Origin of the sequence: Streptomyces montanisoli (genome assembly GCF_017813245.1) — a bacterium.
Lineage (GTDB): Bacteria > Actinomycetota > Actinomycetes > Streptomycetales > Streptomycetaceae > Streptomyces > Streptomyces montanisoli.
Genome location: NZ_JAGIQL010000005.1, coordinates 1 through 57005, shown reverse-complemented (window position 1 = coordinate 57005; position 57005 = coordinate 1). Strand labels below are relative to the sequence as shown.

Below are 57005 nucleotides of genomic sequence, written 5' to 3'. Positions count from 1 at the left end.
GAGTGCCGTCACTGACGGTCCACCGCTGGTTGCCGCCACCGTTGCAGTTCCACAGGTCCACCGGTGAGCCGTTGGCGGTGGCGTTGCCGACGACGTCCAGGCAGAGGCCGTTGATGGTGACCGAGTTGTTGCCGATGGTCCACTGCTGGGCGGGCGAGCCGTTGCAGTCCCAGAGGTCGACGACGGCGCCGGGGGTGGTGGAGGCGGTGTAGTCGTCCAGGCACTTCGCGGTGTTCAGGGCGGAGGTGACCTGCCCGGTCGATGTACCGCCCGCGCTTCCCGAGCCCGGCGTGATGGCGAGGTTGTCGAACTGGTCGGTGCGGTAGCCCTGGATGCCGAGCCCGGCCTGCCCTGAGGTGAAGGAGGTGTCGGTGACCGAGCCGACCTGCCGGCCGTCGACCTTGGCGCTGATCGTGGAACCCTGGAAGGTGAAGGCGAGGTTGTGCCACGCCCCGGTGCCCAGAGCGGTGGTGGTGCCGGTGGCCAGGGTGTGGTTGGAGCCGTCGGTGTACATCTTCTCGATCCACCACTGCCCGGTGTCCCTGATCCGGAAGTAGTAGGCGTTCATGTGCGACTGCGGACGCAGTTGCGTGTTGGCCCGGCCCAGCAGCTCGGTGGTGCCGGAGCTGCGCAGCAGTACGTCGGAGCTGACGGTGTAGTTCGACCAGCCGGTGTCGCCGATGAGCGCATAGGAGTCGGAGTCGTCCTGCCATTCGATCGGCTTGACGGGCGCCATCTGCTGGACGCACTGTCCGGAACGGCCGGTGCAGGGCTGGACCTCGAAAGAGCCCTGCATGTCGGACAGATACTTCGCCTCGGTGCCGCTAGCGTCGCTGTCGAAGTTGTCGTTGTAGGGCAGGGCGAGGGAGTGGGCGGCCGGCGGGGTTGCGGTCCCTTTGCCCGCGCCTCCCAGGGTGCTGACGGTGTAGACGTACCCCGGCTGCATCGTCAGCGAGTACGACCCGTTGCTGGGGGTGATGTCCTGGGTGTGGATGAACGATGTCGCGTCGCTGGGCGAGTTGACCTTCGTGGCCCACACGTGGACGGCGCCGGTGGACAGGCCGCCCTTGACGGTGAGGTTCACTGTCTGGGTGGAGTTGGAGGTCGTCGTCTCCAGGATCGTGGAGTAGTCGGTGGAGGTGTTCGACTTCAGCGTCACGTAGCTGCCGTTGGACTCCGAGCCGCCCAGGTAGCCCGACGCGGAGTCGATGAACTTCCACCCCGGCTGGGTGAACTGGGTGACCTGCGCGGTCGCCCACGTGTTGGCGCCGATCGTGTAGTGGCCCGACCACGGTGACCCGGCGGTGGCCAGGCCGACGGTGCTGAAGGGAAGGTTCGGGTAGATCGAGGCGATCAGCGGCCAGTTGAAGAAGCTGGTGAACCTCGCGTCGGTGTAGCCGCGGGTGATCGCCCGGATCAGCGCCGGGGCGCCGCCGTTCATGTCCTGCGAGCCGTTCTCGCTGTCCCACAACGGCTTGCCGAGGTTCCGGCCGTTCTGGGTGGACTGGCAGGAGGTCGCGTCGCCGCCGTCACCGCCGTTGCAGGAGTAGTGCACGCCGACGATGGAGACCGCGTTGTTGAACGCGGAGTTGCTGGTCATGTCGTCCGCGACGCTCCAGCCGGAGTCGTCACCGACGATCTGCACACTTCCGTAGCCGGCGTCGTTCAACGCGGAGCGCAGCTGGACGTACCAGTTGGCGTCGTGGCCGCGTTCGTTCCAGCCGCCCAGGTACTTGATGTCCAGCCCGTGCTGCTTGGCACAACCCAGCCAGGTGATCAGGTAGTTGATGGTGTCGGTGGACCAGAACCCACCGTTGATCCAGCCCGGTGCGGCCCACGCAAGACCGTAGAGACCGATGTTCGGATTGCGCTTCTTCGCCTGCTCGGCCAGCCAGAACTCGTAACCCGCATCGCAGTTGACCGTGCCCCTGGCGTGTTCGACCGATGGCTCAGAACCGTCGGTGGAGTTGGCGTCGCCACCGATCTCCAGCTTCAGCAGCTGGAGGTTCGCGCCATAGCCCGGCTTGAACATGTAGTCCAGGATCTGCGACTGCTCGGCCGCCGGATAGTCCTTCAACAGTCGGGAGTTGCCACCGCCGCCGCTGATGGCGCCGATCCCGTCGAACGTACGGCCACCCTGCGTACCGTCCACCGTGATGGACGTACTCGCCGCTTGGGCCGGGGCGGCGCCGACCGCGAGCAGCGCGGCAAGTAACGCCAGGATCCAGAGGGGAGCAAGTCTTGCTGTTCGGCGCATCGACTCATCCTTCGCCGCGAGGGAGAGACAGGAGGGGGCCGGCTCGACGGAGGAGCGCACCACCTACCGCCCGGAAGATGGTGCACAGTGTGCTGTCGTGTTGCTTTTCCAGTCAACCCCCAAGACAAATAAACAACTTCACACACAGTCCGATCAAGAAGGCCGCGCAACCGGGCACCCAACTCGGCGCCGCAAAAGGCCCGTTCAGACCAACCCTCCGTGTTCGCATATTTTCGATCATGTCGCTTGCATTGACGTGTTCACTCAAAGGCCATCACTATGCAACACGAACGCTCACGGATGTTGGAGGGCTCACGCCCTCCCTCTCACAGACGTGCAAGGAGTGGCATCGCCATGACCTCTTTAACACGGAAACGGCCAAGCAGGACGGGCAGGTACAGGCGCAGAGAGTGGGTGAGCCTGCTGGGCGCGGCCGCGCTGCTGGGCTCGTTCCTGTACGGAGCGGACGCGGCCGTCGCGCCCGCCGCGCACGCCGAAGGGAACGGGGCCGCCATAGCCCCCCAGTCCGGCTGGAGCAGCTGGAGCTTCATCAGGAAGAACCCGACCGAGGCGAACATCGAGGCGCAGGCAGCCGCAATGGCCTCCACCGGCCTGGTCAGCCACGGCTTCAACTACATCAACATCGACGACTTCTACATCCGCGACCCCCGCACCACCGTGGACTCCTACGGCCGCTGGGCGGTGGACACCGGCAAGTTCCCGCACGGCATGAAGGCAGTCGGGGACTACGTGCACGGCAAGGGCGAGAAGTTCGGCATGTACCTCACGCCGGGCATCCCGGTGGCCGCGTACAACCAGAACACCCCCATCGCAGGGACGTCCTACCACGCCAGGGACATCGTCTCCGACACCACGCACTACGAGAAGAACTACAACTTCGGTGACGGCTCGATGTACTTCATCGACTACGGCAAGAACCCGGCCGCGGCCCAGGCGTTCGTCAACTCGTGGGCCGACCTGCTGGCCTCCTACGGCGTGGACTACCTGAAGATGGACGGCGTCGGTCCGGACGACACCGCCGACGTCCAGCACTGGTCCCAGGCACTCAACCAGTCAGGCCGCACCATCCACTTCCAGCTCTCCAACTCCCTGGACGTCAAGAACGCCGCCGTGTGGAAGAACAACTCCAACGGGTGGCGCATAGACGGCGACGTCGAGTGCTACTGCAGCACCCTCACCAACTGGAACAACGTCTCCCAGCGCTTCAACGACCTACCCGCCTGGGTGGCCTACGACAGCCCCGGCGGCTGGGGCGACCCGGACTCCATCGAGGTCGGCAACGGCTCCAACGACGGACTGACCGCCGACGAACGCCGCACCCAGCTGACCCTCTGGTCCATCTCGGCCGCCCCTCTCATCCTCGGCACCGACCTGACCCACATGGACTCCGCCGACCTCTCCCTGCTCACCAACGACGAGGTCCTCGCCGTCGACCGCGCCGGCCGCCCCGCCCACCCCGTGAAGCAGGGCGCGCAGCAGCAGACCTGGTGGGCCTACAACGGCGACGGCACCTACGCCGTCGGCCTGTTCAACCTGGGCGGATCCTCTGCCAACGTCACCGCTGACTGGTCCGACCTCGGCTTCACCGGCAGCGCCACCGTCCACGACGACTGGAGCCACTCCGACCTGGGCTCCTCCGCGAACTCCTTCACCGCCTCGATCCCCAGCCATGGATCCCGGCTGCTGAAGGTCACACCGGCCGCCGGCCACGGCACCATCGGCGCGAGGATGGTCAGCAAGCTCTCCGGCCGGTGCGTCGACACTCCGCAGGGCACCACCTACAACACCACCCAGCTCGCCGTCTGGGACTGCAACGGCGGCCCCAACCAGAACGTCACGTACAACACGTCGTCCAAGACGCTGGTCCTGGAAGGCAAGTGCTTCGACGCCTACGACAACCAGACCACCGCCGGCACCCCCGTCGAGATGTACGACTGCAACGGTGGCACCAACCAGCAGTGGAACCGCAACACCAACGGCACCATCACCGGTGTCCAGTCCGGCCTGTGCCTCGACGTCACCGGTGCCACCAACCCCAACGGCGCGGGTCTCGAACTGTGGAACTGCAACGGCGGCGACAACCAGCAGTGGACCCTCGGCTGAGCAGCGCCCCGTGATCTGCGACGCCCAGAGCGGGATGCCCCGTGCCGGTGCACCGGCACGGGGCATCCCGTCGATCGCCGCGGACCTGCGCGGCCGGGGCGTTCGTGGCGTTCAGTGTTGCAAGGTCATCGCGTAGATCTCGAGGTCGCTGTCGCGTTGCCAGTCGAGTCCTCCGGACCCGGGCGCGACCCATGCCGGCACGGACGGTTTCGCGAGAGAGAGGGACCGGACCTGTTTGCCGGGCTCCAGTGGGATGGTCGTTTCGTAGAGCGATGCCTTGGTGGTGGTCTTTCCGGATCCGGCCTTGAGTTGGTAATCGGTGTTCAGGGCCACGGCGTTGCCGAAGTCCGTGGTCCTGTTCGCCCAGCCGGTGAGTTCGAGCGGAACCGTCGCGGTGCTGCCGTCGGTGTAGGTGACGACGGCGGTGGCCGACGCGGCACCGGTACTGCCGTTGTCGGACGCGCCCACGATGTGGAGGCTGTCGTACTCACCGGGCGGAAGGGCGATTGCCTGGCCGGTGGACTTGACGAAATTCTTGCTGCTGCCGTCGGTCGGTGGTGCCTGGTAGGTCACCCCGCCGAGGGTGACAGGTCCCGGAGTGGGCAGCTGGTCGGCGGCGTAGCTCAGGCCCGTGCCGTCGAAGTCGCCCTGGTCCGGGGCAGCGAGCGTGGCGACGCCGTCGTTGTTGTAGGCGGAGTTCAGGTCGACGGCGCACGAGGTGCTCGTCCGGATCGCGCAGGTCCCGGCATGCTGGACCACGACGGTGACGGTCTTCTTGACCGCGGCGGCCCCGGGGAGCTTGGCGGTGACCGCGACCTTGTAGGTGCCTGGTGTCGTTCCGGCCGGCGCGGTGATCCGCAACCGGTCGTCGACCTGGGCGGGGAGCCCGTTCGAGGCGGCGGTCGCCGTCGTGCGGGCCGGGGCCACCGACCACCCCTTCGGAGCCTTCGCGGTCACGGCGATGCGCGCGGTGTGCGGGGACGTGGCCAGCAGCGTCAGGTCGATCTGCTGCTGCGACGGGCGGCCCGCCGTGGGCACCATGACGACCTGGTCGGGACCGACGTCGGCGCTGAGCCGGTGCTGCCGATTCGGCGTTGTGTCGATCGACGGCGGGACGTTCTTCGCGGCCGTCGCCCATGCGGTGGGCCTGGTGCGCAGGGCGAACTCGATGTGGCCGCCGTGGGCGATATCGGCCTGGTCGACCCATGCCTTGTCCCAGGCCCTGCCGTTCACCGTCGCGGCAGCGATGTAACGCTTCGCCATACTGCTGCCCGGCGCCGAGATCGTCAGCGTCCCGCCCTGTGTCTTGCCGTAGTGTCCGATCCGCACTCGGGCGTGCGGGAACTGCGGAGTGGTGATGACGTCGAAGTTGCCGCCGGCCGCTATGGGATAGAGCCCCAGCGACGACATGACGTACCAGGAGGACATCTCCCCCATGTCGTCATTGCCGGGGATGCCACCGGGGCTGTTCGTGAACAAGGTCTCCTGGGCCTTGACCACGGTCGCGGTGTTTCCGGGCCGGCCGGTCCACGCGTACATGTACGGCGCGATGAGGTTCGGTTCGTTGTTCGGGTTGAATTTTGTGGAGTCGTAGTAGCTGTACGGGTCACTGACCCAGGCCGTGCGCGCGGTCCCCGCGGGGTCGGCGAGGAGGTCGTCGTAGGCGAAGAAATCGTTCAGCCGTTTGGTCGTCGCGTCCCTGCCACCCAGCATGTCGACCAGCCCGGCCGGATCCTGGGGTACAAGCCACTGGTACTGGCTCGCGTTCTGCTCATGGAACGCGTGGTCGCTCGTGACCGGATCGTAGGGGGTCAGCCAGGTGCCGTCGGCAGCGGTGCGCGGACGGAACTGACCGGTCCGCCGGTCGTAGAGGTTCATGTACGACTGGCCGCGCTTGGCGAACATCGCGGCGTCGGCCCCGTGACCGAGCCCCTTCGCCATCAGCGCCAGCGACGCGTCGGCCGCCGCGTACTCCAGTGTGGCCGACGTACCGTAGTAGCAGTCGTTGTCGTTCGACTTGGTCGGGCAGCAGTTGCCCGACGTTCCCGCCTTGCAGTCGGCGTTCGACGTGATGTTCAGGCCGTAGGGGATGTATCCCCGTTCCTCGTAGTACGCGACACCGGCGCGCCCGTTCTCGCGGACTTCGGCCGGCGGCACCTCCGTCGCGTTCTCGCGGAGGTACTTGTACGCCTCGCGGGCCTCGTCTCCCCTGAGCAGCCCCTTCGACCAGCCCTCGACCAGATACGGCGTGACCGGGTCACCGGTCATGATGTTGCCCTCCTGGTCCTCCAGGTACCAGCGCGGCAGCGCGCCGCCCTCCCTCGCGATCGCGATGATCGACATGTCGATGTCGTGCGCGACCTTGGGGACGAGCATCTCGAGGAGCTGGTTCTGCGTCCGGTACGTGTCCCACAGGGAGAAGTTGCTGTAGGGGGTGTAGCCGTCGGCGGTGTGCAGCTTCTTGTCGGCTCCGACATAGCGGCCGTCGACGTCACCGATCATGTTGGGATCGACCATGGAGTGGTACAGCGCCGTGTAGTACGCGACCTGCTGATCGTGCGTACCACCACCGACCGCGGCCTTGTGGAACATCGCGTTCCACTGCTTCTTCAGTGCCTTGTGCGCGGCGTCGAAGTCGAATCCGAGCTTGCCGGTCTCCGCGGAGAGGTTCTTGCGGGCGCCGGCGAGTCCGGTGAAGGAGAGACCCACTTTCGCGACCACAGGAGCGTCGTTCTTCGTCGTGTCGAAGGTCACCCACGCACCGTTGGATCCCTTGGCGTCCGACTCACGAGACCCCGGGCTCCGGTCGCTGCCCTTCCAGGTGCCGAACGACGCGAACGGCCGGCTGAGCCGCGCGACGAAGTAGGTCTTCTTGGAGTCCTCGACCCACCCCTCGATCGTCCTGTCGCCGACGACGCGTATCTCGGAACCGGACACGCCGATGCCGGCGTTGAACAGCACGTTCGCCTGACTCGTCCGCGGGAAGGTGTACTTCTGCCATCCGGTCCGCGCGGTCGCCGTCAACGCGGCGGTCACGCCGTACTTGTCGAGCTTCGTCCGGTAGTAGTCAGGTGCCGTGGTCTCGTTCTCGTGGCTGAAGGTCGACGCGTACCGCGCCGGGTCGGTCGAACTCACGTCGCCGGTGGTGGGCATCATCGGCAGGTAGTTGAACCGGCATCCGTTGATCGTCGTCTGGCTGAACCCGATGACCGTGTCGGCGGACTCCTTGTCACACCCCGTGCCACCGGCCGTCTTCATCAGCGGGCTCTCCTGCACCAGACCGAACGGTGCTCCCGCGGCGGGAAAGGTCAGCCCCTCGTTCTCTGTCCCGATGAACGGATTGACCAGCTTCGTCAGATCGGCTCCCGCTCCCGGTATCGCGCCGGAGGCCGTCGCCGGCTGCGTGGCAGCGCTCGCACTCGCGCCGGCGCCCGCGGCGGTTCCCGCGGCTGCGAGAGCGATGCAGAGCGCGGCCGCCGCCCATCCGTGCCTGATGCGCCGTACTGTCGATCTGATGCGGGTCACGCGGGTCGCTGAAGGTTGCATCGCAGGCATATCGCTCCCACCGCCGTCCTTTGGACATCGTTGTCATGGGTTGCGGCACGACGCTAGATCGCTTCATCGGCTTCCCGCAAGGGCGTTGGCCGCCACCGGCAACGGCCCCGGCCGGAGGTCGGGTGCGCTCGATCGCAGCGCCGACCGGCTCGACGTGCGTCCCGGGGCCCGCGTCAGTCGCCTCGGCCGCCTCGGCGTCCTGCACACTTCCTGCACACTTCCTGGAGCAAGTACGCGCGAGACCACGGCCAGGTTCATCGGCGGTTCCCCTGCCCGCCCCGCGCTGTTCCAGCGCCGGACACGCTGACGGGCCGGGAGCGCAGTAGCCGCTCCCGGCCCGTCGAACACCGCACGTCCTACCAGCGGTACCAGCGGCTCCGCTTTCCGCCGGACGCGGCGGGGCGGACGAGGAATCCGAGCAGCCAGATGACGAGAACCGCGATCGCGATCCACCACAGGATCTTCAGGGCGAAGCCCGCACCGGCCAGAATCACGATGAGAAGCAGAACAAGCAGCAGGGGAACCATAGTTATCAACCTCCGGCGAGCCGTATGCCCCCACCCAATCCCGCCACACCCGCCGTGACCAGCTTCGTGAACATGTACACCACACCCACCTCCGCGACCACCCTGAGTGGGGCCAGGCAGTTACGGGGTGTGCCGCTGCAGCGGGACGAGCGCGGAGCCAAGGGCAGTGAGCCCGGGTCCGAGTTGGTCGACGAGAACATCAGGAGCCAGGTGATGGCACACGATCAGCCCGTGCATGAGGGTGAACACCGTGGCCGCGGTCGCTGCGGGATCGCTGTCGGGTGGCAGGTGGCCCTCAGCCCGCCAGCGTTCGGCGAGTTCGGTGATACATGCACTGGTTTCGGCGTAGAGGTCGCGGGTGTGGTCGCGCAGGGCGGGGTTGCGCAGGGCCTCGGCCCAGGTCTGGACGGCGAGTTTCGACAGGTCGTACTCGGGGTTGCTGGTGCGGCTGCGCAGTTCGCCGACGATGGTTTCCAGTGTCTGCCCGGGCGTGGGGGTAGGGGTGCAGGTCAGCAGGCGCACGAAGATGTCGCGGACCCGGGTGATGCCTTCCTCGGCAGTGGCGTCGATCAGTTCTTCCTTGCTGCGGAAGTACCGGTACACCGCGCTGGAGGACATGCCGGTCGCGGCGATCACCTCGTCCATCGAGGTGGCGTGGAAGCCGTTCTCGGAGAAGCAGCGCCAGGCGCTGGTGAGGACGTGGTGGCGCCGTCGGGCGCGGGTTTCATCGCTGAGCCGGGGCATGACCGCATCCTAAACGGAAACGGTGACTTGCGTTATGCAGGGAGACGGGCCTACGGTCGAAGCGTTGCGGAAACGATCGTTTCTTTTTGATTGCCCTCGCCCGTGAGGACGGCTCGTTCCTGCATCCGGCGGGACGGGCCCCGCAACCCGCCGCTGCACCAGCCGAGACGAGGAACCTCCCCATGACCGGCAAGGGAAGCCTGCTGGACCTGCTCGACCAGAAGGCCGCCCCTGTGGGCATGCGGTGCTTCACCCGCCACCACGCCCTGGCCCGGCTCGACAGCGAGCACAGCGCGGCCGGCTACTCGCTGCGCGCGTTCGCCGAACACGCCGCCGCCAACGACGCGGGCGCCTACCAACCACGGTTGGAGCAACCGTTCCGACAGCCCCGCCTCCTCATCGGCACCATGGTCGACGCAACACCGGCCGCCTGACCGCCCTTCACACCGGCGCTGTCCCCCATCCATCAAGGAATCCCCATGAGCAACACCGTACGCATCGAGCACGGATCGCTCGTGGGCGCCGAACACGACGGCGTCCACAGCTTCCTCGGCATCCCCTACGCCGCCCCGCCCGTCGGCGACCTGCGCTGGGCCCCTCCGGCGCCTGTGGCCGCGTGGGACGGTGTCCGCGATGCGACCGTATTCGGGAACAGCGCCATCCAGAGCGTCCACACCGGTTTCGACCCCGGCTCCCCGGAAAGCGAGGACTGCCTGAACCTGAACGTGTGGTCCGCCGACCCGGCCCCAGGCGCCCGCCTGCCGGTCATGGTGTGGATCCACGGCGGCGGCTTCCTCAACGGCTCCTCCGCGATGCCCCTGTGGTCCGGGCAGCAACTCGCCAAGCGCGGCGTGGTCATGGTGTCCCTCAACTACCGCCTGGGCGCCTTCGGATTCCTCGCCCACCCCGAGGTGGGATGCAACTTCGGCCTCCAGGACTGGGTAGCGGCCCTAAGATGGGTACGCGGCAACATCACCGCCTTCGGCGGCGACCCGGACAACGTCACCGTCTTCGGCCAGTCCGCCGGCGGCGCCGCCTCTCGCGCCCTGCTGTGCACCCCCTCCGCGCGCGGCCTGTTCCACCGCGCGGTCATCCAGAGCGCCGGCTACGAGGACTACGCCGTCGTCGACTCCCCCAGCCACGAACGCGCCACGAAGGCCACCGAGAACATGTTCCGCCACCTGGGCAGCAGCGACTTCGCCCGGCTGCGTCGCCTGCCCGCCGAACAGGTACGCGCAGCCTCCTTCGCCGAGGCCGGTGTCATCCCACCGCCCGGCCAGGTGCACACGCCCGCGAACCTGGTCTGGTACCCGGTCGCCGACGGGGAGGTGATGACCGAGGACTTCTCCGGCTGGGCGGACGGCGTGCCGATCATGTTCGGCTGCACCCAGGACGAGGCTCGCCTCTTCCACACCCCCACCGGCCTGTACGGGCACAAGTCCCAGTCCTCCCTCGACCCGGCCGACGTCTACACCGTCTCGACCCTGGCCAACATGGCCAAAGCCATCGGCGGCGCGCGCGCAGACGACATACTCGCCCACTTCAGCACCCGCGGGCTCACCCCGTACGAGGCACTGTGCGAACTGGACACCACCGGCGTGTGGCACGAACCCGCCCTGGCCTCCTACCAGCGCTACGCCACCCTGGACGGCCGCACCGCCTACAACTACCGCTTCGCCCGCGTCTCGCCGGGCGCCCGCCGCTCCGGGCTGCTCGCCAGGCACAGCGCGGAGATCCCGTACCTGTTCGGCCTCCTCACCGCCGGCGACGACTACGACGCCACAGACGTGCACATCAGCGACACCATCCAGCACGCCTGGACCGAGTTCGCCCGCACCGGCACGCCCCGCAATCCGGACGGCACCCCCTGGCCGGCCTGCACCCCCACCGACCCGCACTTCACCGTCATCGGCGACGAGACCAAGGGCGTCCCTCTGGACATCGCCCCCGTCTGCGAAATGATCAACTCGCAGCGGCGCGGCACGAGCCGTCGTCTCCGTACGCCGCGGCCCGCCTCACCACGGCCACAGGACGAAGTCGAGAGCTGAACCACCCGTTTGCTCGCGGGTGCCCCCGCCCCGGGCCTGCGCCGCCCGGGGCGGGGGGGCCGGGTCTCAGTGCAGCGGTCCCGGTGCCGGTTCGGGTTCAGGCACGGGGTCGGGGCCCGGCGGCTTGGGTACCGGGTCGGGCGAGGGAACGGGCGACGGCGGTACGGGCGTGGGCCCGGGCGCGGGTCCCGGTGCGGGGCCCGGCTCCGGTCCTGGCGGGCCTGGCGTGGGGGTGGGGGTGGGAGGCACCGGGTCGGGGTGCGGACTGGTCATGTCGGACCTCCAAACACGGGACGGCCCCCAGCGGGGGACGTCTTCTCCACTGTCTCCCAGTGCGCGTGCCCAGCGCGGCGGCGCCCACGCAGGATCCAGCCCGATCGGGCGTGACCGCTCGGGCGCGTCCGGTCGGGCCCTCGCGATGTCCCGCGCTGTCAGGCCTGGCCGGGGCCGTCCGTGGCGCCGTCGCCGTCCGCTCCGTCCGCGCCGTCCGTCTGCGCCGCCTCGGTGGCCCGGGCGAGGCTCTGGGTGCGCTTGCGGATCACGCACGCGGTGACGAGACCGCTCGCGGCGAAGGCCACCGGCACCATCCATGTCCGGTCGAGCCGGTGCTGCGTCACGTGGTCGAGCGAGTAGCGGCCCGCGCCCGTCAGTCCGAGGCAGGCGGCGGACCAGCCGAGGAAGCCCGGGTACTCGAGCCCGCCCGACGTGGAGAAGAACCCGTTCGGTGCGTGCACGGCCGCCGCGCCCGCCATGGCGCCCGCCGCAACGGCGCCCGCCGCGGGGGTGGCGAGCCCGAGCGCGATCAGCGCGCCGCCGCCGGCCTCGCCGCACCCGGCCGCGAGCGCGCTGCGGTCGCCGGGCCTGAAGCCCATCGCGTCCATGGCCTTCGCGGTGACGTCGAGCCCTCCGCCGCCGAACCAGCCGAACAGCTTCTGGGTGCCGTGCGCGGCGAGCACGGCTCCGGTGCCGAGCCGCAGGGCGAGCAGGCCGAGGTCCCTGTGGTCGCGGTGGGTGGGGCGCTTCATCAGGTGGCTCCAGGATGTCGGGTACGGGACGTCGGATCGCTTCCCTCCCACTCTCGGCGCTCGGGGCCCGGGGCGGGAGCGGGGTTGCTCCGGACGTGTACCCGGTGTGCCGCGTCACCTGCCTCGGGATCGGGCGGTGCCACTCCCCCGCGCCGCTGTGTGCCCCGCGCACCGCGGGGCACCCGTGCGGTGTGACCAAGACCAAGAAGGCGAAGAAGAAGCCGAAACTGCCGTTGGCGTACAAGCCCCTCGGGTTCCTGATGGGCTGGGCCGGCGGGATGGTGGCCGGGAAGGTGTTCAGGGCGGCGTGGAAGGCGGTGCGTCACGAGGACGACGCGCCCGACGCCCTGGACCGCGACCGCGGCTGGGCCGAGATCGTGATCGCGGCGGCCGTGCAGGGCGCGATCCTCGCCGCCGTCCGCAGCGCGGTGGACCGTTCGGGCGCCAAGGCGGTCGAACGCGCCACCGGGGCCTGGCCGGGAGAGGCCGGCGGACGCAACTGAGGGAGGCACACGTGGCGGGGAAGACGAAGGGCCCGGCCGGCACGGTCGGCAAGCTGCTCGACGCGTACGGCACGACCTACAGCGACGAGGCGGGCATCACGTTGCGCGACACACCGCAGCCGCTCTACCGGCTGCTGGTGCTGTCGCTGCTGCTCAGCGCGCGGATCAGCAGCGGCATCGCCGTGTCGGCGGCTCGCGCTCTCGCGGACGCGGGTCTGCGCAGCCCGCGCGCGATGGCGGACGCCACCTGGCAGCAGCGCGTGGACGCGCTCGGCGAGGGCGGCTACCGGCGCTACGACGAGCGGACCGCCACCCAGCTCGGGGACGGCGCGGAACTGCTGCTGGAGCGCTATCACGGCGATCTGAGGCGGCTGCGTGACGAGACCTCGGGCGATCGCGCGGAGCTGCGCCGCCTGCTTCAGCAGATGCCAGGGATCGGCCCGGTGGGCGCCGACATCTTCCTGCGCGAGGTGCAGGACGTGTGGCCCGAGGCCGCGCCGTACCTGGACGAGAAGGCGCGGCAGGGCGCCGGCAAGGTGGGGCTGCCGAAGGACACGAAGAAGCTCGCCGCTCTGGCGGGTGACGACCCGGCGCGGTTCGCGGCGGCCCTGGTGCGGGTCGCCCTCGACCGCCACCCGCAACTGACGTAGGCGTGAACGAACCGGCCGGCTCTACAGCCGGCCGGCAACGCAGACGACGCCGGTGTGCGCCGCACGGATCCGTGCGGCGCACACCGGCGTCTGCCGAAGGCGAAGGGCCCGCGGTCAGCCGCGGGGCGGGTTGTCGTCACCCGGCGTGGCCTGGCCGCCGAGCTGCTCGTCCATCTTCTTCTGCGCGGAGTCGACCTGGCTCTGGTACTTGTTGCCGGTCTTCTTGTCGACGGCGTCCCCCGCCTTGTCCACTCCCTTGGCGGCAGTGTCCTCGTGGCCCTTCATCATGCCCTTGAGTTTGTCGAGCATCGACATGGCTGGCTCCTCACTCGGGACGTACTACCCACCACCATCCACGCCGCCGCGCGATCCCGCATCCGCAGCGGCCGGTGGCGGGCGCGTCAGCCCGTGACCGCCCGCAGCGACTGCTTGAGCGAGCCCATCGTGGCGAGCACGGCGGTCGGCTCGTACCCGCAGTGGGCCATGCAGTTGTCGCAGCGCGGGTCCTTGCCGCGGCCGTACTTGTCCCAGTCGGTGTCGTCCAGGAGCTCCTGGTAGGTCTTGGCGTAGCCGTCGCTCATCAGGTAGCAGGGCTTCTGCCAGCCGAACAGCGAGTAGGACGGGACGCCCCACGGGGTGCACTCGAAGTCGGCCTTGCCCTCGAGGAAGTCGAGGAACAGCTCCGAGTGGTTGAGACGCCACCTCTTGCGCCTGCCGTCGGCGAACGCCTTGCGGAACACCTCGCGCGTCTGCTCGACACCGAGGAAGTGGTCCTGGTCGGGCGCCTTCTCGTAGGCGTAGGCCGGCGAGATCTCCAGGCGGTCGACCTTCAGCTCGTCATTGAGGTAGTCGAGCACCTCGATGATGTCCTCGGGGGTGTCGGTGTTGAAGAACGTCGAGTTCGTGTAGACGGCGAAGCCGGCCGCCTTGGCCTGCCTGATCGCCTCCACGGCCTGGTCGAAGACGCCTTCCTTGCTCACCGACTCGTCGTGCCGCTCCCGCATGCCGTCGATGTGGACCATCCAGGCGAAGTTGCGGTGGGGGGTGAACTTGTGGAGGTGCTTGGGCAGCAGTACGGCGTTGGTGCACAGCACCACGAACTTGCCGCGCTTGAGCAGCTCCTCGGTGATCTTGTCGATCTGCGGGTGCATCAGCGGCTCGCCGCCGGCCAGCGACACCATGGGCGCGCCGCACTCCTCGACCGCCCCGATGGCCTGGGCCACGGGCATGCGCTGCTTGAGCACGCCCGCGGGGTGCTGGATCTTGCCGCAGCCGTTGCACGCGAGGTTGCAGGCGAACAGCGGTTCGATCTCGACGATGAGGGGGTACTTCTCCCGCCGCTTCACCTTCTGCTTGACGAGGTGGCTGCCCATTTTGACGGTCAGGTTGAGCGGTAGTGCCATGGCTTGCTTCTCCGTTCCCACGGAGCTCTGGTGCCCCGTCGCGGACGCGTCCCGTGTGTCTACCCGTATTTACGGATCCCCCGCATACACGATGCCTACAACATACAGACTGTATGGGACAGAATGAAGCCATGCCAGCTCAGCCAAAGTCCGTGTCGAGCCGCAGGGCCGACCACGTCGCCGACACGCGCGGGGCCCTGCTCGATGCCGCGCGCACCCTCTTCGCGAGCCGCGGGTACGCGGCGACCGGGACGGAGGACATCGTCTCCGCCGCCCGGGTGACGCGCGGCGCGCTCTACCACCACTTCCGCGACAAGGCCGACCTGTTCGCGGCGGTCATGGAGCAGTGCGCCAAGGAGATGGCCGAGCGGCTGATCGAGCAGGAGACGCGGCGGGCGGCGGCCGAGCATCAGGAGGACACCTGGAGTCTGCTGCGCACCGGGTTCCAGTCCTTCCTCGACGCGTGCGCGGACCCCGATTTCCAGCGGATCGTGCTCATCGAGGGCCCGGCCGTGCTCGGCCACAGCGCGTGGGACGCGCTGGTCGAGCAGCACGGTTACGTACTGCTCGAAGAGGTGCTGTCGCAGGCGGCGGCCGAGGGCCGGATCGACCCGCTCCCGCTGCGGCCGCTGACACGGATGCTGAGCGCCCTGATCTCGGAGGCGAGCCTCTACATCGCCAGGTCTCGTGACCAGGAGCGGGCCCGCGAGGAGGCCGGCACGGTGCTCGACCGGATGCTCGTGGGGCTGAGGCGCGGCGAGGACGGGTAGTCGCCGCGCGCACGCGTCCGCGCCGGCGTCAGCCGTCCCCGAGGGCCGTGTACGCCTCGTCGAGCAGCGCGTTCACCCGCTCCTCGGTCCGCTGTTCCACGGGAAGCTCGACGCACGCCTTGAGTGCGGAGAGCATCGGCGAGATCGCGGTGGAGGCCAGTACCCGCGCGCGGAACGCGGGATCCGGCTCGGGTGCGGCCGCTCCCGGCTCCGCGAGCACGCACGCGGTCGGCGTCATGCGGCCGTCGAGCCGGCCGGCGAGCCCCTGCGCGACGCCGTCGCAGAACTCCTCGACCATGCGCTGCATGCCGGGGCTCGACCTGTCGAGCAGCCGCTCCCCCATGTCCCGCACGAGCAGCCCCATGACGTGCGGGTGCTCTTCCTTCAGCGTGCGCAGCGCACGCCACACCGCGGTGAAGGGACGCTCGGCCGCCGGGCGCCCCGCCGTCAGGTCGCGCAGCAGCGGGATCAGCCCGCGGACCTCCGCGAGCACCAGGTCGTCCTTGAAGGGGAAGTAACGGTAGACGGTGCGTTCGGTGACCCGGCAGGCGTCCGCGATCTGGCGCATGGTCGTCGCCTCGAAGCCCCCCTCGCCGAAGAGGCGCAGGGCCGTGGCGAGGATCCTGGCTCGCGTCGTCTCGCGGCCGCCGGGCCGTTCCGCATCCGTCACGCCGACAGTCTCCCATGCCGATCACGGCCTCCCCAGGGCGCATGTCAGGTCTGACATGCCGCTGGATGTCAGACCTGACACGGATGCTAGCGTGAGGACGGATGTCAGGCATGACATGCCGCGTCGCCCCCGCCCGCGCACCCTCGGAGAGCCAGCATGGCGAGTCTTCTCTACCGTCTCGGACGCTTTTCCTTCCGCCGCCGACGCCTCGTGCTCTCGCTGTGGCTGGCCGCGCTGGCGGCGGTGGTCGCGGGCTTCTCGCTGGCGGGCAGCTCGCTCGACGACCAGTTCTCGATCCCCGGCTCGCAGTCCCAGCAGGCACTCGACCGGCTGCGTGCGGTCGAGCCCGCGGCGGGCGGGGTGAGCGGGCAGATCGTCTTCACCGCGCCCCCGGGGCACAAGGTGACCGAGCGGCGCTACGCGGCCGCGATCCAGGAGACGCTGCATGACGCCGCCCACGCGCCGCAGGTGGGTGCGGTGATCTCCCCGAAGAAGGCCGGGACCGTCACGCGTGACGGCCGCACGGCGCTCGCCCAGGTCCAGTACGCGGTCACCGGACCCGACGTGCGGCCGGGCAGCGTGGACGCCCTGGAGGCGTCGACGCGGCCGGCCTCGGACGCCGGGCTGACCGTGCACGCCGGTGGCGCCGTATTCGGCAGCCACGGCGTACAGATCGGCGCGACCGAGGTGATCGGCGTCGTGGTGGCCCTCGTCGTGCTCGTGATCACGTTCGGGTCCCTGCTCGCGGCCGGCATGCCGCTGCTCACGGCCATCGGCGGGCTCGCCGTGTCGCTGTCGGGCCTGATGCTCCTCGCCCATGTCTTCACGATCTCGTCCACGGCCATCACCCTGGCCGTGATGCTGGGGCTCGCCGTCGGGATCGACTACACGCTCTTCATCCTGTCCAGGCACCGTACGCAGCTCGCACGCGGGACGGACGTGGAGGAGTCCGCGGCGCGCGCCCTCGGCACGGCGGGCAGTGCGGTCGCCTTCGCCGGGCTCACGGTGGTCGTGGCGCTCGCCGGGCTCAGCGTGGTCGGCATCCCGTTCCTCACCGTCATGGGTCTGAGCGGCGCGGTGACCGTCGTCGTGGCGGTCCTCGCGGCCACCACGCTGCTGCCCGCGCTGCTCGGCTTCGCGGGCAGCCGCCTCACACCGAAGCCGCATTCGCGCGCGGCCCGCCGTGAGAAGAGCCCGCGGCCCGCGATGGGCGCGAGGTGGATCAGGGCCACCACCCGCAGGCCGCTGCTGACGGTGCTCGCGGGCGTCGCGGCGCTCGTCGTCGTGGCGATCCCGGCACGTGAGCTGCAACTCGCCCTGCCGGACAACGGCTCCGCGCCGCAGGGCTCCACGCAGCGCGAGGCGTACGACGCGGTGTCGCGGGCGTTCGGGCCCGGCTTCAACGGGCCGCTGCTCATCCTCGCCGACACCTCAAACGCCAAGGGCGGGGGCAAGGGCGCCAAGGCCGAGCTCTCCAAGGCGGCCTCCGACCTGAAGAAGCTGCCGGGCGTCGCCGCCGTCACCCCGCCGCAGCCGACCTCGTCGAAGACGGACTCGGTGCTGCAGCTCGTGCCCACCACGGCGCCGGACGCCAAGGGCACCGAGGACCTCGTGCACCGGGTGCGCGACTACGCGGACGGCGTGCGGGCCCGCTCGGGGGTCTCGCTCGCGGTGACGGGCACCACCGCCGTCAACGTGGACGTGTCCAGCAAGCTCAGCGCGTCCCTCGTGCCGTTCGCCGCGGTCGTCGTCGGCCTCTGCCTGATCATCCTGCTGATCGTGTTCCGCTCGATCGTCGTGCCCGTCAAGGCGACCGCCGGGTTCCTGCTGTCGGTGGCGGCGTCGTTCGGCGCCGTGGTCGCCGTCTTCCAGTGGGGCTGGCTCTCCGACCTGATCGGGGTGACGAGGACGGGCCCCGTGGTCAGCTTCCTGCCCGTGATCCTCATGGCGGTGCTGTTCGGTCTCGCCATGGACTACGAGGTGTTCGTCGTCGCGGGCATCCACGAGGAGTACGCGCACGGACGCGACCCGCGAGAGGCCATCAGGCGCGGCGCGCCCGGCGCGTTCCGCGTGGTCACGGCGGCGGCGCTGATCATGATCGCCGTCTTCGCCGGGTTCGTGACGCTGGACGACGCCATCGTCAAGCCGATCGCCTTCGCCCTGGCGTTCGGCGTCCTCGTCGACGCGTTCGTGGTACGGCTGACGCTCGTCCCCGCCGTGCTCAGCCTGGTGGGACGGGCCGGCTGGTGGCTGCCGAAGTGGCTGGCCCGGATCCTGCCGGCGGTGGACATCGAGGGGCGGGGCCTGCCCGCCCTGCCGGAAACGGCGGAAGGCCACCGGCCGCACGAGGAGTCGCGCGGCCGGTGACCTCCGGCGTGCTCAGATGGTCGCGGTGTCGATCACGAAGCGGTAGCGGACGTCGCTGCCGACGACACGCTCGTACGCGTCGTTGATCTCGTCGGCGCGGATCAGCTCGATCTCCGCGCCGATGCCGTGCTCGGCGCAGAAGTCCAGCATCTCCTGGGTCTGGGGGATGCCGCCGATGGCGGATCCCGCCAGGGTCTTGCGGCCCTGGATGAGCGAGAACATGTTGACGGAGTTCGGCTCCTCCGGGGCGCCCACATTGACGAAGGCGCCGTCCACCTTCAGCAGGCCCAGGTAGGCGTCGATCGGCAGCGGCGCGGAGACGGTCGACACGATGAGGTCGAACTGCCCGCGCAGCTCGGTGAACGTGGACTCGTCGGCGGTCGCGTAGTAACGGTCGGCGCCGAGCCGCAGCCCGTCGTCCTTCTTGCGCAGCGACTGGCTGAGGACGGTGACCTCGGCGCCCATCGCGTGGGCGAGCTTGACGGCCATGTGGCCGAGACCGCCGAGGCCGACCACGGCGACGCGCTTGCCCGGGCCCGCGTTCCAGTGCCGCAGCGGCGAGTACGTCGTGATGCCGGCGCACAGCAGCGGCGCGGCCACGTCGAGGGCGAGGCCGTCCGGGATGCGGACCGCGTAGCCCTCGTCGACGACGAGGTGCGTGGAGTAACCGCCGTAGGTGGGGTCGCCGTTCTTGTCACGGCCGTTGTACGTGGCCACCATGCCCTCGACGCAGTACTGCTCGAGCCCCTGCTCGCAGTACTCGCAGTGGCGGCAGGAGTCCACGAAGCAGCCGACGCCGACCCGGTCGCCGACGGCGTAGCGGGTGACGCCGGCACCGACCTCGGCGACGACGCCGGCGATCTCGTGGCCCGGAACCATCGGGAAGATCGCGTCGCCCCAGCCCTCGCGGGCCTGGTGGATGTCCGAGTGGCAGATGCCAGAGAACTTGATGTCGATGAGGATGTCGTGCTCGCCCACCGGGCGGCGCTCGATGGTGGTGCGCTCCAGCGGCGCCTTGGGCGCGGGGGCCGCGTAGGCGGGGACTGCCGTGAGGCTGGTCATGCCTGGGATTCTCCAGATGATCGGGTTCGCGGTGGCCGTCCACGGTTGCGGAAGGCCGCGTTCCACCGTGCCGGATCCGTCGGCGCACGCCCAGACCACCCGTTTTCGTACGTCCACTGTGCGTACCACCAGCGGGCGCAGGCTCAGAGGTACGCCGCGGGAATACGGCGGTCAGAGCCCCGCGCGATCCCGCGTATTCCCGCTCTGAGCTGGTACGGGCCGCCCAGGACGTGCGGTTCCTCACGTGCCGCCGCGCCGGGTCACGCCCCACCTCCTGCGTACGTCCAGCCGGCGCGTCCGGCCCATACTGGAAGCCATGGACGACCAGCACGAGCGCAGGCCCCTCGACCCGAAGGCCGAGCTGAGCGAGTTCCTGCACACGAGGCGAGCCCGGCTGAAACCCCTCGACGTGGGCCTGCCCGACCTCGGCAGGCACCGCAGGGTGCCAGGGCTGCGCAGGGAGGAGCTGGCGCAGCTGGCCGGGGTGTCCGTCGCCTACTACACGCGCCTGGAACAGGGCAACGCGCACAACGTGTCGGCCGACGTGCTGGACGCGATCGCCCGGGCCCTGCGGCTCAGCGACGCCGAGCACCAGCACCTGCTCCACCTGGCCAAGCCCAAGCGGCACGGCGGGAAGAAGCACCAGGCGAGGGCCCAGGTGCTGCGGCCGGCGCTGCGCGCCCTCCTCGAGTCGATGGAGCTCGTGCCCGCGTACGTCGTCGGCCACCGTACGGACATCCTCGCCTGGAACAGGCTGGCCGCCGCGGTGTTCCACGACTTCGGGGCGGTCCCGGAGAAACACCGCAACTACGCCCGTCTCATCTTCCTCGACCCGGCGATGCGCACCCTCTTCGCGGACTGGGAGACGAAGGCGTCGGAGACGGCGAGCGCGTTGCGCGTGTACGCGGGCTACTGCGCGGACGACCCGGAACTGTCCGCCCTGGTAGGCGAGTTGTCGGTGAAGAGTGAGGCGTTCCGCAGGCTCTGGGCGGCCCACGAGGTCCGTGACAAGGGGTACGGCACGAAGGTGCTGAACCATCCACTGGTCGGCGAGCTCGAGCTGTCGTACGAGACGGTGACGCTGCCCGACGACCCCGAGCAGACCATGCTGCTCTTCCACGCGGAACCGGGCTCGAAGTCGGCCGACGCGCTCCGCCTGCTGGCGAGCTGGGGCGCGGACGCCTCGGCGCCGGCCGCACCCGCGCCCGCACCGGGCGAGATCACCGGCTGACCGGCCGGCCGCCGGCACGTGGCCCGGGCCGGTTTCCTGCCCGGGCCACGTGGTACCCGAACACACCCACACATAACTAACCCCTTCGGCCGGGTTGAAAGGTTGGCTCCGTGATGGTTAGCTGTAACCAGTAAACGAACTCAAAGGGGTTAGACATGACTGCCGTACACCACCGCTATGCGACCGTGCAGGGGCACCAGATCTTCTACCGCGAGGCCGGAGACGCGGACGCCCCGGCCATCGTGCTCCTGCACGGCTTCCCGACCAGCTCGTTCATGTTCCGCGGCCTGATCCCCGTCCTCGCGGAGCGCTACCACGTCATCGCACCCGACCACCTCGGCTTCGGGTTCTCCGACGCACCGCCGGCCGCGGAGTTCGACTACACCTTCGACGCGCTGAGCGACCTGACGAAGGGGCTGCTCCAGCAGCTCGGCGTCGACCGCTATGCCCTCTACGTGCAGGACTACGGCGCCCCGATCGGCTGGCGCCTGGCCGTGGCGGAACCCGGCGCGATCACCGCGATCGTCACCCAGAGCGGCAACGGCTACGACGACGGCTTCGTCGAGTCCTTCTGGAAGACGGTCTGGGACTACCAGCGCGAGCAGACGCCCGAGACCGAGGGGGCCATCCGCGCGGCGCTCAGCCTCGACGTCACCAAGTGGCAGTACCTCACCGGCGTCGCGGACGAGACCCTGGTGAGCCCGGACACCTGGCACCACGACTTCCAGCTGATCTCCCGGCCGGGCAACGACGAGATCCAGCTCAAGTTGTTCCGCGACTACGCGACCAACGCCCCGCAGTACCCGGCGCTGCACTCCTACTTCCGCGAGAAGCAGCCCCCGCTGCTGGCGGTCTGGGGCAAGGGCGACCCCATCTTCGGCCCCGCGGGCGCCGAGGCGTTCGGCCGCGACCTGCCCGACGCGGAGATCCACCTGCTCGAAGGCGGCCACTTCCTCCTGGAGAGCGCGCTCGACGAGGCGGCCGGCCTCATCACCGGGTTCCTGGACCGCAGGCTCGCCCGCTGACGACCAGGACGGGGAAGACGGGGAAGACGACATGAGCACCAACGAGACAGCCCACATGACCCCGGTAGTGCTGGCACACGGCGCGTGGGCGGACGGATCGAGCTGGAGCCGGGTCATCCGGTCGCTGCGCGAGCACGGGGTCAAGGCCACCGCCGCGCCTCTCCCGCTGACCTCACTCGCCGACGACGTGACGGCGCTGGACAGGACGCTGGAACGCGTCGGCACACCGGCCCTGCTCGTCGGGCACGCCTATGCCGGGGCCGTCATCGGCTCCGTCGCACCGGAGAAGGTCAGCGGGCTCGTCCACGTGGCAGCCCTGGCCCCTGACGAGGGCGAGACGGTCGCGGACGTCTTCTACCGCGAGCCGCCACACCCGGAGGCACCGGACCTCGAGCCCGACGGCGACGGCCTGGTGTGGCTGCCGGAAGCGGCCTTCGGCAAGGCGTCCGCGCAGGACGCGCCCCCGGAGGAGCACGCCGTCCTGGCGGCCGTGCAGCGGCCGATCGCGATCGGGAGCATCACCACAGCGGTGGGAGCGCCCGCCTGGCGGACGCGGCCGTCGTGGTACTTCCTGGCGGAACGCGATCGCATGATCCCGCGGGCCGCTCAGCGGTTCATGGCCGACCGCATGCGTGCCTCCGCGCGGTCCCTGGACACGGACCATGCGCCGCTCCTGACCGCGGCGGAGCTGGTGAGCGACCTGATTTTGGAAGCCGTGCACGAGATCGAGGCCGGGCGATGAGCGGGACCAGCATGCCGGGGAGGCTCGAAGGCAGGACCGTCCTCGTCATCGGCCGCGGAAGCGGAATCGCCCGGGCCGTCGCACTGGCGGCCCGTGACGCCGGCGCCCGGCTCGTCGTCGCCGGACGCGACGGGGACGGCCTCGCGAGGGCCTACACCGGCACCGGCTTCACGGCGGAGGCCGTCGATCTCACGGACGAGCGGTCGATCGCCGAACTGGCCGGCCGCATCGAGAAGATCGACCACATCGTGTCGACGGCGTCCGCGCGGGCGAGGGGCACGGTGGACGTGCTCGACCAGGAGACCGTCCGCGTCTCCTTCGACACGAAGGTGATCGGCCCGATGCTCCTCGCGAAGCACTTCAAGGACCGCTTCCGGGCGGGCGGCTCGCTCACTCTCTTCTCCGGCTCGTCGGCCATCAAGCCGACGCCGGGCATGCTGGCGGTGGCGGCCACCAACGGCGCCGCCGACGTGGTCGCGAAGGCCCTCGCCGTCGAGCTGGCGCCGGTCCGGGTGAACGCCGTCTCCCCCGGCACCATCGACACCGGCGCGTACGACGCCCTGGGCGAGGAGAGGAAGGCTGCCCTGTTCGCCGACCGCTCGGCGCGCAACCCGGCCCGTCGCATCGGCACGGCGCAGGACGTCGCCGAGGCCGTCGTCTTCGCCATGACCAGCACCTTCCTGACCGGCGTCTCGCTGGCCGTCGACGGCGGCGAGCCGCTCGTGTGACCGGATCGCCCGGAGGACGCCATCCACCGCGGGACATGTTCAGGTAACCTGTCAAGCGGATGTTCACGGTTAGGAGCGTGGTGGTGACCGATCGGGGACGGCAGGACCTCCTGCTCGACCTTCTCAACAGCACACCGGTGTCGGGCGGCGTGGCCGCGGACTCGCTGGTGGATCCCGGGGAGGCGGCGTCCTGGCAGCGCGCGCACGGCGGCAGCGGGAGCGCCGACGAGCGCCGCAGCCTCGTGCGCGCGCGGGACGTCCTCCAGGAGGTGGTGCGCGGCAGCCGGCCCGCCACCGCACTGGAACCGCTCCTGGAGGGCGTGGCCGCACGCCCGGCCGTCACCGGCGAGGGCGTGTCCTGGGAACTCGACGTGCCCGCCGGCGGCCGGCTGGCGGTGGAGGCCGTGCTGGCATGGAACACGGTGCGGCAGTCGATGCCCGGCCGGCTGAGGCCCTGCGCCAACCCGGAGTGCCGGCTGTTCCTCATCGACCGCAGCAAGCCGAACAAGGCGCGCTGGTGCTCGATGGCCGTCTGCGGCAACCGCATGAAGGCGCGCCGCCACTATCAGCGGGCACGCGACGCCGCGGCCGGGTAACGGCCACGGCGCCCGCCCCCAGGGGCAGAACGGCCCCGGTCAGGGGGCGAGAAGCAGCGTGCCGGCGCGCTCCTTGGCGGCCGCGTAGCGCTTGGCCACGTCCTGCCAGTCGACGACGTCCCACATCGCCTCGATGAAGTCGACCTTCTGGTTCTTGTACTGCAGGTAGAAGGCGTGCTCCCAGGCGTCGAACACCAGGATCGGCACGGAGCCCTGCCCGACGTTGCCCTGGTGGTCGTAGATCTGCTCGACGATCAGCCGCCCGCTGACCGGCTCGTGGGCCAGGGCCCCCCAGCCCGAGCCCTGCGTGGTCGCCGCCGCCTTCGTCAGCTGCGCCTTGAATCCGGCGAACGAGCCGAAGGACTCCGCGATCGCGTCGCTCAGCTCGCCCACGCCGTCCGCCGCGAGAGGCTCGCCGCCACCGACACCGGACATGTTGTGCCAGTAGATCGAGTGCAGGATGTGGCCGGAGAGGTGGAACGCGAGGTTCTTCTCCAAACCGTTGATCGACCCCCACGAGCCCTTGTCCCGGGCCTCTTCGAGCTGCTCCAGGGTGTCGTTGGCGCCCTTGACGTAGGCGGCGTGGTGCTTGTCGTGGTGCAGCTCGACGATCTCCGGGTCGATGACCGGCTCGAGCGCCGTGTAGTCGTACGGGAGTTCCGGAAGCGTGTAGATGGCCATGGCTGAGCGACCCCTCCGCGGTTCTTACTGCGAATGATATGCAATTGCACGCAAACAGCAACTACACCTAGCGGCTCACAGGTCCTGCTTCTTGTTGCAACTGACTTGCGACAAGGCCGCCCGGCGGATTAACGTCACGCTGTTTGCACTGGTACATCGACTTCGGGAGAGACTCCTTGAGTGCCGACATAGCAGCACCGCCGTCACTGGGTGAACGCCTGGGAGCGTTTCGGCGGTCACTGACGCCGTACGACCGGCGGTCCCTCGTCGGCATGGTGGGGTTCATCGTCCTGCTGCACGTCGCGGGGTTCGGGGTGCTGTTCGGGCTCGTGGTGCCGAAGCACTACCACCTGGGCGGCGATCACCCGGTCTTCAACATCGGCGTGGGCATCCTCGCCTACACGTTCGGCCTGCGGCATGCCTTCGACGCGGACCACATCGCCGCCGTCGACAACACGACACGCAAGCTCATGAGCGACAACGCCGAGCGTGAGGCGCGCGGACAGGCGCTGGAGCGCAGGCCGCTGTCGGTCGGCTTCTGGTTCTCCCTCGGTCACTCCACGATCGTCTTCGCACTCTCCTTCCTGCTCTCCATCGGCGTGAAGGCGCTCGTCGGGCAGGTCGAGAACGACAACTCGAGCCTGCACTCCGCGACCGGCATCATCGGTGCCTCGGTCTCCGGCGTGTTCCTGTGGATCCTCGGCATCCTCAACCTCGCCGTCCTCGTCGGCATCATCAAGATCTTCCGCAGGATGCGGCAGGGCCACTTCGACGAGCAGGAGCTTGAGGACCAGCTCAACAAGCGCGGCCTGATGAACCGTTTCCTGGGCGGCCTCACCAAGTCCGTGCGCAAGGCGTGGCACATCTACCCCGTGGGCGTCCTGTTCGGCCTGGGCTTCGACACCGCCACGGAGGTCGGGCTGCTCGTCCTGGCCGGCGGAGCCGCCGCCTTCAGCCTGCCGTTCTACTCCATCCTCGTCCTGCCGATCCTGTTCGCCGCGGGCATGTGCCTCATGGACACCATCGACGGCGTGTTCATGAACGCCGCCTACGGCTGGGCGTTCGCCAAGCCGGTGCGCAAGGTGTTCTACAACATCACCATCACCACCATCTCGGTGGCGGTCGCCCTGATCATCGGCACCATCGAACTGATCGGCGTTCTCACCGACCAGGCCAACATCACCTCGGGACCGCTCGCCGCGATCGCGGACATCAACCTCGACTACGCCGGCTACGGCATCGTCGGCCTCTTCTTCGTCTCCTGGTTCATCGCCCTGCTCGTCTGGCGCTACGGCCGCATCGAGGAGAAGTGGTCGACCAACCTGGCCCCGCGTCCCGCCGACACCGAGTAGCACGCACCCGCGGGGCCGTGAGCCGCGGCTCTCAGCCGCCGGTCGCCAGCAGCTCCGCGAGTTCGGCGAGGGTGGTCCGGCTGAGGATCCTGCCGATGGGCAGCAGCGTTCCGTGCGAGCGGCGCACCTCCTGCCTGAGCTGCGCCGCCATCAGCGAGTCGAGCCCCTGGCTGGTCAGATCGCGGTCCGGGTCGAGATGGGCGGGCTCCACGCGCAGGACGGCGGCGACCCGGTCCAGGAACTCCCTCGCGGGGTCCGCCTCGGGCGACGCCGCTCCCGCCGTTCCGGTCACCGGAACCGCCGTGGACTGCGGAACCGGCGTGGGCTCCGGGCTCGGCGTGGGCCCCCGGCTCGGCGTGTGCTCCGGGCTCCGCGGGGCCGACGGGGGCTCCGGCCGGGGCGCGCGGGCTTCTGGGGTGACGGCCGCCGGCGCGTCCTCGTCGACGACGTCCCGCAGGAACGGCGACGCGGCGGCGTTCGGGTAGGCGCCGCGCCACCGCGGCCAGTCGACCGGCATGACCACCGTGTCCCCGGCGTTCGTGGCCATGAGGGGGTCGAGCACGGCGAATCCGGCGGCCGGAGTGAATCCCGACATCCCGCGTGGCACGAGGTCGCGGCCCAGCTCCGCGCCGGCCTTCGCCGCCATGCCGCGGCCCGTCCAGAATCCCCAGTTGACCGAGAGCGCGGTACGGCCCCTGCGGCGGCGGCCCCGGGCGACGGCGTCGAGGCACGCGTTGGCGGCGGCGCCCGCCGCGACCTGGGGAGAGCCCAGCAGGGCGTTCCCCGAGGAGAACAGCACGAAGTGGTCGAGGCCCTCGTCAAAGAGCCGGTCGAGGACGCGCGCGCCGTCCAGCTTCGGCCGCAGTACTGCTTGCAGCTCCCGCAGAGTGGTCTCGCCGATCGTCCGGTACAGGAAGACGCCCGCGGTGTGGAAGACACCACGGACCGCCGGCCGTCCTGCGGCGCGGCGGTGCTCGACCAGCCTGCCCATGGACCGCTCGTCGGCCGCGTCCACGGGTGCGTACTGCACCTCGACGTTCCGCCCCCGCAACTCCCCCACCAACTCAGCGACGTGGCGCCCGGACGCCGAGTCGGAGCCGGGCAGGGAACGGCCGGTGAGCAGCAGGTGCTTGGCGCCGCGCGTGACGAGCCAGCGGGCCAGTTCGGAGCCTATGCCGCCGGCGCCGCCGGTCACGAGATAGGTGGCGTCCGCGCGCAGCCGGATCGGCGCGGGCCGAACCGGCTCGGCGGGGGCGGTCCGCAGGTCGATGAGCAGCTTGCCGATGTGCCGGGCCGCGCCCACGTCCTGCAAGGCCGAACCGACGGCGTCCATCGGTCGGATCTCTGCGGGCAGGGGCGCCAGCTCGCCCGCGGCGATCAGCCGCAGGACACGTTCGAGCAACGCCCCGGCCCGCTCGGGGTCCTCGCGGCACAGCGCGTCGGTGTCCAGGGCGTGGAACGACCCGCCACGCGAGGGGCCGGCCGGGCCCGTGTACCCGTCCGCACCGTCCCGCGCGGCCAGATCCACGTACCGCCCGCGCGGGGCGAGCATGCGCCGGCTCTGCTGAGCGGCCTCCCCGGTCAGGGAGTTGAGGATGACGTCCATTCCCGTGCCGCGGGTCGCGGCGAGCAGCGGACCGGCGAAGTCGCCCCGTGAGTCGCCCACATGGGCGATGCCCATCGCCCGCAGGAGCGCCCGGCGCCGGTCGCTGCCGGCGGTGGCGTAGATCTCGGCGCCCCGCCACCGGGCCACCTGGATCGCGGCGAGTCCCACACCGCCGGTGGCCGAGTGGACGAGGACCTTCTCGCCCGCCTTCAGCCCGGCCAGTTCGACGAGCCCGTACCAGGCGGTCAGATGGGCGACGGGCACGGTGGCGGCGTCGGCGAGGCCGAGGCCGTCGGGGACCCGGCGCGTCAGGTGGCGGTTCGCGACGACGCGCGTGGCCAGCCCCGGACGGGCGAGGGCGACGACCCGGTCCCCGACCTCCAGCCCCCGTACGTCGGCGCCGAGGGCCGCGACGATCCCGGCGGTCTCCCGGCCGAGCCGCCCCTCGTCGCCCTCGCCCGTGAGGGCCCCGGTGGCACGCAGCACGTCCCGGTGGCCGACGCCGCTGTACGAGGCGGTGATCAGGACCTCGTCGCGCCCGGGGGGACGCGCCTGCACCGCTCTGCGCACCGGGGCGAGCCCCTGGTCGCCGGCGGGCACGATCTCGACGGCCCCGGCGTCGCCGCGGGCGCCGGCCGCCGGTGCGGGGCGCCGCAGCCGGAGGACGTACCGGGTTCCGGCGCGCAGGGCGATCTGGTCCTCGTCCGGGTCGCCGTCCGCGATCTCGCGTGCGAGCGCCCCCAGTTGACTTGTGCCGCCGGCGGCCGGGTCCAGGTCGACGAGCGTGTGCGGGACCGAGGGCAGCTCACTCGCGGCGGTACGTCCGAAGCCCCATACCGCGTACTGCTCCGGGTCGGGCGCGGGGTCCGCGCCGGTGACCGTCTCGGCGCCGCGGGTGACCAGCACGAGCCGCGGGAGCGGCCCGTCAGGCCGCATGACGGACAGCGCACGGGACAGCAGCAGCGCGCTGCCGAGCCCCAGCGGTACCGTCGCGTCCGGCCGGGACGCCCGCATGCCCCACAGGTTCACCACGACGGCGACTCCGCCCGGGTGGTCACGTCCGGTCTCGTGCAGGAGCCGGGCGTAGTCGTCGAAGCGCGACGGGTCGATGCGGTAGCCGCCGTCGGCGGTGTGCTCGTAGCGCTCACCGGGCCGCACGCTGATCCGCTCGCCGCCGGCAGGCGCGAGGCGCGGCCCGAGCTCCTCGTCCTCGAACACCAGCCAGGCACCGGTGGCCGGTGCGGATGGCGCCGATGGCGCCGATGGCGCGACGGCAGGCGTCCACCGCGGCTCGTACAGCCACTGGTCCGACGGTCCTGAGGGTTCCGGCGGCAGCAGCCTGCGGATGCGCAGGCCGCGGAACTCCGCCAGCAGAGCGCCCTGTTCGTCTCGTACGGCGATGTCGCCGCTGCATTCCCCGGCCGTCAGCCCGCGTCGCACGATGTGGTTGTGCAGGGTCCCGGTCAGCGGCCCGTGCAGGCGGAACCGCTCGATCGAGCCGAGGATGAAGGCGTGCTCGTCGCCGGGGACCGCCGTGTCGGGGAGGGTCGCCGCGAGCGCCTGTCCGCAGGCGTCGAGCACGGCGGGGTGGGCGTGATGGGGCTCGCGGGTGTCGAGGCCGGCCGGGGTCACGACCTCGGACAGCGCCTCCTCGTCGCCGCGCCAGACCTGCCTGACGCCCTGGAAGACGCCGTACCAGTCGTTGCCGCGAGCGGCGAACCTGCGGTAGAAGGCGTCGCCGGTGAGGTGTTCGTGCAGGCGGGAGACGATTTGCGCCCGTGTGTCCTCGGGGCCTTCGATGACGCGGGTGCCCGCGGGCTCCGCCTCGACCAGGGCGCGGGCGTGCACGGTCCAGCCCGTACCGTCCCGGGAGGCGACCTCGAAGGCCCACCGCGGCTCGTCGGGCGTCAGCGTCACGCGGAGGAGCGGCGGGTCCTCGGCGGTGAAGAAGAGGGCCTTCTCGTAGCGGACGTTGCCGACGGCGACCGCGGTGCCGACGGCCCCGGCCGCGGCGGCCAGCGCGAGTTCGAGGTAGGCGGTGCCGGGCAGGATGACGAGGCCCTGCACCTGGTGGTCAAGCAGGTACGCGTTGCGCGCGAGGTCGACGGGGCCCTCCCACCGGTGCGCGCCGCCGTCGAGCGCGGTGTGCGCGCCCAGCAGCGGATGCCCGCCCGGAGCCGGCGGCAGGCTCGCCGGGCCTGTCGCCGGCTCCGGCCAGAACTCGGCACGCTGCCAGGGGTACCCGGGCAGCGGCACGTACGCGGCCGGCGCGTCGAACAGGGCGTCGAGCCGCACCGGGTGGCCTGCCTGGTGGAGTTGACCGGCGGAGGTCAGCAGCGCGGACAGGTCGTCGGTGCCGCGCAGCAGTGACGGGACGACCTGGTCGTGCGAGCGCTCGTCGGGCAGGCAGTCCTTCACCGCGGCGGCGAGGATCGGGTGCGGGCTGATCTCGACGAACGCCGCCGCGGCCGAACCTGCCAGTTCGGCCTCGACGGCCGCGTGGAAGAGCACCTCGTCGCGCAGGTTGCGCACCCAGTAGCCGGCGTCCAGCTCCTCCCCGGTCAGGAGTTCGCCGGTCACCGTCGAGCGCAGCGGCACCTGTCCCGTGCGGGGCCGGATGCCGTCCAGTTCGGCGCGCAGCTCCTCCAGCAGCGGGTCGACCTGGCTGCTGTGCGAGGCGACGTCCACCTTGACGAGCTTGCCGGGGACGTCCCGTTCGGCCAGGTCGGCGAGGAGCTTCTCGACGGCGGGTGTGCGGCCGGAGACGATGGTGCGCCGTGGCGCGTTGCTCACGGCGACGTCGACGTCCGGTACGTCGGCCAGTAGGTGCCGCACCTCGTCCGCGGGAAGGTCGACCGCGGCCATGGACCCGGTGCCGGCGACCTTCCTGAGCAGGCTGCTGCGACGGCAGATCACCGCGGCGCCGTCCGCCGTGGTGAGCGCGCCCGCGGCGCAGGCGGCGGCCACTTCCCCCATGCTGTGGCCGATCACGACCGCAGGGGCTACGCCCCACGAGCGCCAGAGCGCCGCGAGACCCACCTCGACCGCCCACAGGAGCGGCTGCACCACGTCGATCGGCCCGTCCGCGGCGTCTTCGGCCTCCAGCCGTTCGAGTACCGACCAGCCGCGCTCGGCGCGTACGTGCAGGTCGCACTCCTCGACCGCCGCCCTGAAGGCGGTGGACGCGCGCAGCAGCCGGCGCCCCATGCCGGACCACTGCGAGCCCTGGCCGGGGAAGACGAACACGGTCTTCCACCGGTCCGCGGGCCGGGCGGCGACGACCGGCCGGCCCGTCCGCAGCTGCCGCACCACCTGGTCGTGGTCGTGGGCGAGCACGGTCAGGCGGTGGCGGTGGTGGGTGCTCCGGGTCAGCGCGCTGAAGCTGACGTCGCGCAGCGCGTGCGCGTGTCCCTCTCCCTGCGGCCCGAGGAAGTCCGCCCAGGCGCCGGAGAGTTCCCGCAGCGCGGCCGGGCTGCGCGCCGACAGGGCGAGCAGGTACGGCCGCGGCCCGGCGGGGGCCGGCGGCGCAGCGCGGCGGTGCTCGCCGAGGACGACGTGGGCGTTGGTGCCGGAGATGCCGAACGAGCTGACGGCCGCGTACCGGGGCAGTCCGCCGCCTCCCCATGTGCGGGCCGTCTGCGGGATCTCCAGCGCGGTACGGTCCCAGTCCACCGCGTCGGTCAGCCGGGCGCTGTGCAGGCTGGGCGGGACGACCCCGTGCCCGAGGCACAGCGCCGCCTTGATGAGCGCCGCGATGCCGGCCGCCGCCTCGGTGTGGCCGATGTTCGTCTTCACCGAGCCGACCAGCAGGGGATCGGTCGCCGGGCGGCCCGCGCCGGTGCCGTAGACCGCGTCCAGGGCCCGCAGTTCGATGGGGTCGCCCGCGGGTGTGCCGGTGCCGTGCGCCTCGACGAAGCCGACCGACCGGGGGTCGACGCCCGCCCGCAGGCAGGCGCGCCGCATCGTGTCGATCTGGCCGCTCTCGGAAGGGGCCATCAGGTATCCGCTGCCGCGGCCCTCGTTCTCGACCGCCGAGCCGTGGATGACCGCGTGGATGTGGTCACCGTCCGCCTCGGCCCGCGCGAGCGGCTTGAGGACGACGACGCCGACACCGTCGCTGCGTACGAAACCGTCGGCGTCGTGTGCGCCGAACTTGCAGCGGCCGTCGGCGGAGAGCATGTCCGCCTGGGAGAACGTGATGCTCTCCTCCGGCGTGAGGACGAGGTTGACCCCGGCGGCCAGAGCGAGTCCTGCCTCGCCGGTGCGCAGCGCGGCGCACGCCTGGTGCACGGCCACGAGCGACGAGGAGCATGCCGTGTCGACGGACGTACTCGGGCCCCGCAGGTCGAAGAAGTACGACAGCCGACCGGACAGCACGCTGCGCGCGGTGCCGGTGTTGGCGTAGATGTCCAGCGCCCCGGCCGCGCGCAGGACGTCCCAGTAGTCGACGGTCCGCTGCCCCACCACGACGGCGGTACGGCTCCCGGCGAGCGACTCCATGGTGAGGCCGGCGTCCTGCACGGCGGTCGCGGCGGTCTGGAGGAGCAGCCGCTGCTGCGGGTCCATGTGATTCGCCTCGCGGCCGGAGACGCCGAAGAACTGCGCGTCGAACTCCCGGATACCGGGCAGGAAGCCGCCCCGGCGGCTGACGATCCGGCCGGGCGTGCGGGGCCGGGGGTCGTAGTAGGCGTCGACGGGGAACCGGTCGGCGGGGACGTCGGTGGTGGCGTCGGTGCCGTCGAGCTGCATCTGCCAGAACTCCCGGACGCTGTTCGCGCCCGGGAACGCGCAGGCCATGCCCACGATCGCGATCGGCTGGGCACCCGGTTCCTGCTCCTGCGACTGCATGGGGGCTCCTGGGGTCGGGGACCGTCTGTCGGCCGGGCCGTGGTCAGGCCCAGGCGGGGGTTTCGGTGAGGGTCAGGACGACGGCGGCGGCCGACCAGCCGGGGGCTCCGCCGAACAACAGGACGTGATCGCCCGCCACGAGCTGCCCGGTGCGCAGCAGATGGTCGAGAGCGATGATCTGGTCGCTGGCCGAGGCGTGCCCGATTCCGCAGCCGAACTCCCACATCGACCGGGAGACGTCCAGGCCGAGCGGTTCCATGGCGCAGCTGCGGGTGGTCTGCTCGTCGCCATTGGGTACGAGGACCCAGCGCAGATCCGCGGCGTCGATCCCGGCCTCGGCCACGGCGGCGGACACCGTCTCCGCGCAGGCCGTGGCGATGCCCTCGGCGATCGGTACGCCGCCGGCCTGCCGCACCCGCTCGCCGAACTGCTGCGCGCGGCCCACCGGGTCGATGCGCCGGCCCGAGGACGCGGTCGGCGGGAACAGCGGCTCGTCGCCCCGCGCCATCGCCTCGAACTCCGCGTAGACCCGGGTGACGACCGCGTCGACACGGGCGAAGCCGGAGGACCGGCTGAGTACCACGGAACTGGCCGCGTCCGCGGCGATCACGCCCATGGGCCCGTTCTCCCACCGGTTGAAGGTGGGCGCGTCGAAGTTGTCCGCCGTGGTCAGGAGGATGTCCGGCCGGCTGTCCGGCTGGAGGGCGAGCATCGCCGACGCCAGCTCGATGCCGGTGAGCATGCCGTTGCAGCCGTTGCGGATCTCGGTGCCGCCGGCCCCTTTGATGCCCAGCTCCCGCATGATGTACGCGGTCGGCGACCACATCTCGGGCCCTTGGTGGAAGGTCGCCGCGTGCAGGACCGCGCCGATGGCGTCGGCGCCGCCCGGGGAACGGCCGAGCGCGGTGCGCGCTGCACGGACGGCCATGTCGGGCGGCGCCTCGGGGCCGGCCACGAGGACGCCGCGCAGCGCGCTCTCGGCGAAGGCCGCGGGGTCGTACAGGCCCGAGGCGACGGCCTCGGACGCGGGGTAGGCGGGCGGCAGCCAGCAGCCGAGACCGGACAGGAACACGTTGGCCGGCTTCATGCACGCCCCCGGGGACGCTCCGCCACGGCCACGTCCCGCTCGGCGCGCGGCGGACGGGGACTGTCCACGATGTCTCCTGCCTTTCGGGGGCCGCGTCCTGGTGTCCTGCGCACCAGGCCCGCGAGCCGGTCCACTGTCAGCCCGGTCAGATCGGGCACGGCCAACGCCACCGGCTCCCGCGTCGGGGTGACCGAGACCGTCAGGCACCCCGCCGCGAGGGCCGAGCGGATCCCGGCGGCCGAGTCCTCGATCACCACGCAGCGCCCCGGCTCGAAGCCGATCGCCGCGGCCGCGGTGCGGTACGGGTCGGGGTCGGGCTTCGGCCGCCGCACCTCGTCGCCCGCCAGCGTCACGGCGAACCCGGCCGGGCCGAGCGACGGCAGGACGGCGTCCACCATCGCCCGGTACGACGACGAGACCAGCGCGCGCGGAACGCCCGCCCGGCGCAGCGTCCCGAGCAGGCCGACGGCTCCGGGCAGCGGGGCGACCCCGGCGCGCAGCCGGTCGAGCAGGCGGGCGCTGACGCGGGCGTACAGCTCGTCCGCCGCCATCGACGGGCGGACGAGCGCGCTCAGCCGGGACAGGTTCTCGGCGACACCGCGCCCGCGCAGCTCGTCCACGTGCAGTGCGGATGCCGGGACGCCCGCGGCGCCGAGGACCGCCGACAGCGCGTCGTGCAAAAGCGGTTCCGTGTCGACGAGTGTGCCGTCCAGGTCGAACAGGACGGCCCAGGGCGCGGTCAAAACAGGGCCTTGGGCTCGGGAGGGACCTTCAGCTTTCCGAGCAGCGGGTGCCACAGGTGCCCGGGGTCCCCCTCGACGGCGGCGACGAACTCGCGCATCGCGGTCAGCGCGGCCGGCTCCTCGTCGTCGTAGACGTCCCCCTGGAGCAGTTTCAGGACGTCGATACGGTAGCGCGGATCCTGGACGAAGGCGGTGAACAGGATGTTCAGCCGGTAGTAGATGGAGATGAACTCGTACCAGGTGGACACGCCGCGCCGTAGCTTGCTCACGTACCTCTCGAAACGGCCGGCACGGAAGTTACCGGCCTCCGCGGCGGCGATGATGTCGGCGCACGCGAGCCTCGCGCTGTTCATGGCGACGCTGACGCCGCTGGAGAAGATCGGGTCGACGAACCGGGCGGCGTCACCGATCATGACCATCGCGTCGCCGCTCACCCGGCGCATGCCGTAGCTGTAGTCGCCCTCGGCCTTGAACCGCCGCACCTGCACGGAGTTCTTGAGCGAGTCGCGCAGCAGCGGTCTGCTGCCCACCGATTCCCAGAAGAACCCTTCGAGGTCGTCCTTGCTCTCCTTGAACCGCGACTTCTGGGTGACGACCCCGACGGAGGTGATGGTGTCGGTGATCGGGATCTGCCACACCCACGTGTCGCTGATCGGCAGGAAGTGGATGAAGATGTAGCCCGCCTGGCTCTCGTCGTCGGCCAGCGCCTTGCGATCGAGGCCCTCGAACCAGCCGTGCACGGCGTACTGGTTGAAGACGGGGTCGGGGACCTTGACCTTGAGCTGCCGCCCGAGGAGGGTGCCGCGCCCGCTGGCATCGACCACCATGCGCACCGCCACGTCCGCGGGCGTGCGGCCGAGACCGGCGCGTATCACGGGGCGGTCGGGGTCGGTGAAGTCCACACCGCGCACCCGTACCCCGGAGAACACCTTGGCGCCGAGGCTCTCCGCGTGCTTGAGCAGGATCAGGTCGAACCGGCCGCGGTCGACGTGGAAGGTGTAGTCGCGGTCGACGCCGAGCTGATCGCGTTCGTTGAACAGGACATCGGCCGAGCCGAGGCCGTGGTCGTGGATCTGGAAGCCGAGCGGGTCGACATCGTCCCCGTGGGCCGAGGTCCACGCGGCCCCGTACTTGCGCGGGAACCCGGCAGCCTCGATCTTGTCCATGGCGCCGATCTCCAGCAGCACCGGCGTGGTCGCCGGGACCAGCGACTCGCCCACGTGCTCCCGGGGGAAGACCTCGCCCTCGAACACGGCGACCGAGAGCCCGGCTCTGGCCAGGTAGGACGCGGCGGTGGAGCCCGCAGGGCCGCCGCCGATGATCCCGATGTCGTAGTCGTAGTCGTAGTCGTGGTTCATCACTGTCCCGTCAGTCATCACTGTCCCGTCAGAGAGAAGCGGCCTGGGAGCGGAGCGTCAGGACCAGGTCGGCGATCGCCGCGACCGAGCGGAAGTGCTCACCGGTCATCTGCCCGGGCGGGACCCGGACGCCGTACTCGGAGCGGATGTGGGCCAGCAGCCGCGCGGTGCGCACCGAGTCCAGCACGCCCATGTCGAGCAACGGGCTGTCCACGGTGAGCGGTTCGGCCTCCGTGCCCGCCTTGAGGTCGTCCCGCACGTACCCGAGAAGCCGGTCGTGCAGGGTCGCGCGATCTACGTCCGCCATGGAGGTCTCCTTGGTGTCGAGGCGTTGCGTCGGGTCAGGCGTGGGGCGGTGTCCCGGGCGCCGTGTTCCGGGCACCCGTGGTCCGGGCAGCCGTGTTCCGGGCATCGGCCGCGGACCGCGCCACGAGGTAGCTCGTCGGCAGTTGCAGCGGGCGCCCGTCGGCGCTGTTCTCCGTCGTGTGCAGGGCGATGTCCCCGTCGGCGACGACCTCGAATCCGCGCTTCTCGAAGAGCAGCCTCAGCTGTCCCTCGCAGGCGGGGGCGAGCCGGGCGCCGAAGCCGAAGTGGGCCGCGAGGCCCGCCGTCTTGGGCAGGGCCGCGCCGGTGGCGAGCAGTTCGGAGACGTACCAGCCGGTGTGCTCGGTCAGTTCCTGCGCGAACAGCAGTCCCGAGGCGCCGAGCAGCACGGCGATCGAGTCCAGCAGCCTGACGCGGTCGTCCTGGTCGAGTTGGTGCAGCACGCCCCGCATGTAGACGTTGACGTCGCCGAGTTCCGTGTGGAGGGCCGCCGCCGTCCCGTGATCGAGGAGGTCGGCGCGGCGGTAGGCGACGTTGGGTGCCGGATGCGTCCGCGCCGCCAGTGCCACCGCGGACTCGGCGATGTCGAGCCCTACGACGCGGGGGAAGTGGTCCGCCAGCCATTGCGTCTGACGGCCGTTGCCGCACCCGAGGTCGACAAGCGGCAGGAGCGGATCGGCGCGGTCCCGGAACAGCGGGAGGTGCCGTGCCGCGGTCAGTTCGGGCGAGGAGTCCCACAGCGCCGCACCGGGTTCTGCGGGCAGTGCGGACCAGAACGCGTCCCAGGCCGTGTGCGTCACGCGTCGGCTCCCGTGGTTGCGAGGCCGCTCAGCGCGGCCAGATCGACCTTGCCGTTTCGGGTGCGCGGGAATTTGCCCACCGCGTGCAGGGCGTCGATGTTCATGTATGCGGGCAGGAAGCTCGCGCAGTGCCGTCGCAGGGCGGCGAACTCCGGCGTGGTTCCCGCCTCGGGCACCACGAAGGCGTGCAGGCATGACCGCCCGCCGGTGCCGACGCCGAGGACCACCGCGTCGCGCACCGTGTCGTGCGCGACGAGCACCTGCTCGACCTCGGCCGGCTCGACCCGGTAGCCGCGGAGCTTCACCATGGTGTCGACGCGGCCCCGGTACTCCAGCAGGCCGCCGGTGCCGTACCGGCCGAGGTCACCGGTGCGGTAGGGGCCGGTCCGCGGCTCGCCGCCCCAGTAGCCGAGCATCACGGTCGGGCCGCTGACCACGATCTCGCCGCCGTCCACGGTCACCACGTTCCCCGCGGCGGGCGATCCGATGGGGACAGCGGTGGTGCGGTCGAGGTCGGCGGCCGTGACCTCGTACGACGTGCAGACGTTCGTCTCCGTCGGGCCGTACCAGTTGAGCATCCGCACGCCGGGCCAGCCTCGGCGCAGGTCCCTGAGCCGGTTCAGCGGGAACGGCTCACCCGCGCAGACGCACGCGCGGAGCGCACCCGGACCCCGCGCCCGGAGGTCGCCGTACTCGGTCATGAGCACCAGCGCGGACGGCACGGAGTACCAGACGGTGATGCGGCGCTCCAGGACGAAGTCGACGAGTGGCTCGGCGGCCTGGGCGAGCATCTCGCCGACGAGGTGCACCGAGGCGCCGGCCCTGAAGGCGCCGTAGAGATCGAAGACCGACAGGTCGAAGCCGAACGAGGCGTGGTTCGCGAGCCGGTCGCCCGCCGTGAGGCGCAGCTCGCGGCAGGCCCAGTCGACGAACGCGAGCGCGTTGCCGTGGCTGAGGCAGACGCCCTTGGGCGTACCGGTGGAACCCGATGTGTACAGGATGTAGGCGGGATCGGCCGCCCCGACCGTGGCGTGTGCGACGCGGGTGCCTGGCGCGGCGGCATGGGCGAGGGCCGCGCAGGAGAGCGAAGGGGCCCCGGGGACCTGGCCGTCGTGGTCGGTGACGACCAGCGCGGCGCGGGCGTCCGCGACGATCCGGGCGACGCGTTCCGGCGGGTTGCCCCGGGGGACGGGGACGTGGATCGCGCCGATCCGTAACACCGCCTGCGCGACCGCCACCGCTTCGGCCGTCTTGCCCGTCCACACCACGACGCGGTCGCCGGGCCGTACCCCGCGGGCGCGCAGTGCGGCCGCGAAGCGGTCGGCACGGGCGTCGAGTTCGCCGTAGCTGAGGCTCGTCGAGAGGTCGGAGACCGCGAGTGCGTCCGGTGTCCTGGCCGCCGCGTCGACCACGAGAGCGTAGAGGCTCACAGTCCCATCTCCCTGGCTATGAGCCGGCGCTGGATGTCCGAGGTACCGGAGAAGGTCGTGGCGGGGAGGGCGTCGCGCACCTGCTGCTCGATCCCGTACTCCGTCAGATGGCCGCGGCCCCCGAAGATCCGTGCGGCATCGAGTGCCGTGGCGACGGCGGCTTCGGACACGGCGAGTTTCGCCAGTGCGGCCCACAGGGAGGCGTCCTCGCCGTCGTCGATCTCGGCGCAGGCACGGTGGAGCAGCAGCCGACCGCTCTCCAGGCGCAGCCGCATGCCCGCGAGCCGGTCCGCGACGGCCTGGTGGTCGGCGAGCCGCTTCCCGAACTGGCTTCGCTCGCGGGCGTGCTGAACGCACTGCCCGATGAGGCGTTCCTGCTGGCCGAGGTAGATCGCGAACAGGCAGGACCGCTCCCACTCCATCGACGTCTCGAACACCAGCCGCCCCTGGCCCGGACTGCCGACGACGCGGTCGTCGGGCACGAAGCAGCGCGTGAACGCGATACGGCCGGCCTGGCAGGACGTCAGTCCCGTCTTCTCCATCGGTGGGCCGACGACGAGACCCGGAGAGTTCCGGTCGACCGCGAAGGCGGTGGTGCTGAAGTACGCCCCGCCGGGGTCCGTCGTCGCGTACGTGACGTAGAGGCCCGCGACGGGCCCGTTGCTGACGAAGCTCTTGACCCCGTCGAGGAGGTAACCCCCCTCGACCTTGGTGGCACGGGTGGCCAGGTGGGACACGTCCGATCCCGCGTCCGGCTCGGTCATGGCGTTCCCGGCGACCAGTTCGCCCGAGCACAGGGCGGGCAGCAGCGCCTTCCTGATCCGCTCCGACCCGAACTCCACCAGGGGCCGGACGCAGGCGAAGAGGTGCGCAGCCGCGGCGAACAGCAGCCCGGTGTCCGCGCATCCCTCGCCCGCGGCCTCGTAGAGCAGCGCCGTGTCGAGCGCCCCGAGCCCGCCGCCCCCGTACTCCTGCGGGACTGCCGCGCCGAGCAGCCCGGTCGCGGCCAGCGCCGGCCAGTCAGGCGTGCGGGATCCGCCGGGAGAGGCCGCCTCGGTCAGGGCCCCCGCGGCGTCCTTCATCCATGCGTGGCGTGCCTCTTGTTCGTCACTTCGGCGGAAGTCCACGGGACGCCCTTCAGGAAGCGGTGGCCAGGGAGGCGGCGGACCAGTGCGGATTCTCAAGAATCTCGATCACGGCGCACGCGATGTTCAGCCCGGGTCCCACTCCGAGCATCAGGAAATGGTCGCCCCGTTGCAGCGAACCGGATTCAAGGAGCTGTTCGAGGGCCACTACCTGGTCACTGGCTCCGATATGGCCGACTGTGCGCCCTTGTTCCCATGTCGAGTAGGACATCGGCAGACCGAGCGGCACCATGGCACGGTCCTCGACCCGTTCTCGCGACCCGTTGGCATAGGCTACGCGAGAAATGTCGTCCATCGTAATTCCGGCCTCGTCGAGGGTTCGCTCGACGAGTTCGTCCTGCGCGGCCACGAGTTTGAGCGGGCCTAGCGGGTCGCGGTGCGGTCCGCCGAGCCATCGGTCCTTGGAATTGCCGAAATCGAGCTTTCCCGGCAAGGTCGCGCCGGGCGGATAGAGAGGCTCGGGGCCGCGGTGCATGGTCTCGTACTCGGGCAGCGTGACCGCGTTGATGGATTTCAGCCGGGCGAATCCCTCACGACGGCTCAGGACGACGGCGGAACCGGCGTCGCCCATCACGAAGTGCGGGCTGAAACGCCATCGCTCCAGCAGCGGTGAGGTGAAGTTGTCCCCTGATGTGATCAGCGCCGCCTCGTGGTCCGGTGCGGCCATGAGGTGGCTCGCCGCGAGTTCCAGCGCGGAGAACATGCCCATGCACCCCTGCCTGACCTCCGCGGCCGTGGCCCGGGACGCGCCGGTGTGGCGCTGGACGTAGTACTGGGGGCACCAGCCGTGCGGCCCTTGGTACCACACGCTCACATACAGCAATAAGCTCAGCGACTCGCCCTGCCGGCCGGCTCTTTCCAGGGCCTGCCGGCAGGCCCGCACCGCCAGCTCAGGCGCGGGCGTCTCACCGGCGACCGTCACGCTCGTGATTCCGTACTCCTCGGCGGCAGTCCGGTCGATCAGATCCCGCTCGACGGCCCAGCCGATGGGAACCCGTTCGGGCAGAAAGGAACCCAGTCCGCTGATCAGCACGTCAGACGCCTTCATTGACTGCCCCAAATTCTCTCGTCGAGAAACAAGCCGGTTCCGTCAAGAAAAAAGGTACGCGAATCGTCGCCATGAAAGAACGTGGCGGATCAGGACAGTGGAGTGAGCAGAGAGAGCGAGAGGCCGTTGTCGAATATCATCAATTCCACCGACCCCCAGAAGCGGGAGCCGTCCTGCCGCAGGCAGGTATATCGCCACTACTGTGCACTGAGAAATGCGGTCACCGATCCCGGATAAGCACCGAATGGTGATTGCCGACGGATCGTTTCCGCAATGAGACATTACCCCGGTGGATGATCGCGAGTCAAGGTATGAATACTCGCGCACGAAGCACGAGCGGCCCCTTGGGAGGTCATGCTCGACAAGTCAGCCATGTGCGGCATGTCAGATGTGCGAAGAATAAAAACCGGTGCCATGACGTCCGGACGCCGAGCGGGCACGCTCATCCCCGACGGGGCACGGAGAACGATCGAGAGCCGGTGACGGATTGCTCCGCTACCGGCTCTGACCTGCGACTCTCACGAGTCGGGACGACAGGATTTGAACCTGCGACCCCTTGACCCCCAGTCAAGTGCGCTACCAAGCTGCGCCACGTCCCGATGTGCGTGTTCGCGATGTGTGATCACGCGCGTCACACGATACCTCACTCGGCAGGTGCGCAGGTCCCCCGCCGGCTGCGGGCACAATCGGGCCCATGGGTGAGCGAGAGCGGGACGCCAGGGACCGGGACGCCGAGGGCCGGGCGCGCAACGCGCGCCCGCGGGACGGGCTCGGCAGGCCGCTGCCGTACGGGTCTTCGGGCGTGGAGCGGCAGCCCGAGGGCGTCGTCAGGGCGCCGGAGGCGAGCGTCGCCGAGGCGCAGCGGCTGCTCGACGCGGGCATGCCCTTCCACGCGCACGAGGTGTTCGAGGACGCCTGGAAGTCGGGCCCGCCCTCCGAACGCGCGCTCTGGCGCGGGCTCGCGCAGCTCGCCGTGGGGCTGACGCACGCGGCGCGCGGCAACGCCAGGGGCGGCGAGCGGCTGCTGCTGCGCGGCGCCGGGAGCCTGGAGGCGTACGGGGACGGCCCGGCGCACGGGCTCGATCTCGCGGGTGCCGTCGCCTGGGCGCGCGGCCTCGCGGCCCGTGTGGCGGAGGGCGGGGCGGTGGATCCTGCCGCCGAGTCGCCCCGGCTGCGCGCCTGACCCACCGCGGGGCCCGACCCGGTGCGGGGCCTGACCCGGTGCGGGGTCCGACCCGGTGCGGGGCCTGACCCGGTGCGGACCCGATCCTTGGCAAGGCCTGACTCGCCCCGCCGGGGCCTGCTCCGTCAGCCCTCCACGAGGATCACTTCCAGGGTGCGCGGCCCATGCACGCCCTCCACGCGGTCGAGCTCGATGTCGCTGGTCGCGGACGGGCCGGAGATCCATGTGAGCGGCCTGGTGGGATCGAGTCGCGGCATGGCCTGCGGCACGCCGCCGACGACCTGCTCGGGCGCGCGCACCACGCAGATGTGGTGGTCGGGCACCAGGGTGATGCGGCGCCTGCCCTGGTCCGGGCCCGCGTCCAGGACGATGGTGCCCGTCTCGGCGATCGCCACGGCGCAGCCGGTGACGACGGAGTCGACCGCGTCGAGCTCGGCCGCCGTGGTCCCCGGCGCGTCGGGGACGCGCGTCACGTCCGTCCCGGCGAGCCAGGGTTCGGGCAGCCCTGGCGGTACGGCCACGGACCCGCTCCCGTGCTCGGCGAGCAGGCGCGCCACGAGTGCGGGCAGGCCGGCCTCGTCCGAGCGGTGCACGAGCGCCCGGTAGTCGGCCAGGTTCTCCGCGAGCAGGTCCACGCGGCCGTCCTCGGGCGTGTGCGTGTCGCGGTACGTGCGGGCCGGCCCGGGCGCCTCGGGGGCGCCGTCGACTGCGGCGCGCACGCGCGCGAGGATCCGGTCGCGGGACGGCGAGGCGGGGCTCACGATCCGTCGTCCTTCCTGCCGCCCGCGGGGGCGGCGCCTTGGCTGCGGTTGCGTCGCCACCAGTCGCGGAAGGACTCGGGCGGCATCGGGGGCAGGTCGCGGCTGTTGGTCCAGGCGCCGGCGCCCGGCACGCGCGAGGGGTGCAGCTTCCTGGTGGCCGTGGCCGCACGCTCCCCCGCCGCGAGGACGCCGGGGTGCTCGAAGACCCAGCCGGCCGCCTTGATGGCGGCGCGTTCGAGGAAGTGGCCCCTGCCGCCCTGGTGCGCCACCCGGTCGCGCAGGTGGACCAGCACCTCCGGGATGTCGATGGCGACGGGGCACACCTCGTAGCACGCGCCGCACAGCGAGGAGGCGTACGGCAGCGACGCGTCGATCTCGCTGCCGGTGCCGCGCAGTTGCGGGCTGAGGATCGCGCCGATCGGCCCCGGGTAGACGGAGCCGTAGGCGTGGCCGCCGGCCCGCTCGTAGACGGGGCAGACATTGAGGCAGGCGGAGCAGCGGATGCAGCGCAGCGCCTGCCTGCCGGTCTCGTCGGCGAGGGTGGCGGTGCGGCCGTTGTCGAGCAGGACGAGGTGGAAGGCGCTCGGCCCGTCTCCGTCGGTGGTGCCCGTCCACATCGTGGTGTACGGGTTCATGCGCTCCGCGGTGGACGAGCGGGGCAGCGTCTGGAGGAACACCTCGAGGTCGCGCCAGGTCGGCACCACCTTCTCGATGCCCACGACGGAGATCAGCGTCTCGGGGAGCGTCAGGCACATCCTGCCGTTGCCCTCGGACTCGAAGACGGCCAGGGTGCCGGTCTCCGCGACCATGAAGTTGGCCCCGGAGATGCCCACCTTGGCCCGCAGGAACTTTTCCCGCAGGTGGAGCCTGGCCGCCTCGGCCAGCTCGCCCGGCGCGTCGGAGAGGCCGTCGGGTGCGGCCCTGCCCCACTTGCCCATCTCCGAGGCGAAGATGGTCCGGATCTCACCGCGGTTGCGGTGGATCGCCGGCACCAGGATGTGGGAGGGCCGGTCGTCGCCGAGCTGGACGATCAGCTCGGCGAGGTCGGTCTCGTACGCCGAGATGCCCTCGGCTGCGAGCGCCTCGTTGAGCCCGATCTCCTGCGTGGCCATGGACTTGACCTTGACGACCTCGCTCTCGCCCGTGGCCTTCACCAGGTCGGCGACGATGCGGTTCGCCTCGTCGGCGTCGGCGGCCCAGTGCACCACGCCGCCGGCGGCGGTCACCGCCTCCTCCAGCTGGAGGAGGTAGCGGTCCAGGTTGCGCAGCGTGTGGTCCTTGATCTGCTTGCCGGCCTCGCGCAGCAGCGCCCAGTCGTCGAGCTCGGCGACGGCCTTGGCGCGCTTGTCGCGGATGGTGTGGGTGGCGTAGCGCAGGTTGCCGCGCAGCGTCTCGTCGGCGAGCGCGCCGCGCGCGGCCGTGGGGAAGGACGGCATCCCGACGAACGTGCCGCTCATGACCAGGGCTCCTCTTCGGTCGAGGCGAGGATCTCCGCGATGTGCAGGGGGCGCACCGGCTGGGACTCGCGGCTGAGGACACCGCCGATGTGCATCAGGCAGGAGTTGTCCCCGCCGCACAGCACCTCGGCGCCCGTGGAGACGGCGTTGCGCGCCTTGTCCCGGCCCATCGCCGTCGAGACGTCGGCGTTCTTGACTGCGAAGGTACCGCCGAAGCCGCAGCACTCCTGCGCGCCCGGCAGCTCCCTGAGCTCGATGCCCTTGACGGCGTTCAGCAGCTTGCGCGGCCGGTCCCCGAGGCCGAGGAGACGCAGTCCGTGGCAGGACGGGTGATAGGTGACGGAGTGCGGGAAGTAGGCGCCGACGTCGGTGACGCCCAGCACATCCACCAGGAACTCCGTCAGTTCATACATCCGAGGTGCGAACGCGGCGGCCGCGCTGTCGCCCATCGCGGGGTAGTGGTCGCGCACCATGGCGGCACAGGATCCCGACGGGGTCACCACGTGGTCGTAGCCGTCGAAGACGCGGGCCGTACGGCGTGCGAGAGGCACGGTCTCCCGGCGGTAACCGGTGTTGTACTGGGGTTGCCCGCAACAGGTCTGCGCTTCGGGGAAGTCCACTTCCACCCCGAGGCGCTCCAGGAGGCGCACCGTCGCGATGCCGGTGGCCGGGTACACGGCGTCATTGACGCAGGTGACGAAGAGAGCGACGCGCATGGGGCGAGCATATGCCGGGGCGGGCGGGCACAGAAGAGGTCGTTCCGTGTGACGAACCGTCAGACATCCGACCGCTGCACCGGCCCTCACGGGCGTGGGGCGGGGCTGTGACGACCGGCACGCGGATCCGCAGGCATGACTCGCCCGCGAACGGGAATGTGCGGCAGCAACGTCCCCTGCGGGACCCGCGGGAGAAAGGCAGGCACACGCCGTGCTGATGGCTCACCCGACGATGCTGCGCCACCTTGTCGCACAGTACGAGACCGCGCGCGCCGAGCACGCCCGGCACAGCACCAAGCAGACGGCCCGGCGTCTTGACGACGCCACGTACACGCTGTGCGTGTCGACGGGCACCCGCTCGGCCGCGGACGCCCTCGCGGTGGCGGGCAGGCGGCTCGCCGCGGCCGGCGAGGCAGGGCCTGCCCGGACAGGTCCCGCACAGGAGCCGGGCGGTCTCGCCGCCGTGTGACGGCGCACAGCCGCACCACGGGGCCCGCGAGCAGACAGACGAGGACGAGGAGCAGCACCGCCAGCCGTACGACGCGTGCAACGAACGGACCGGGCTCATGGAAGGCCATCGCTCACGACCGCCCGCTGACACGCTCAGGGAGGCCGCGGAAACGCTGGCCGCCTCGGCGGAGATCGTCACCGAGATCTCCGCGGAGGCGGCGGCAGCCGTGGATCCGCGGCTGCCGCCCCACCGGCTGCGCATCCTTCTGCTCATCGGCCGACGGCGGGGCCTGAACCTCACGGGTCTCGCGAGAAGCCTGGGGGTCACCATGCCGCGCGCCAGCCGTCTGTGCGCGTCCATGGAGTCGGACGGGCTCATCGAGCGCCTGCCGGTGCGGCAGGACCGCAGGGAGATCCGGCTCGTGCTCACCGCACGCGGCAGCACCCTGCTCGCGGACTACCGGGCCCTGCGTGCGGACGGGATCGCGGACGCCATGCGCGGGATGCCGCGCGAGGCGTGCGCGGAGCTGCTGGCCGGATTGCGGTCGTTCGTGTCGTCACTCGCCGACCCCGGGGACCGCTGAGCCGACGGCTCCGCGCCCGGTACCGTCGTGCGACGTCGTGTCGTGCGAGGTGGCGACGTGTGCGGTGGCGTCCGTGGAGGCGCCTCCTGCCAGCGCCGATGCCACGGTGCCGTGCACGGACAGCGCCGCCTCGAGCCCGATCACGTCGAACAGCCGCTGGAGGAACGCGGACGGCCTGGCGATCCTGAGCCGGTCGCCGAGGTCCTCGCGGGCCCGCAGCAGCACGTTGACCGTCGTCGAGTCGGCGAAGGTGACACCCGACAGGTCGAGGACGACGACCTGGCCCGCACCGTCCCGCGCCGCCCGGCCGAGGGCCTCGGTGAGGGGCGCGACGGTGTCCAGATCGAGTTCGCCGCCGACGGCGAGTACGACCGCGGCGCCTTCCTGGCGGGTGGTCAGGTCCATCGCCCTGTCGGCGCTGGGGTGAGGAAGCACGGTGTCCCTTCGGACGGTCGACGACTCGGCGGAACTGACCCCACGATAGAATTGATAGTTGTCATTTGACAACATTCTCTGGTGGGCAACAATCTGTTCACCGCTTCCGCGCGCCGACCGTCGCGCCGAAGGTAACGTGCCCGTACCAGGAAGTAGGGCTGAATGAAGCTACGCGCTGTCCGCCACCCGACCCTGCCCGGCGTCGGCGGGTGCGTTGCCGAGCTCCCCGAACCGCTCCCCCGCCGCGGCGCGAAAGGCGCTGAGCCCCTCGGCGAGCGTCACGACGTCCGAGGGCTCCATCCGGTCGAGCACCAGCTCCACCTCACGGGTGCGGAAGGCCCGGTACTCGTCGAGGACCGTGCGGCCGCGTCTGCTGAGCCGCAGTTCCACCTCGCGCCTGCTGGTCGGACTCGGCGAGCGCGCCACGAGCCCCATCGCCTCCATGCGGTCGCAGAGCCTGCTCAGCGACGACGGACGAGATCCGAGTACGTCGCTCAGCGTGCGCAGGTTCGCGCCCTCGTAGGCTTCGATGACGAGAAGGGCACGTAGTTGCGACGGCGACACCGGCCCCGAAGGCGCAGCCTCCTGGCCACGGCCCCACAACACCTCCAGCAGCTCGGAGGCGGCGCGGGCGGCCATGGCGACCTGCTCGCGCTGGTGCGGCTGAGCCGTGAAGCGGGACATCGATCCACTCTTTCATCCGGCACGGGTCTTTGTCAGCCCAGACGGATTCGCCCTGAGAAGAAGGCCTGAACCACAGTGACTGTACTGGCGGACATCGAAAGATCGGTCCGGGCAGCGGCCCCGCACGCATTGGTGGACGTGGTACGCGACGCGCTCGCGGTGGGCTATGGAGCCTCCTTCGTGCGCCTCTACCTGGCCGATTACGGGCTCACGGTGCTCAACCCGGTGGGCGAGGGGGGCAACGAGGGCGCGCTGCCGCTGAGCAACAGCTCCGAGGGGCGCGCGTTCGGCAGCCAGGAGCCGCACGAGCGCCAGGTGCGCCACGGGGACGAGGTCGACCACCACCTTCCCGTCACCGTGCGTGGCGACCGGCTCGGCATCCTGACCGTACGGCTGCCGCAGGAGCGCTCGACGGCCGCCGTCGTCGAGGAGCTGTCCAGGGTGGCCGTGCTGCTGGGTCACGAGATCCTGGTCGCGGAGCGCGACACCGACCTGTACCGGCAGGCGCGCCGGGTGAACCGGCTGACGCTCGCCGCCGAGATGCAGTGGGAGCTGCTGCCCGGGCGCGCCTGCGAGGCGACCGAGTACGCGGTCGGCGCGCAGCTGGAGCCGGCCTACGCGATCTACGGCGACAACTTCGACTGGTCCGCGGACGGCAGATCGCTGACGCTCGCGGTCACCAACGGGATGGGTGAGGGCATCGAGGCCGCCCTGCTGACCAACCTCGCGGTGAAGGCGCTGCGCAACGCGCGCAGGGCGGGCATCGGCATCGCCGACCAGGCCGCGCTCGCCGATCAGGCGCTGTACGAGCGGTTCAGGGGCGCGCAGCACGTCTCGACCCTGCTGCTCCGCATCGACCTGGCGTCGGGGCACGCGCAGGCCGTGGACGCGGGGTCGCCCCAGCTGTGGCGCCAGCGCGGCAAGAGCATCGAGCGGATCGGCCTCGAGGCCCAACTGCCGCTCGGGATGTTCGAGGAGTCGGACTACACGGCGCAGACGTTCCAGGTGGAACCGGGCGACCGGATGGTGTTCGCGAGCGACGGTGTGTACGAGGCGCTCTCGCCGCGTGGCGACGTGTTCGGCGAGCGCGCCCTGGCAAGGGCGATCGCGGCCACGAGTCTGCTGCCCGCGGCTATGGTCCCGGACGCGATGCTGCTCGAGCTCGCCCGGTATCGCGACACCGAGACGGCTGACGACGCGCTCGTGGTGTGCGTGGACTGGTTCGGCCCCGAGGGCCGCTAGGTCGTCTCCGGCGGGCCGGGGGGCGGCGCGAGAGCGGCTGCGTCCCCCCGGCCCGGCGCGCCCGGGGACGGGTACGGGACGTGACGCGGCAGGCCGGCCGCGGCTACCCGCCGTGCGGGAGGTCGAAACGCGCGCTCACGCGCTTGCCGACGGGGATGATCTCTGCCGTGACCACGTCGCTGACCGCACGCACGATCTCCATGCCGTGGCCGCCGAGCCGCGACGGGTCGGGCGGGAAGTGGCGCGGCAGCGTCGCGCTGCTGTCGTAGACCGTCACGGTCGTGTACCCCGCCGTGCCCTCGAGCTCGATCACGTAGGGGCCGTGGCTGTGCCGCTCCGCGTTCGTGACGAGCTCGCTGACGACGAGCAAGACGTCGTCACGCGTGCGGTCGTCGAGCGGGGCAAGCCACTCGGCGCCCAGCTGCTGGAGGAACCGGACGGCCAGCTCCCTCGCCGCTGCTATGCAGCCGGGCTCCCCGGTGAATTCTGCTGCCCTTCTGAGGCAATGCGTCGGCTGCACCCACGGCTCCGTACCGGCGGGCGCAGTCGCCCCTGAGACGGACATTTGTTCGTTCATTCGCTCCTGCCCGCGCACCTGTAGGCGTCCGGGTTCCCCCCTGTTCGTTCCCGCTTATGCCCCCTCACGCCCATCTCATGCACACCCGTTTCATGGAACGGATCACGAGCGTCCTGGCAGCCTGACCACGCTCACGAAGAACTCGTCGATCTGGCGCACCGCCGCGATGAACTGGTCGAGATCGACCGGCTTGGTGACGTAGGCGTTGGCGTGCAGCTTGTAGCTGCGCAGGATGTCCTCCTCGGCGGAGGACGTGGTGAGCACGACCACGGGGATGAGCGCGAGCTCCGGGTCGGTCTTGATGTGCTCGAGCACCTGGCGCCCGTCGTAGCGGGGCAGGTTGAGGTCGAGCAGGACCAGGTCGGGGCGTGGGGCCTCCTCGTGCGGCGCGCGCCGGTGCAGGAAGTCCAGCGCCTCCTGGCCGTCGCGGACGACGTGGAGGGTGTTGTGGATCTTGTTGTCCTCGAACGCCTCGCGCGTCATCAGCTCGTCGCCTGCGTCGTCCTCGACCAGCAGGACCTCGATCGGCTTCGGCTGAGCGGGGATGGTCATGTCGATGCTCCTGGCGGGGGCGGGGTGGGGGACGGTGCGGTGAGCGCGGCGGTTCCGGCCGCGAGCTCCGCCGCGTGGTGCTGGGCGCCGGACTCGGCGGGCAGGTGGAAGTGGATGGCCGTGCCGCCCTCCGGCACCGGCTCGAGCCAGATGCGCCCGCCGTGGAACTCCACGATCTTCCGGCACAGGGCGAGGCCGATGCCGGTCCCCTCGTACTCGTCCCGCGCGTGCAGGCGCTGGAAGATGATGAACACCTTCTCGGCGAACTCGGGCGCCACCCCGATGCCGTTGTCGGTGACGCTGAGGTGCCACACGGCCCCGTCGCCCGTCCCGGGCTCGGCCTCCTCGCGCACGCAGCCGACCACGATCCTGGCGGGACGGTCGGAGCTGCGGAACTTGACGGCGTTGCCGATGAGGTTCTGCCAGAGCATGGCGAGGGTGGTCGGGTCGCCGTGCACCTCGGGCAGCACGGCCTCCCGTACGACGGTGACGTCGTTCTCCTCGATGACCATGGCGAGGTTGCCGAGCGCGCGCTCGATCGCGGACTCCAGATCGACGGCCTGCCACGCGTCGTGGACGCGGCCGACGCGCGAGAAGGTCAGCAGGTCGTTGATGAGCACCTGCATGCGCTTGGCGCCGTCCACGGCGAAGTCGATGTACTGCCTGCCCCGGTCGTCCAATTTCTCGGCGTACCGCTTCTCGAGGAGCTGGCAGAACGAGGCGACCTTGCGCAGCGGTTCCTGCAGGTCGTGCGAGGCGACGTAGGCGAACTGCTCAAGCTCGGAGTTGGAGCGGCGCAGCTCCTCGGCCTGGTCGGCGAGGAGCTCCTCGCGTCCGGTGCTCTCCTCCAGCTCGTCGACGAGGCGCGCCCGCATGTCCTCGACGGCGGCGCCGACGGCCCTGAGGTCCGACGGACCGCCCACCTCGATCCGGTTGCGGAAGGCGCCGGCCCGTACGCCGTCGGACGCGGCACGCAGCTGGCCCAGCGGCCTGCCCACCATGGCGTGCAGCAGGTATCCGAGCGCGACGACGGCGGCCACGAAGAGGACCAGCATGCACAGGAAGACGATGTCGCTCACGTGCCTGGCGTGGTCGAGGCGGGCACGCGCCCGGTCCCGCGCCGCGTCGAGGTGGCGGGTCTGGGTCGCGAAGCGGCTGCGCAGCCCGTCGAAGCGGTCCTTGCTGCGGTCCATCAGGGTGCCCGACTCGGTGAGCCTGCCGCCCGCCTTGACGCGGGCGAGCACGGGTACCGCGATGTCGCGGCGCCAGGCGGCGGCTGCGCGGGTGATGGCGTCCGCGTCGGCCAGCAGCGTGGGGTCGTCCGAGACCAGGGCGCGCACGGTGCGCGTGTGCACGCGCTCGCTCGCGACGCCGTCCGTGTAGGGCTGGAGGAAGGAGTGGTTGGCGGTCAGGGCGTAGCCGCGCAGACCCGTCTCCTGGTCGAGCAGGGACTTCTGCACCTGCAGGACGGCGGCCCTGGCGGGCTGGATGCGGTCGGACAGCTCGTCGCTGCGTGCGTTGGTACGGGATATCAGCACGGCCCCGACGGCGGAGCAGCCGACCACGACGACGACCATCGCGGCCAGAATGAGCCGGCTCCAGCCCTGCACGGAGAGCCGCTCCCTGGTGAGGTGCCACAGACTCACGCCGCGCCTCCCCAGCCGAGGTGGAGTACGGCGACGTCGTCGGCGAGGCCGCCGTAGGGCGCGGCGCCCGCCGCGGCCTCGCTCACCAGCGCGTCGACGAACAGGCGGGCCGGGAGGGCACCGTGCCGGCGGGCGACGTCGAGGAGCCCCTCCTCGCCGAGCCGGGTCGAGGGGCCGGTGCGGCCCTCGAACAGGCCGTCCGTGAACAGGACGACATGGCCGCCGGGCGGCAGCGGCACCGTGGACTCGCTCCAGCGGCCGGCACCCGGCAGCAGGCCGAGCGCCATCCCGACCTCGGGCTCGACCCAGGAGACGCCGGAGCCGTCCCGCACCAGGAGGCCGGGGTGGCCGGCGCGGACGACGCGCACCTCGGCGCCGCCCGGCGGGAAGACGAGGGAGGTGACGGTCGCGAACACGTGGCGGTCGGAGCGCTCGGCGACCAGGATCTCCTCCAGGAGCCTGACCTGTTCGAGCGGGGCGGTGCCGCACAGGACGGCGGTGCGCCAGGCGACGCGCAGGCAGACCCCGAGGGCCGCCTCGGCCGCGCCGTGCCCGGACACGTCGCCTATGACCGCGTGGACGGTGCCGTCCGCGGTCTGCACGACGTCGTAGAAGTCGCCGCTGAGCAGCGCGTGGGCGCGGCCCGGCTCGTAGCGCGCGAACGCCTTGAAGTCCTCGCCGCGCAGCAGGGGCACCGGCAGCAGGCCGCGCTCCAGGCGGGCGTTCTCCCGCGCCATCAGCTCGCCCGCGCGCAGGGCAGCGGTGGTTCGTTCGACCTGCTTGCGCTGGAGGGCGTAGCGCACGGCACGGCTGAGGACCTCGGGGTCGAGGCGGTCCTTGACGAGGTAGTCCTGGGCGCCGGTGGCGACGGCGGTGAGACCGGTCTCACCCTCGGCCATGCCGGTGAGGACGACGATCGCCGCGTCGGGCGAGCTGCCGACGATGCGTGTGACGGCGTCCATCCCCTGGGCGTCGGGAAGGTGCAGGTCGAGCAGGACGCAGACGGGGCCGGCGCGTCCTGCGAGGTGCTTGTGCGCCTCGGTGACGGTCTTGCACCAGGTGAGCGGGGACTGGAGGTCGCTGTCAGCCAGCATCTCCTCGACGAGCAGGGCGTCTCCCGCGTCGTCCTCCACGAGCAGCAGTGTGGCGTCGACCGCGTGCAGCGTCGCGCGCGCGCCGGCGACGGCCTCCTGCGCGGGCACCCGGCCCGGGGCACTCGCGTGTCCGCGTCCGGGCCGCAGCGGCGGCGACGCGGGCCCAAGGGGCGCCTCAGCCACGTTCTTCCCCCTCAGCCAGGCGACGCCCGGGGACGACGTCGCTCTCCGCCCGGAAGCATATGCGACGGCCGCGCTGCCGGGTCCCGGGCCGCCCCATCCCGTGCGGGCCGCTTCTGCATATGCCAGTCACATATACAGCACGCTGTGTGCGTGACGCAGGCGTCAGCCGGCCGTGCAGCGGGCAGACGCAGCCGTAGGAAAGCGAGCCACGAGAGGGAGGTGTCGCGATGACACCCCTGGTGCCCACCCCGGATGCCTGGGCGCGGAACGCCACCATGGACACCGCACCGACGGCCACGCGGCCACTGGACGCGCGACCTCGCTCGGCGGGCGAGGCGCGTGATCTCACGGCGGCGTATCTGGGCGGCCGGGAAGTGGCCGTGCCGGGGCCGGTCGTGGACGATGTGCTGCTCGTGGTGTCCGAACTGGTCACGAACGCGCTGCGGCACGCGGGCGGCGTGAGCGGGATGCGGGTCGCCGTCACCCGGACCGGTGTGGAGGTGACGGTGCGGGACGCCAGTGGCGAGCGGCCCGTGGTACGCCGCAGGGACGGTGACTGGCTGCCGGGCGGGTACGGCTGGCCCATGGTGTCGCGGCTCGCCGAGGTGGCGGTGGTCCCGCTGGGAGCGGGCGGCAAGCTGGTGCGGGCGACGATCCCGGTGGCGGTGCGCGGCTGACGCCTGCCGGCGGCCGTGCGTGACGGCCGCGGCTCCCCCGTCGGCGGCCGACTGCCGCGGCGGGTGCCGGGGCCGCTCAGAAGAGTGCCGGCACCGGCCGCGGCCAGTGGCCGCGCGCCGCGGAGGCTTTCGCCCCCCGCTTCCCCCCAGAACCGGTTCGCGGCGCGCTGTGCGACCAGCATGACGCAGTCGGGGCCGCATTTCTTCGGACGGCTTCTCTTACGAATTACCTTGTGAATAATGTGAGTCCGACGGACCTTCTCCCCTTCCCCCCGGAGGGCCACCGGACATGCACAAGAAGGCGCTGAGCGCCATGCTGCGCGAGCGCCGTGCGCGCATCGCGCCGGAGTCCCACGGGCTGGCGCGCCCGACCGGGCAGGGCAGGCGCGCGCCCGGACTCTCCCAGCAGCAGGTCGACTTCCTGCTGAACCGGGCCGTCCACACCTACCACCGCCTCGAGTCGGGCACGTACCACCATCCTCCCGTCTCCCTGCTGAGGGAGGTGGCGCAGCTGTTCGGCTTCGACGAGCAGGAATGGGTGTCCCTGTGCCGCTACGCCCGGGACGAGGACCCGCCGGGCCCCCTGCGCCCCACCGCCGGCAAGGAGATACCCGGCATGTGGCAGGACGCCGTGGAGGGCATCCTGCACCCGGCGTACATCACGGACGCCTCGTGGGACATGCTCGCGTGCAACACAGCGTTCACGCAGATGGTGCCGGGCGGCCGGGCGCCGGGCAACATGATGCGCTTCATGCTGCTCGACCCCGACGGGCGCCAGGTGCTCAGCGACTGGGAGACGGCCTGGGCGCCGCTGCTCGTGCCGCAGTTGCGCGCCGCCCTGGTCGCGCGGCCGGACGACACGGTGCTGCGCCGGATCGAGGCGGAGGTGCTCGCCGACCCGCTGGCGGCCCCGCTGTACGAGGCCGGCGGCGCGGTCATCCACCCGGACGGCGACGAGCGCCCCATCAGGCACGTGCGGCAGGGGCCGGGCTGGCTGCGCATGTGTGCGGCGCAGCCGCTCGCCTCCCCCGGCGCACGGCTGATCATCCTGATGTACCGGCAGGGCGTGCGCCTGGACGGTGCGCCGGCGATCCGGGCCCACTGAACGGTCGGTCAGGCGTCGGGCACCGTGTCCGTGAAGTGTGTTCCGGCGGATTCGTAGCCGTTGACGGCGGCGTCGACCTGGCTCGGGGTGAGCGACCCCGTGGCGTTGTAGTAGACCCAGTTGACCTTCTCGTCCCAGGTGCGGGATCCGGTGAACGGCAGGTCGATGAACCACTCGTTGAAGTCGATGGTCATCGGTTCGCGCGGGTAGTACTTGCCCGTGGTGGAGAAGTACTCCTGGCCGTCGACGTAGTAGGTGACCGTGCCGCCCGTCACGGTCATCTGCAGTGTGTGCCAGCCCTGCAGGCTGCTGACCACGTTGTGGGTCTGGCGGTCCATCGCGTCGGCGCTGTACCAGCTGGTGGTGTAGAGGGTGGGGCCCGGGCCGCCCCAGCCGCCGTTCGGCAGGTACTCGTTGTCCAGTTCGCTGTAGAGCGAGTTGTCCGGTGTGATGGTGTAGAAGGTCTCGTTGACGTGGTCGCCGTCCTGCCCCGAGGTCGGCGCGTCGTTGAAGTACACGCGGGCGGCGTACGTCCCCTCCTGGAACTTGCGCTGCGTGGTGTCGACCTCGGCCTGCTGGGTGCCGGCCGCGGTGCCGTCGGTCGTGGCGCGCAGCAGCATCACCTTGCCGCCGAGTGCGGTGGAGTCGGAGGGGAAGCTGACCGCGTCCGCCGACCAGGTGTTCTGGATGCCGGGGCCGCCGGAACCAGTGCGCACGCTCCAGCCGTGGCCGGCGAGTGCGGGGTCGCCGGGGCCGGTGTAGTGGAAGTCGTCGAACAGCGCGGTCCCGGAAGGGGGCGGGTTGTCGGGGGGCGGTGTCGTGCCACCACCGCCTCCCGAGGTGGAGCCGTCGGGGTTGGTGCCCCAGACCTGGTCGCCGTCGAGCGACGCCGTCACGTGCTGCGAGGTCGTGTAGCTGGTGTCGGCCGCGTCGAACGAGTAGTCGTTGGCCTGGTCGACGCGCTGCCAGTCCGTCCGGAACAGCCGCAGCTGGAGGTCGCCCGAGGAGCCGCCGGCCGGTATGGAGCCACCGGTGAAGGTGATCTCCAGGTAGTGGTCGGCGGTCGCGGTCGGTGTGGGCATCTTGACCACACTGCCCCTGACGTTGCCGCAGCCGGCCTGCGCCCAGGCGCAGGCGAAGGTGTAGGAGCCTGTGGTGTCGGCGGTGAAGTAGTAGCGCAGGGTGACGCGGTCGAGGGCGACGGCGCTGCCGGTGTTGTTGTGCACGGTGAGCCAGGGTTCTGCCTCGTCGGCCTGGGCGGCCGTGCCGGTCTTGTACTGGACCGTCAGGGCCGGGGCGGCGGCATGGGCGGGGCTCGTGGCGATCAGGCCGGCGGCCGCGCACGCCATGGCCGAACCCGCGACGAGTGCCCGGCGCAGAGCGCGTGGGCGGGTGGGGGCGTACTCCATCGGAACTCCTGCTGAGGAGAAGGCGGAGGTGCAGGGGTACGGCGCGACCCGGGCGTCCGCGCGGAGCAGGGCGGCCGGCGGGGCTGCGCCGTTGTGTGGCGTCCGTGACACGGTCACGTTTCTTACCACTGGTCATTTCCTGATGCGGTGACAAGCTCAGGCTGACGCCTCTTCCCTGAGCCGTCAACCCTTGGAATACAAGGAATCCTTACCCCTTCCCGAGCATTGACATGACCAGTGGTCAGGTTGGAGTCTCTTCCCATCTACGGCAGACGTTGCCGCAGACGGCTCCCGATCCGGCCGCCACGTCGCCTTGAGGAGACACCCATGCGCAGATCCGCCCTGCCCGCGACCGCCGTTGTGCTCGGCCTGGCACTCACCGCCTGCGGCGGTCACGATTCCACGGACAAAGCCTCCGCAGGCGGGGACCGCACCCTGACGGTGTGGCAGATGGACGGCGACCTCAGCCCGCAGGCCGTCGCCGCCATCAACAAGCGCTTCGAGAAGGCCACCGGCGCCAAGGTCAAGGTGGAGATCCAGGAATGGAACAACATCAACACCAAGATCAGCACCGCTCTGGCCCAGGACGACCCACCCGACGTCGTGGAGATCGGCAACACCGACGTACCGCTCTTCGCCGCCACCGGCGCGCTCACCGACATCACCTCGCACCGCTCGGACCTGGCGGCCGGGCAGTCCTGGCTCGCCGGCCTCACCGGGCCGGCCACGGTCGACGGGAAGCTCTACGCCGCGCCGCTGTTCGCGGGCAACCGCGCGGTGATCTACAACAAGGAGATCTGGCGCAAGGCAGGCGTCACCAAGCCGCCGGCCACGTACGCGCAGCTCACCGCCGACCTCGACAAGGTGAAGGCCGCACATCCCAGCGCCGACTTCTCCGCCTTCTACTTCCCGGGCAAGTACTGGTACGGAGCCCTGCAGTTCGTGTGGGACGCCGGGGGCAGGATCGCCGTGAAGTCCGGCGGGCAGTGGCAGGGGGCGCTCTCGGGCGCCGAGGCGCAGGCCGGCATCGCGCGATGGAAGCACTTCCAGAACACCTACTCCACCCCCGCCTCCCGCAATGTCGACACCACCGCCCCCGACCAGTCGGCGGTGTTCGCGCACGGCAAGGCATCCGCCGTGCTCGACACCAGCGTCAACAAGATCCTCAAGGACAACCCGTCCATGAAGGACAAGCTGGGGACGTTCCCCTTCCCGAGCGCGTCGGGCAGCGGCAACCAGCCCGTCTTCCTCGGTGGTTCCGACCTGGCCATCGCCGCACGCGGCCGCCACCAGGACCTGGCACTGGCCTACCTCAAGACCGCGACCGACCCCTCCGTGCAGGCTTCCGTCATCGTCGGGATCGACCACTGGACCCCGGTCTCCACCCAGATCATCGACCGCACGCAGGCCGGCCTCCCCGCCCTGTCCAAGGCGTTCACCACCGCCGCCAAGAAGAGCGTGGCCACGCCCGCCTCGCCCGGCTGGGCCACCGTCGAGAGCGACCAGTCCATCAACACGCTCTTCGCCGACGTCGCGACCGGACGCAAGACGCCCGCCGCCGCGGCCAAGGGCTTCGACACCCACCTGGACCAGGCCCTCAATGCCGCCCAGTGACACGATGGTCCCGCGGCGGCGCGCCCCGCGCGCCGCGCCCGCCCCCGCCCGGCGGCCCGCCGTGCAGCGTGAAGTTGGCGCGCCAGTTGGGGCCCGTGGTGTTGGTGAAGACGGTCGGGGCGATCTTCGAGAGCTCCTTGTAGCTCTTGCCGTCGCGCACCTTGCTGCCGAGGATCAGGTCGGGCTT

General features: G+C 71.0%; 49 protein-coding genes, 1 tRNA gene and 1 pseudogene (1 of these 51 running past the window's edge). 20 read left to right on the top strand and 31 right to left on the bottom strand.

Annotated elements, in window-relative coordinates; all coding sequences use genetic code 11:
- Positions 1-2257, bottom strand: the 5' portion of a protein-coding gene (locus tag JFN87_RS02780) for an RICIN domain-containing protein (protein WP_209338210.1). 128 nt of this gene lie to the left of the window's left edge; only the first 2257 of its 2385 coding nucleotides appear in the window; it begins with the start codon at positions 2255-2257; the stop codon falls past the left edge of the window.
- A 414-nt stretch (positions 2258-2671) separates the two neighbouring features.
- Between JFN87_RS02780 and JFN87_RS02775 the strand changes: the two genes are divergently transcribed.
- Positions 2672-4381: a glycoside hydrolase family 27 protein gene (locus JFN87_RS02775; protein WP_209338209.1), complete on the top strand. Its 1710-nt coding sequence runs from the start codon at positions 2672-2674 to the stop codon at positions 4379-4381.
- A gap of 111 nt (positions 4382-4492) precedes the next feature.
- On the opposite strand, the gene JFN87_RS02770 is transcribed toward JFN87_RS02775, so the two are convergent.
- The 3 genes from JFN87_RS02770 to JFN87_RS02760 form a co-directional block, all read right to left on the bottom strand.
- Positions 4493-7906, bottom strand: coding sequence for a GH92 family glycosyl hydrolase (locus JFN87_RS02770; protein ID WP_307865270.1), 3414 nt, complete (start codon positions 7904-7906; stop codon positions 4493-4495).
- A 386-nt stretch (positions 7907-8292) separates the two neighbouring features.
- A complete protein-coding gene (locus JFN87_RS02765) occupies positions 8293-8463 on the bottom strand; it encodes a hydrophobic protein (protein ID WP_209338207.1) in 171 nt (56 codons plus the stop codon).
- A 120-nt stretch (positions 8464-8583) separates the two neighbouring features.
- Positions 8584-9207 (bottom strand): TetR/AcrR family transcriptional regulator, encoded by a 624-nt coding sequence (locus JFN87_RS02760; protein ID WP_209338206.1) that lies wholly within the window; start codon positions 9205-9207, stop codon positions 8584-8586.
- Positions 9208-9389: 182 nt separating this feature from the next.
- On the opposite strand from JFN87_RS02760, the gene JFN87_RS02755 reads away from it, so the two are divergent.
- Positions 9390-9641: a hypothetical protein gene (locus JFN87_RS02755; protein ID WP_209338205.1), complete on the top strand. Its 252-nt coding sequence runs from the start codon at positions 9390-9392 to the stop codon at positions 9639-9641.
- Between the two features lie 45 nt (positions 9642-9686).
- Positions 9687-11255: a carboxylesterase/lipase family protein gene (locus JFN87_RS02750; protein WP_209338204.1), complete on the top strand. Its 1569-nt coding sequence runs from the start codon at positions 9687-9689 to the stop codon at positions 11253-11255.
- 431 nt (positions 11256-11686) lie between these two features.
- Here JFN87_RS02750 and JFN87_RS02745 read toward each other — a convergent pair whose 3' ends face one another.
- Entirely contained in the window at positions 11687-12280 is a 594-nt protein-coding gene (locus tag JFN87_RS02745) for a DoxX family protein (RefSeq protein WP_209338203.1), read from the bottom strand.
- A gap of 260 nt (positions 12281-12540) precedes the next feature.
- On the opposite strand from JFN87_RS02745, the gene JFN87_RS33405 reads away from it, so the two are divergent.
- Complete coding sequence (locus tag JFN87_RS33405) at positions 12541-12783, top strand: DUF4235 domain-containing protein (RefSeq protein ID WP_245178635.1); 243 nt, start codon at positions 12541-12543, stop codon at positions 12781-12783.
- Between the two features lie 11 nt (positions 12784-12794).
- Complete coding sequence (locus tag JFN87_RS02735) at positions 12795-13433, top strand: HhH-GDP family DNA glycosylase (RefSeq protein WP_209338201.1); 639 nt, start codon at positions 12795-12797, stop codon at positions 13431-13433.
- Positions 13434-13547: 114 nt separating this feature from the next.
- On the opposite strand, the gene JFN87_RS02730 is transcribed toward JFN87_RS02735, so the two are convergent.
- Positions 13548-13748 carry an antitoxin gene (locus tag JFN87_RS02730; RefSeq protein WP_209338200.1) on the bottom strand — a complete coding sequence of 67 codons (201 nt, stop codon included), beginning with the start codon at positions 13746-13748 and terminating at the stop codon, positions 13548-13550.
- 86 nt (positions 13749-13834) lie between these two features.
- Positions 13835-14836 (bottom strand): adenosyl-hopene transferase HpnH, encoded by a 1002-nt coding sequence (gene hpnH / locus JFN87_RS02725; protein ID WP_209338199.1) that lies wholly within the window; start codon positions 14834-14836, stop codon positions 13835-13837.
- A gap of 131 nt (positions 14837-14967) precedes the next feature.
- On the opposite strand from hpnH, the gene JFN87_RS02720 reads away from it, so the two are divergent.
- Entirely contained in the window at positions 14968-15606 is a 639-nt protein-coding gene (locus tag JFN87_RS02720; RefSeq protein WP_209338198.1) for a TetR/AcrR family transcriptional regulator, read from the top strand.
- A 28-nt stretch (positions 15607-15634) separates the two neighbouring features.
- Here JFN87_RS02720 and JFN87_RS02715 read toward each other — a convergent pair whose 3' ends face one another.
- A complete protein-coding gene (locus tag JFN87_RS02715; protein ID WP_209338197.1) occupies positions 15635-16276 on the bottom strand; it encodes a TetR/AcrR family transcriptional regulator in 642 nt (213 codons plus the stop codon).
- A gap of 156 nt (positions 16277-16432) precedes the next feature.
- Here JFN87_RS02715 and JFN87_RS02710 point away from each other — a divergent pair, with 156 nt between their 5' ends.
- Positions 16433-18643 (top strand): MMPL family transporter, encoded by a 2211-nt coding sequence (locus tag JFN87_RS02710; RefSeq protein WP_209338196.1) that lies wholly within the window; start codon positions 16433-16435, stop codon positions 18641-18643.
- A 12-nt stretch (positions 18644-18655) separates the two neighbouring features.
- Here the strand turns inward: JFN87_RS02710 and JFN87_RS02705 are convergent, their stop codons facing one another.
- Complete coding sequence (locus JFN87_RS02705; RefSeq protein WP_209338195.1) at positions 18656-19705, bottom strand: NAD(P)-dependent alcohol dehydrogenase; 1050 nt, start codon at positions 19703-19705, stop codon at positions 18656-18658.
- Positions 19706-20021: 316 nt separating this feature from the next.
- Between JFN87_RS02705 and JFN87_RS02700 the strand changes: the two genes are divergently transcribed.
- From JFN87_RS02700 to JFN87_RS02680, 5 genes are all read left to right on the top strand, one after another.
- Positions 20022-20936 (top strand): helix-turn-helix domain-containing protein, encoded by a 915-nt coding sequence (locus tag JFN87_RS02700; protein WP_209338194.1) that lies wholly within the window; start codon positions 20022-20024, stop codon positions 20934-20936.
- A 155-nt stretch (positions 20937-21091) separates the two neighbouring features.
- On the top strand, positions 21092-21961 hold the full coding sequence (locus JFN87_RS02695; RefSeq protein WP_209338193.1) for an alpha/beta fold hydrolase: 870 nt from the start codon (positions 21092-21094) through the stop codon (positions 21959-21961).
- A gap of 31 nt (positions 21962-21992) precedes the next feature.
- Positions 21993-22703, top strand: a complete 711-nt coding sequence (locus tag JFN87_RS02690) for an alpha/beta fold hydrolase (protein WP_209338192.1) — start codon at positions 21993-21995, stop codon at positions 22701-22703.
- Positions 22700-23431, top strand: coding sequence for an SDR family oxidoreductase (locus JFN87_RS02685; protein ID WP_245178624.1), 732 nt, complete (start codon positions 22700-22702; stop codon positions 23429-23431). The genes JFN87_RS02690 and JFN87_RS02685 overlap by 4 nt, the downstream gene beginning before the upstream one ends.
- A gap of 59 nt (positions 23432-23490) precedes the next feature.
- Positions 23491-24027, top strand: a complete 537-nt coding sequence (locus tag JFN87_RS02680) for a CGNR zinc finger domain-containing protein (RefSeq protein WP_209338191.1) — start codon at positions 23491-23493, stop codon at positions 24025-24027.
- A 39-nt stretch (positions 24028-24066) separates the two neighbouring features.
- On the opposite strand, the gene JFN87_RS02675 is transcribed toward JFN87_RS02680, so the two are convergent.
- Positions 24067-24708, bottom strand: coding sequence for a superoxide dismutase (locus JFN87_RS02675; protein ID WP_209338190.1), 642 nt, complete (start codon positions 24706-24708; stop codon positions 24067-24069).
- 176 nt (positions 24709-24884) lie between these two features.
- Between JFN87_RS02675 and nicT the strand changes: the two genes are divergently transcribed.
- On the top strand, positions 24885-26060 hold the full coding sequence (gene nicT, locus JFN87_RS02670) for a Nickel transporter NicT (RefSeq protein WP_372449167.1): 1176 nt from the start codon (positions 24885-24887) through the stop codon (positions 26058-26060).
- Between the two features lie 31 nt (positions 26061-26091).
- Here nicT and JFN87_RS02665 read toward each other — a convergent pair whose 3' ends face one another.
- From JFN87_RS02665 to JFN87_RS02620, 10 genes are all read right to left on the bottom strand, one after another.
- The gene (locus JFN87_RS02665) at positions 26092-32514 is read right to left on the bottom strand and encodes a type I polyketide synthase (protein ID WP_209338189.1); all 6423 of its coding nucleotides are present in this window, start codon (positions 32512-32514) and stop codon (positions 26092-26094) included.
- Between the two features lie 43 nt (positions 32515-32557).
- Positions 32558-33601: a ketoacyl-ACP synthase III family protein gene (locus JFN87_RS02660; RefSeq protein ID WP_209338188.1), complete on the bottom strand. Its 1044-nt coding sequence runs from the start codon at positions 33599-33601 to the stop codon at positions 32558-32560.
- On the bottom strand, positions 33598-34344 hold the full coding sequence (locus tag JFN87_RS02655; protein ID WP_209338187.1) for an HAD family hydrolase: 747 nt from the start codon (positions 34342-34344) through the stop codon (positions 33598-33600). The genes JFN87_RS02660 and JFN87_RS02655 overlap by 4 nt, the downstream gene beginning before the upstream one ends.
- The gene (locus JFN87_RS02650) at positions 34341-35720 is read right to left on the bottom strand and encodes an NAD(P)/FAD-dependent oxidoreductase (RefSeq protein ID WP_245178623.1); all 1380 of its coding nucleotides are present in this window, start codon (positions 35718-35720) and stop codon (positions 34341-34343) included. Before JFN87_RS02650 ends, JFN87_RS02655 begins: the two co-directional genes overlap by 4 nt.
- A 10-nt stretch (positions 35721-35730) precedes the next feature.
- Positions 35731-36009, bottom strand: a complete 279-nt coding sequence (locus tag JFN87_RS02645) for an acyl carrier protein (RefSeq protein WP_209338186.1) — start codon at positions 36007-36009, stop codon at positions 35731-35733.
- Between the two features lie 34 nt (positions 36010-36043).
- Complete coding sequence (locus tag JFN87_RS02640; protein ID WP_209338185.1) at positions 36044-36826, bottom strand: class I SAM-dependent methyltransferase; 783 nt, start codon at positions 36824-36826, stop codon at positions 36044-36046.
- Positions 36823-38256: an amino acid adenylation domain-containing protein gene (locus tag JFN87_RS02635; RefSeq protein WP_209338184.1), complete on the bottom strand. Its 1434-nt coding sequence runs from the start codon at positions 38254-38256 to the stop codon at positions 36823-36825. The genes JFN87_RS02640 and JFN87_RS02635 overlap by 4 nt, the downstream gene beginning before the upstream one ends.
- Positions 38253-39383, bottom strand: coding sequence for an acyl-CoA dehydrogenase family protein (locus JFN87_RS02630; RefSeq protein ID WP_307865268.1), 1131 nt, complete (start codon positions 39381-39383; stop codon positions 38253-38255). Before JFN87_RS02630 ends, JFN87_RS02635 begins: the two co-directional genes overlap by 4 nt.
- A 10-nt stretch (positions 39384-39393) precedes the next feature.
- Positions 39394-40434, bottom strand: coding sequence for a ketoacyl-ACP synthase III family protein (locus JFN87_RS02625; protein WP_209338183.1), 1041 nt, complete (start codon positions 40432-40434; stop codon positions 39394-39396).
- A gap of 540 nt (positions 40435-40974) precedes the next feature.
- Positions 40975-41048 (bottom strand) — tRNA-Pro (locus JFN87_RS02620).
- A 95-nt stretch (positions 41049-41143) separates the two neighbouring features.
- On the opposite strand from JFN87_RS02620, the gene JFN87_RS02615 reads away from it, so the two are divergent.
- The gene (locus JFN87_RS02615; RefSeq protein ID WP_209338182.1) at positions 41144-41632 is read left to right on the top strand and encodes a DUF309 domain-containing protein; all 489 of its coding nucleotides are present in this window, start codon (positions 41144-41146) and stop codon (positions 41630-41632) included.
- Between the two features lie 125 nt (positions 41633-41757).
- On the opposite strand, the gene JFN87_RS02610 is transcribed toward JFN87_RS02615, so the two are convergent.
- The 3 genes from JFN87_RS02610 to JFN87_RS02600 are packed head-to-tail and all read right to left on the bottom strand — an operon-like array spanning position 41758 to position 44566.
- The gene (locus JFN87_RS02610) at positions 41758-42393 is read right to left on the bottom strand and encodes a LutC/YkgG family protein (protein WP_307865267.1); all 636 of its coding nucleotides are present in this window, start codon (positions 42391-42393) and stop codon (positions 41758-41760) included.
- A complete protein-coding gene (locus tag JFN87_RS02605; protein ID WP_209338181.1) occupies positions 42390-43850 on the bottom strand; it encodes a lactate utilization protein B in 1461 nt (486 codons plus the stop codon). Before JFN87_RS02605 ends, JFN87_RS02610 begins: the two co-directional genes overlap by 4 nt.
- On the bottom strand, positions 43847-44566 hold the full coding sequence (locus JFN87_RS02600; RefSeq protein ID WP_209338180.1) for a (Fe-S)-binding protein: 720 nt from the start codon (positions 44564-44566) through the stop codon (positions 43847-43849). Before JFN87_RS02600 ends, JFN87_RS02605 begins: the two co-directional genes overlap by 4 nt.
- Before the next feature lie 211 nt (positions 44567-44777).
- On the opposite strand from JFN87_RS02600, the gene JFN87_RS02595 reads away from it, so the two are divergent.
- Positions 44778-45035 (top strand): DUF5133 domain-containing protein, encoded by a 258-nt coding sequence (locus JFN87_RS02595; protein ID WP_209338179.1) that lies wholly within the window; start codon positions 44778-44780, stop codon positions 45033-45035.
- 97 nt (positions 45036-45132) lie between these two features.
- On the top strand, positions 45133-45600 hold the full coding sequence (locus tag JFN87_RS02590) for a MarR family winged helix-turn-helix transcriptional regulator (RefSeq protein WP_209338178.1): 468 nt from the start codon (positions 45133-45135) through the stop codon (positions 45598-45600).
- Here the strand turns inward: JFN87_RS02590 and JFN87_RS02585 are convergent.
- Both JFN87_RS02585 and JFN87_RS02580 read right to left on the bottom strand, forming a co-directional pair.
- On the bottom strand, positions 45574-46035 hold the full coding sequence (locus tag JFN87_RS02585) for an STAS domain-containing protein (RefSeq protein WP_307865266.1): 462 nt from the start codon (positions 46033-46035) through the stop codon (positions 45574-45576). The genes JFN87_RS02590 and JFN87_RS02585 overlap by 27 nt on opposite strands.
- Before the next feature lie 168 nt (positions 46036-46203).
- On the bottom strand, positions 46204-46719 hold the full coding sequence (locus JFN87_RS02580) for a MarR family winged helix-turn-helix transcriptional regulator (protein WP_209338177.1): 516 nt from the start codon (positions 46717-46719) through the stop codon (positions 46204-46206).
- A gap of 132 nt (positions 46720-46851) precedes the next feature.
- Between JFN87_RS02580 and JFN87_RS02575 the strand changes: the two genes are divergently transcribed.
- Positions 46852-47961 carry a PP2C family protein-serine/threonine phosphatase gene (locus JFN87_RS02575; protein ID WP_307865265.1) on the top strand — a complete coding sequence of 370 codons (1110 nt, stop codon included), beginning with the start codon at positions 46852-46854 and terminating at the stop codon, positions 47959-47961.
- A gap of 103 nt (positions 47962-48064) precedes the next feature.
- Here the strand turns inward: JFN87_RS02575 and JFN87_RS02570 are convergent, their stop codons facing one another.
- The 4 genes from JFN87_RS02570 to JFN87_RS02555 all read right to left on the bottom strand — a co-directional run bounded on the left by JFN87_RS02570 (position 48065) and on the right by JFN87_RS02555 (position 51938).
- Complete coding sequence (locus JFN87_RS02570) at positions 48065-48538, bottom strand: ATP-binding protein (RefSeq protein ID WP_209338175.1); 474 nt, start codon at positions 48536-48538, stop codon at positions 48065-48067.
- A 102-nt stretch (positions 48539-48640) separates the two neighbouring features.
- Positions 48641-49090, bottom strand: coding sequence for a response regulator (locus JFN87_RS02565; RefSeq protein WP_209338174.1), 450 nt, complete (start codon positions 49088-49090; stop codon positions 48641-48643).
- Positions 49087-50667, bottom strand: a complete 1581-nt coding sequence (locus tag JFN87_RS02560; protein ID WP_209338245.1) for a sensor histidine kinase — start codon at positions 50665-50667, stop codon at positions 49087-49089. The genes JFN87_RS02565 and JFN87_RS02560 overlap by 4 nt, the downstream gene beginning before the upstream one ends.
- A gap of 65 nt (positions 50668-50732) precedes the next feature.
- The gene (locus tag JFN87_RS02555; protein ID WP_307865273.1) at positions 50733-51938 is read right to left on the bottom strand and encodes a PP2C family protein-serine/threonine phosphatase; all 1206 of its coding nucleotides are present in this window, start codon (positions 51936-51938) and stop codon (positions 50733-50735) included.
- Positions 51939-52240: 302 nt separating this feature from the next.
- Here JFN87_RS02555 and JFN87_RS02550 point away from each other — a divergent pair, with 302 nt between their 5' ends.
- Positions 52241-52690, top strand: coding sequence for an ATP-binding protein (locus JFN87_RS02550; RefSeq protein WP_245178621.1), 450 nt, complete (start codon positions 52241-52243; stop codon positions 52688-52690).
- Between the two features lie 289 nt (positions 52691-52979).
- Positions 52980-53795, top strand: coding sequence for an MmyB family transcriptional regulator (locus tag JFN87_RS02545; RefSeq protein ID WP_209338173.1), 816 nt, complete (start codon positions 52980-52982; stop codon positions 53793-53795).
- 8 nt (positions 53796-53803) lie between these two features.
- Here JFN87_RS02545 and JFN87_RS02540 read toward each other — a convergent pair whose 3' ends face one another.
- Positions 53804-55204, bottom strand: coding sequence for a cellulose binding domain-containing protein (locus tag JFN87_RS02540; RefSeq protein WP_209338172.1), 1401 nt, complete (start codon positions 55202-55204; stop codon positions 53804-53806).
- Between the two features lie 327 nt (positions 55205-55531).
- Here JFN87_RS02540 and JFN87_RS02535 point away from each other — a divergent pair, with 327 nt between their 5' ends.
- Complete coding sequence (locus tag JFN87_RS02535) at positions 55532-56818, top strand: extracellular solute-binding protein (protein ID WP_209338171.1); 1287 nt, start codon at positions 55532-55534, stop codon at positions 56816-56818.
- Here JFN87_RS02535 and JFN87_RS34470 read toward each other — a convergent pair.
- Positions 56802-57005 (bottom strand): annotated as a pseudogene (locus JFN87_RS34470) (hypothetical protein); the annotation flags it as partial. The gene JFN87_RS02535 and the pseudogene JFN87_RS34470 sit on opposite strands and share 17 nt — an antisense overlap.

Coding starts and splice junctions, on each gene's coding strand:
- JFN87_RS02580 (WP_209338177.1), bottom strand. CDS start 46,719: ATGTCCCGCTTCACGGCTCAGCCGCACCAGCGCGAGCAGGTCGCCATG.
- JFN87_RS02665 (WP_209338189.1), bottom strand. CDS start 32,514: ATGCAGTCGCAGGAGCAGGAACCGGGTGCCCAGCCGATCGCGATCGTG.
- JFN87_RS02675 (WP_209338190.1), bottom strand. CDS start 24,708: ATGGCCATCTACACGCTTCCGGAACTCCCGTACGACTACACGGCGCTC.
- JFN87_RS02680 (WP_209338191.1), top strand. CDS start 23,491: ATGTTCACGGTTAGGAGCGTGGTGGTGACCGATCGGGGACGGCAGGAC.
- JFN87_RS02760 (WP_209338206.1), bottom strand. CDS start 9,207: ATGCCCCGGCTCAGCGATGAAACCCGCGCCCGACGGCGCCACCACGTC.
- JFN87_RS02565 (WP_209338174.1), bottom strand. CDS start 49,090: ATGACCATCCCCGCTCAGCCGAAGCCGATCGAGGTCCTGCTGGTCGAG.
- JFN87_RS02685 (WP_245178624.1), top strand. CDS start 22,700: ATGAGCGGGACCAGCATGCCGGGGAGGCTCGAAGGCAGGACCGTCCTC.
- JFN87_RS02570 (WP_209338175.1), bottom strand. CDS start 48,538: ATGAACGAACAAATGTCCGTCTCAGGGGCGACTGCGCCCGCCGGTACG.
- JFN87_RS02750 (WP_209338204.1), top strand. CDS start 9,687: ATGAGCAACACCGTACGCATCGAGCACGGATCGCTCGTGGGCGCCGAA.
- JFN87_RS02755 (WP_209338205.1), top strand. CDS start 9,390: ATGACCGGCAAGGGAAGCCTGCTGGACCTGCTCGACCAGAAGGCCGCC.
- JFN87_RS02765 (WP_209338207.1), bottom strand. CDS start 8,463: ATGGTTCCCCTGCTGCTTGTTCTGCTTCTCATCGTGATTCTGGCCGGT.
- JFN87_RS02705 (WP_209338195.1), bottom strand. CDS start 19,705: ATGACCAGCCTCACGGCAGTCCCCGCCTACGCGGCCCCCGCGCCCAAG.
- JFN87_RS02535 (WP_209338171.1), top strand. CDS start 55,532: ATGCGCAGATCCGCCCTGCCCGCGACCGCCGTTGTGCTCGGCCTGGCA.
- JFN87_RS02560 (WP_209338245.1), bottom strand. CDS start 50,667: ATGGTCGTCGTCGTGGTCGGCTGCTCCGCCGTCGGGGCCGTGCTGATA.
- JFN87_RS02745 (WP_209338203.1), bottom strand. CDS start 12,280: ATGAAGCGCCCCACCCACCGCGACCACAGGGACCTCGGCCTGCTCGCC.
- hpnH (WP_209338199.1), bottom strand. CDS start 14,836: ATGGCACTACCGCTCAACCTGACCGTCAAAATGGGCAGCCACCTCGTC.
- JFN87_RS02650 (WP_245178623.1), bottom strand. CDS start 35,720: ATGACTGACGGGACAGTGATGAACCACGACTACGACTACGACTACGAC.
- JFN87_RS02710 (WP_209338196.1), top strand. CDS start 16,433: ATGGCGAGTCTTCTCTACCGTCTCGGACGCTTTTCCTTCCGCCGCCGA.
- JFN87_RS02550 (WP_245178621.1), top strand. CDS start 52,241: ATGACACCCCTGGTGCCCACCCCGGATGCCTGGGCGCGGAACGCCACC.
- JFN87_RS02695 (WP_209338193.1), top strand. CDS start 21,092: ATGACTGCCGTACACCACCGCTATGCGACCGTGCAGGGGCACCAGATC.
- JFN87_RS02540 (WP_209338172.1), bottom strand. CDS start 55,204: ATGGAGTACGCCCCCACCCGCCCACGCGCTCTGCGCCGGGCACTCGTC.
- JFN87_RS02605 (WP_209338181.1), bottom strand. CDS start 43,850: ATGAGCGGCACGTTCGTCGGGATGCCGTCCTTCCCCACGGCCGCGCGC.
- JFN87_RS02660 (WP_209338188.1), bottom strand. CDS start 33,601: ATGAAGCCGGCCAACGTGTTCCTGTCCGGTCTCGGCTGCTGGCTGCCG.
- JFN87_RS02590 (WP_209338178.1), top strand. CDS start 45,133: ATGGAAGGCCATCGCTCACGACCGCCCGCTGACACGCTCAGGGAGGCC.
- JFN87_RS02690 (WP_209338192.1), top strand. CDS start 21,993: ATGAGCACCAACGAGACAGCCCACATGACCCCGGTAGTGCTGGCACAC.
- JFN87_RS02615 (WP_209338182.1), top strand. CDS start 41,144: ATGGGTGAGCGAGAGCGGGACGCCAGGGACCGGGACGCCGAGGGCCGG.
- JFN87_RS02700 (WP_209338194.1), top strand. CDS start 20,022: ATGGACGACCAGCACGAGCGCAGGCCCCTCGACCCGAAGGCCGAGCTG.
- JFN87_RS02600 (WP_209338180.1), bottom strand. CDS start 44,566: ATGCGCGTCGCTCTCTTCGTCACCTGCGTCAATGACGCCGTGTACCCG.
- JFN87_RS02720 (WP_209338198.1), top strand. CDS start 14,968: ATGCCAGCTCAGCCAAAGTCCGTGTCGAGCCGCAGGGCCGACCACGTC.
- JFN87_RS33405 (WP_245178635.1), top strand. CDS start 12,541: ATGGGCTGGGCCGGCGGGATGGTGGCCGGGAAGGTGTTCAGGGCGGCG.
- JFN87_RS02645 (WP_209338186.1), bottom strand. CDS start 36,009: ATGGCGGACGTAGATCGCGCGACCCTGCACGACCGGCTTCTCGGGTAC.
- JFN87_RS02545 (WP_209338173.1), top strand. CDS start 52,980: ATGCACAAGAAGGCGCTGAGCGCCATGCTGCGCGAGCGCCGTGCGCGC.
- JFN87_RS02730 (WP_209338200.1), bottom strand. CDS start 13,748: ATGTCGATGCTCGACAAACTCAAGGGCATGATGAAGGGCCACGAGGAC.